Here is a 56,090-nt window from a genome sequence, read left to right as displayed (position 1 = left end):
GATCCTGATCGCCGTGATCAGCGTGTTCGGGCCCTGGTTCGTGCCGCACCAATACACCACCATCTATGGTGATTATGTGCGTACGCCGCCGAGCCTGTCGGCCTATCCGAAGGCGGACATGATCGAGACCGCGCTTAATGAGGCGATCAAGCGCATGCGTGTCGACATCAAGGACTGGCGCCAGGACGGCAATCGCGTCTTCGTCACCGTCACCTCCAGCAAGGCGATCGACGACCGCAACATCCGCTATCTCGACCGGTCCGACGCCTTCGACGACACCAGGATCGAAAGCAAGTCGCCTGACGGCCTCGAAGCGACGATGAGCGCCTCGGTCAAGCAGCAATATTTTCTTTTCGGCACCGACAACACCGGCCGCGATCTGTTGTCGCGGACGCTGATGGCCGGGCGCGTTTCGCTGGCCATCGGTCTGCTCGCCGGCGTCGTGGCCGTGGCCATCGGCGTGCTCTATGGCGCCACTGCCGGTTTTGCCGGAGGCAGGGTCGACGAGGTGATGATGCGCATCGTCGACGTGCTTTATTCGCTGCCCTTCATCTTCTTCGTCATCATGCTGGTGGTGTTCTTCGGCCGCAACTTCGTGCTGATGTTCCTGGCGGTCGGCGCCGTGCTGTGGCTCGACATGGCCCGCATCGTGCGCGGCCAGGCGCTGTCCATCCGCCGCCAGGAATATGTCCAGGCGGCCGAGGCCATGGGCGTCGGCCAGCGCGGCATCCTTTTGCGCCACGTCATTCCCAACCTGCTCGGGCCGGTGGTGATCTACATGACGCTGCTGGTGCCGCAGGTCATTATCCTGGAGAGCTTTCTGTCGTTCCTCGGGCTCGGCATCCAGGAGCCGATGACCAGCTGGGGCGTGCTGATCTCGGTCGGCGCCAAGAATATCGGCACTGCAAACTGGCTGCTTCTGTTCCCTGCCTTCTTCCTGGTCTCCACCTTGTTCGCCCTGAACTTCGTCGGCGACGGCCTGCGCGATGCGCTCGACCCCAAGGACCGCTAAGATGGACGCAGCAGAGACCATTCTCAGCGTAAAGGATCTTCGCGTGCGCTTCCGCACCCTCGACGGCGCGGTCGAGGCGGTGAAAGGCATCAACATCCAGGTCAAGGCGGGCGAAACCGTCGCCGTGGTCGGCGAATCCGGCTCCGGCAAGAGCCAGACGATGATGGCGGCGATGAGCCTGCTGGCCTCCAATGGAGAAGCCACCGGCAGTGTCGATTATCGCGGCCGCAATCTTCTGGCGCTAAGCAAATCCGAGTTGAACAAGGTCCGCGGCCGCAAGATCAGCATGATCTTCCAGGAGCCGATGACCTCGCTCGATCCGCTCTATTCGATCGGCAACCAGCTGATCGAACCGATTCGCCGGCATCGGGGCTTGAATGCGGCGCAAGCGCGCGAGGAGGCGCTCAACCTGCTCAGGCTGGTGCATATTCCCGATCCCGAACGGCGCATGAAATCCTATCCGCACGAAATGTCGGGTGGCCAGCGCCAGCGCGTCATGATCGCCATGGCTTTGGCAAACGATCCCGACATCCTGATTGCCGACGAACCGACGACGGCGCTCGACGTCACCATCCAGGCGCAGATCCTCATGCTTCTGGCCGAGCTGCAGCGCAAGCTCGGCATGGCGATCGTCTTCATCACCCACGATCTCGGCATCGTCCGGCGCTTTGCCGACCGGGTCTATGTCATGCGCTCCGGTGAGGTGGTGGAGGAGGGGGACGCGCAAGCCATCTTCGCCAGTCCTCAGCATGCCTACACCAAGATGCTTCTGGCGGCCGAGCCGACCGGAACCAAGGCGCCGCCGCCGGCCAATGCGCCCGTCCTGCTCGAAGGCAGAAACGTCGAGGTCACCTTCCGTATCGGCGGGGGCTTTCTGGCCGGCGAACCGCTGATGCTGCGCGCCGTCAACCACATCTCGATCAGGCTGAGGCGCAATCAGACGATCGGCATCGTCGGCGAATCAGGCTCTGGAAAATCGACGCTTGGCCGCGCTTTGCTGCGGCTGTTGCCGAGCGATGGCGTGATCCGCTTCGGCGACCGCGATATCTCGACCGCCGACCGCCAGACGATGCGGCCGCTGCGGCGCCAATTGCAGCTGGTCTTCCAGGATCCGTTCGGTTCGCTGTCGCCGCGCATGACCATCGGCCAGGTCATTACCGAAGGGTTGCTGGTGCATGAACCGAACCTCTCGGGCAAGCAGCGCGACCAGCGCGCCGTCGAGGCGCTGCGTGAAGTCGGCCTCGATCCCAATTCGCGCAATCGCTATCCGCACGAATTCTCAGGCGGCCAGCGCCAGCGCATCGCAATCGCCCGGGCCATGATCCTCAAGCCCAAGCTGGTGGTGCTGGACGAGCCGACCTCGGCGCTCGACCGCTCGGTGCAGAAGCAGATCGTGGAGTTGCTGCGCAAGCTGCAGGCCGATCATGAGCTGTCCTATCTGTTCATCAGCCACGATCTCGCCGTGGTGCGCGCCATGGCCGACTACATCATCGTCATGAAGCAGGGCAAGATCGTCGAGGAAGGGCCGACGGAAGACATTTTCAGCAATCCGCAGGCCGGCTACACGCAGACGCTGATGAGCGCCGCAATCGATGTCACGCGGTTTCGCTTGAGTGCGTGAGGCGAGCCCGGCAGCGGCGCCTCAGCTCAACTCGCCAGCCCTGGGCATTTGCGCGCCCTGGCGGCGGCCATGGCCGTTTGCTGCTGCTTCAGCCGATCGATCCTGGTCGTTTCGCGATTGGCGACGGCGGCCTTGACGCTTGAGCCGCCCAGCAGCCATCTCGGAACACTGGTGCTGGCGACCTTGCCCCGCGTGATGGCTGTCTGCGAGATGCCTTTGGCGGCTTCGCCTATGGCGCTGTTCAGTTCGGCGCATGTCATCTTGTCGTAATTCGCCGGATCGATCGATCCGCTGGTCGACGCGCAGCCTCCGACAAGGGCGAGGAGGAGCACGGGGATGAACGGCCTGCTGGGGGTCGAATGCAATTTCATGTCCACGACCTTACTCCAGCGTAAGCGACCATGGCCACCCTCCGATATGTCCGCATGCGTGCGTACGCCGAAACGAACCGGGGTCATTCACATTCACGACGGACACGAGTTCGACCTCGGCGGAACCCTTGAAAGAGAGCCTGCGAGCCCCATCTGCGTTGACAAATATTCCTGGTTGGTTGATGGCTGAGGCGATATCCTATATCAGCGGACAGAACGAGCTTGTCATTGCGCGGCTATTGCCTACATCGATCGTTTGTCGAAAATTTTGGATTCTTTTTGGCTGAAATGGAATAGTCATTCCATGAAAAGTTGGATCAAGAATTCAAAAGAGCCGGCAAAGGCGCTGCCGAAGGCTGGCAACGTACAATCAATACTCATAAATCAGACGAAGTTTATCGGGGATGTTGTTCTAACTTCGGTTCTGGTCAGGCATCTGCGGGCAGAGTTTCCGAACGCGACGATCACCATGCTATGCCAGGCGGCGCTGGCGAAATTCGTTCTGGAGCAAGGCATCGCCGACAGCGTGGTTTCGCTCGATCGCGGCAAAATGCGCGGCTCCCCTTTCGAGCGCACGTCCGGAATGACCAGGCTCCTGCACGATCTGAGGAAGTCGGATTATGATCTTATCATCGATCTGTCCGACTCCAAGACATCACGGCTTGTGATGCGCTTCGTCAAGGCGCCTTTTCGCGTAGGCTATGTTCCATCGGAGCAGCCCCTGAAATTCTGGGAGCGCCAAAGCGCCAACATCTTTGCCGCCACATACGGCCATGGCGGCGAGCATTATCTGCATCGGTACCTGTCGCCGCTGTTTGCCCTTGGCATTCCTGTGACCGATCCTATTCCGTCCCTCAAGCCAACCGAATCCGGTTCGCGTCAGGCAAAGCAGCTGCTTGCCCGACACGAACTGGAAACGAAGTCGTTTGTCGCCGTCCATGCCGGCGCCAGTTTCCCAGGCCGTTGCTGGCAGCCTGACCGTTTCGCATCGGTCCTGGGAGAGATTTACCGTCGAAAGGGTCTGCGGGCGGTCATCGTTGGCGGCCCGGACGAGGCAGGTATCGCAGGCAAGGTGTTGGATGCGGCAACATCGCCGATCGTAAATCTCGTTGGCCAGGCACCCCTGACCACCCTTTTGCCCCTGCTGGGCGAGGCCCTGATCTTCCTGGGCAACGAAAGCGGACCCATGCACCTGGCCGCGGCCATGAAAACGCCCGTCGTTGGCCTGTTCGGTCTGACCCAACCTGACATCTGGGGGCCTCTTGGCGTTCCCAACCGTACGCTGCAGCCTCCGATGCCATGCAAGTGCATAGCGCCGGGCCTCTGCAAGGTGGGCAATGCAGGGGGCGTTTATTGCGTTCAACGGCTTGACGCCGCCGACGTCACCAAAGCGGCAATCGAACTCATAGAACGCGTCAGCTAAACCAACTCCAGGAAAAGTGCGCAGCGGTTTTTCCGTCCGGAATTGCGTAAAGCGATGAATTGGAGCAGGCGACGATCAAACATCGAGCCGCTGCGGCGGGAACAACAAACACGCGTATCGCTTTGTTTTTCTGGTCGGAGTGGCAGGATTTGAACCTGCGACCCCCTCGTCCCGAACGAGGTGCGCTACCAGGCTGCGCTACACTCCGTGACCAGACCGCGGGCTTATAGCCGCCGCATCTGGTTCCTGCAAGCGTCAATGGCAGCACTTCTGTCGCATTTCGCCAGCTTTCTTCGCGAGCCTGTTTCAGCGCCTCGAATAAACGCCGCTTAAAGGGCTTCCGTGGTAGGGCCCCGGCAAACGTTTGCGCGATTTGTGTTTCCAGCCGCCCGGAGATTTCCAGTCTTGACCCCCAGGATCGTTGGCGAAGCACGGCCCAACAGTTTCGGATTGCCGGAGCTTGTCGTGGTGGTGGAGAGCCCGGTATCGTCGCAGCGGCGCCGGCAGACGTTCGACGCGGTGCTGCGCCGTAGTCCGGAAGTCGGCGACTACAACCAGATCTTTTGACAAGGGCATCATGAGCCAGCGCATCGTCAGTTTCGTCATGAGCGGCGGCGTCGGCTCGCGGCTCTGGCCGCTGTCGCGCGAGGACAATCCCAAGCAGTTCCACGACCTTTCGGGCGACGGCTCGATGCTGGCAAAGACCTTGCGCCGGCTGGCGTCACGGCCCAGCGGCGATACGCCCATCTTCATGATCGCTTCCGAACGCCATGCCGAGCGCGTCCATGCCGATCTCGCCGGCATAAACCTTGCCGGCGGTGGGCCGCTGTTCGAACCTACCGGCCGCAACACCGCCGCGGCGGTGGCGCTGGCAAGCCTGCGCACGCTCGCCGAATTCGGTGACGAACTGGTGCTGGTGGTGCCGTCCGATCACGAGATTTCGACCGCGCGGCAATTCTGGCAGAGCGTCGAGGCGGGCACCGCCGCTGCCAGCGCCGGGCGGCTGGTGGTGTTCGGCCTCAAGCCGACACAGCCGGAGACCGGCTATGGCTACATCGAAGTCGCCGCCGAAAGAGCAGGCGTGTTCGATGTCTCGCGCTTCGTCGAAAAGCCGGACCTTGCCACCGCCCAGGCCTATCTCGAAGCCGGCAATTTCCACTGGAACACCGGCATCTTCCTGTTTCGCGCCGGCGCCATGCGTGATGCTTTCGCAGCTTTCGAGCCGAAGATCTGGCAGGCGACCGAAGCTGCCTACAAGGCTGCGACATCGGACCTTTCCGGCTTCTACATGCCGCTGGACCTCTACGGCGCCATTCCTTCGGTCTCGATCGACTATGCCATCATGGAGCGGGCAAAGGACATCGCCATGGTGCCGGCCAGCTTTCGCTGGAACGATCTCGGCTCCTGGCAGTCGCTGCTCGATGTCGGGCCTGCCGATAGCCAAGGCAATGTCATCGCCGGCGACGTCGTCGCCATCGATTGCGAGAATTCCTACATTCGCAGCGATGGCCGGCTGCTGTCGGCCATCGGCATGAGAGATGTCGCCATCGTCTCGACATCGGACGCTACCTTCGTCGCCCCGGTCAGCCATAGCCAGCACGTCAAGAAGATCGTCGAGCAGCTCGAAAAATCCGGCCGGTTGGAAACCCGCTTCACGCCTGCCCACGACCGGGTCATCGAAAGCGGCGCTTGGCGTCGCCGCGTCCATCACTGGCTGTTTCAGGAGACGCTTCCGCTGTGGTCGACATCAGGCGTCGACGAACGCTATGGCGGATTCCACGAGGCTCTTGGCTTCGACGCCACGCCGCTGATGAAGCCCAAGCGCATGCGCACGCAGGCCCGCCAGGTCTACGCCTTTGCGGTCGCCAAGCAACGCGGCTGGGACGGCCCGGCCGACCGGCTCATCGCCCACGGCATCGACTTCATGGCCGGAAGCGGCCGAACGGCAAGGGGCGGCTGGGTGCGTACCCTCGACATCGACGGTTCGGTCGCCGACCCGGTCGAGGACGCCTACGATCATTCCTGCGTGCTTCTGGCGCTGGCGCATGCCCACATGTCGGGCCATCCGGATGCGCTGCGGCTCGGCGAAGAGACCTTCGCCTTCCTCGATGCCCATCTCGAGGATAGCCGCATGACCGGCTTTCTCGAAACCTCGGACGGGCAGGGCGAGCGGCGCTCCAATCCGCACATGCATTTTTTGGAAGCCTTCCTCGCCTGGCACGAGGCGACAGGCGAGCGCGCTTATCTGCGCCGCGCGGCACGCATCATCGACCTGTTCCGCAACCACTTCTTCGATCCCGAAAGCTGGACGCTGGGTGAATATTTCGACGCCGGCTGGAGGCCCGTGGCGGGCGAGAAGGGTACCTGGACCGAGCCCGGCCATCATTTCGAATGGGCCGCGCTGCTTGTCGATTTCGCCGCTCTTAGCGGCCAGGCCGAACTGAGTGGCTTCGCCAGGAAACTCTATGCCTCGGCCATCGCCAATGGCCTCAACCGCGCCACAGGCCTTGCGTATGGCGCCGTCTCCCGGCAGGGTCTGCCGCTGGACCTGGTCTCGCGTAGTTGGCCACAGGCCGAAGCGGTCAAGGCGGCGATTGCGTTGGACGGTTCTGGCGGACCCGATCTCAAGCCGGAGATCGAGGAACGCGTAGGCCGGCTGTTCCGCTGGCACATCGACCCGGCGCCGCTGGGTCTGTGGATCGACCGCGTCGACGAGCGCGGCCGCTCGCGGGCATCAGATGTGCCGGCCAGCATTTTTTATCATCTCGTGTGCGCGCTCACGCAGTATCTGGATGGGACTGCCGAGAAGGGCGGCTGAGAAAGAGGCGCTGTCCCGACGACATTTTGCTCAATAAGGGCTGACCACATCCCCGGTCTCGACATAAACCGCCTTCATCTGCGAATAGAGCGCCAGCGCGGCCAGTGAATTTTCTCGCCCAATGCCGGATTGCTTGACACCGCCGAAGGGGATTTCGACCGGGGTCAGGTTGTAGGTGTTGATCCAGCACGTGCCGGCCCGCAGCTCGGCGATGACGCGGTGGGCGCGCGACAGGTCGCGCGTGAACACGCCGGCCGCGAGACCGAACTCAGTGTCGTTGGCGCGCTCGACCACCTCGTCCTCGCCGTCGAATTTCAGCACGCTCATGACAGGCCCAAAGATTTCTTCGCGCGCGATGCGCATGCTGTCGCTCACCCCGGTGAACACCGTCGGCTCGACGAAGAAGCCGCCTTCAAAACCTTGCAGCGAAGGCACGTTGCCGCCGCAGGCGAGCGTGGCGCCTTCTTGCTTGCCCGCCGCGATGTAGGAGACGACCTTCTCCTGCTGTGCCTTGCTGACCAGCGGGCCCATCTGGGTTTCGGCATCGAGTGGGTCGCCGATGCGGATCTTCTTGGTTCGCTCGACGAGCCGGTCGACGAAGCGGTCATGGATGCCCTTCTGGACGAAGACGCGCGTGCCGTTGGAGCAGATCTGCCCCGTCGAATAGAAATTGCCGAGCATGGCGCCGCCGACGGCATTCTCGAGATCGGCGTCGTCGAAGACGATCAGCGGCGACTTGCCGCCGAGTTCCATCGTCGCGTGCTTCATCTTCGAGCCGGCGAGCGACAGCACCTTGCGGCCGGTCGGCACCGAGCCGGTCACCGACACCTTGGCCACGACATCGTGGCTGACCAGGCTGGCGCCGACATCGCCATAGCCTTGCACGACGTTGAACAGCCCGTCGGGCAGGCCTGCCTCGCTGTAGATCTCGGCCAGGGCCAATGCCGACAATGGCGTGTTTTCCGATGGTTTGAACACCATGGCGTTGCCCATGGCGAGCGCGGGCGCGGATTTCCAGCCGGCGATCTGGATTGGATAGTTCCAGGCGCCTATGCCGACGCAAACGCCGAGCGCCTCGCGCCGCGTGTAGGCGAAGGCCCCGCCCAAATCGACAGCCTCGCCATTGTAAGCTGCAACCGCGCCGCCGAAATATTCCAGGCAATCCGCGGCCGATGGCGCATCCGCCACCAGCGTTTCCTGAATCGCCTTACCGGTGTCGAGCGTCTCGAGGCGGGCAAGATCGGCGTTGCGGGCGCGCAAGATGTCGGCGGCGCGGCGCAGGATGCGGCCGCGCTCCACCGGCTTCAGCCGCGCCCAAGCCGGTTGCGCGGCACGCGCAGCCTCGATGGCGAGTTCCAGCACGTTCGGCGTCGCCGAGCGCAGCAGGGCGATGGTCTCGCCGGTTGCCGGATAGATGACCGGCAGTGGCGCGCCTTGCTCGTCGTCTATGTAGCGTCCGTTGACATAGTGCGATGCCGTTGGCTGGGCGCGCATGGGCTTCTCCAAATCGTCTTAGCGGCATGCCGATCGTGCGGTTGCACGATCATGCTCTATCTGTCGGACGCCTGCCAGCGGGGATTGATCCATGGTTCCTGGTTGGAAGGCGCCAGCGGCGTGCGGCCGAGAATGTGGTCGGAAGCCTTCTCGCCAGTCATGATCGACGGCGCGTTGAGGTTGCCGTTGGTGACGCGCGGGAAGATAGAGGAATCGGCTACCCGCAGGCCCTCGACGCCGATCACGCGGCATTCCGGATCGACGACGCTCGTGACCTCGTCGGCGCGGCCCATCCGGCAGGTGCCGCAGGGATGATAGGCGCTTTCGGCGTGATCCCTGATGAAGATGTCGAGGTCGTCGTCCGATTGCACGTGGCTGCCGGGCGAAATTTCCTGGCCGCGGAAGCCGTCGAAGGCCTTCTGGCCGAAAATCTCGCGCGTCAGCCTGATGCAGTGGCGGAACTCGCTCCAGTCGTCTGGATGCGACATGTAGTTGAAGTGGATCACCGGTTTCGAATTCGGGTCCGGCGAGCGCAGTGTCACCGAGCCGCGCGATTTCGAGCGCATTGGCCCGACATGCGCCTGAAAACCATGCGACTTCGCCGCCGCCTTGCCGTCATAGCGCACCGCCGCCGGGATGAAGTGGTACTGGATATCAGGATAGTCGACCCCGGCGCGCGAGCGCACGAAGGCCGCCGCCTCGAAATGATTGGTGGCGCCAAGGCCGGTCTTGAAGAACAGCCACTGCGCCCCGATCATCGCCTTGGAAAACGGGTTGAGCACCGAATTCAGCGTGATCGGCTTTGTCGATTCCTGCTGGATATAAAGTTCCAGATGGTCCTGCAGGTTGCGGCCGACGCCGGGTCTATCGGCCACCACCGCGATGCCGTTTTCCCTGAGATGTTCCGCAGGCCCGATGCCCGACAGCATCAGGATTTTCGGCGAGTTGATCGACGATGCCGCGACGATCACCTCACGTCGCGCCTTAACGACTTGAATCTGTTTGCGAGCTTCGATTTCGACCCCGATGGCGCGTTGATTCTCGATGATCACCCGTCGCGCAAAGCCCTTGACCAGGCTTACGTTTTTGCGCCTGAGCGCCGGCCTCAGATAGGCTGATGCCGCCGACCAGCGGCGGCCGCCGAAAATGGTCTGCTCCATCGGGCCGAACCCCTCTTGCCTGGAGCCGTTATAGTCGTCGGTCAGTTCGAAGCCGGCCTGGCGGCCCGCTTCGACGAAGGCGCCATAGAGCGGATTTTTCCGCGTGCCGCGTCGCACGTGCAGCGGCCCGCCATGGCCCCGCCAGCCGTCCTCGCCGCCATCCGCATCTTCCATGCGCTTGAAATAAGGAAGCACGTCTGCAAAACCCCAGCCGGCGGCTCCCTGTTCGGCCCAGTGGTCGAAGTCGCGGGCGTGGCCGCGCACATAGACCATGCCGTTGATCGAGGACGAGCCTCCGATCACCTTGCCGCGCGGCGTCGCCAGCACGCGGCCGCCGAGATGCGGCTCGGGCTCGCTGGCAAAACCCCAGTCGTAGAGGCTCATATTGAGCGGGATCGACAGCGCCGATGGCATCTGGATCAGCGGCCCGATATCGGAGCCGCCGAATTCGATAACGATGACCGAGTGCTTGCCATCCTCTGACAGGCGATAGGCCATGGCCGAGCCGGCGGAGCCGGAGCCGATGATGACGAAATCCGCTTCAAGCATTGTTCATATGCGCCCATCGTTCATATGCGTGATGAAATCGGCGAGCGAGACATTGCCGCCGGTAGCCACCACAAGGACGGTCTTGCCGGCCACATCCACCTTGCCGCCGAGCAGTGCCGCCAGCGAGGCAGCTCCGGACGGCTCAAGCACCAGCTTCATCCGCTCGAAGGCGATTTTCATTGCCCGCCGCACCAAGGCGTCGTCGACAGTGATGCCGCGAACGCCGGCGGTTCTGACCGCCGCGAACGGCGCGTCGCCGGGCCGCCGCGACATCAGCCCGTCACAGATCGAATTCGGGGCGAGCGGCATGGTCTCGATGCTGCCATGCGCCAACGAGGCGCCCATGCCGTTGAAACCTTCGGGCTCGACGCCGATGATTTCTGTGGCCGGCGACAGATAGTGGAAAGCGAGCGAAACGCCGCCGATCAGGCCGCCGCCGCCGACCGAGCAGAACAGCACGTCCGCCTTCGCGCCCTTGGCAGAAAGCTGCTCCAGCGCCTCCAGCCCGGCACCTGCCTGGCCGGCCACGATTTCCGGATCGTCGAAGGGATGCAGCAATGTCAGCGCTTCGGTCTCGGCGATCTCGCGCGCCTTAGCGGCAGCGACTTCCTCACGCGCGCGCTCGCCGTGATCGGTAAGCACCACGCGCGCGCCGTAGCCTGCTGTGGCGTCGCGCTTGGCGGCCGGAGCGTCGATCGGCATGACGATGGTGACGGGAATGCCGAGCGCCTGGCCCGCAGCCGCCAGTCCTTGCGCGAAATTGCCGGAAGAATAAGCGACGACGCCCTTCTTGGCTTCGTCGGGCGACAGCCGCTTCAGCCGCCAATAGGCGCCCCGAACCTTGAACGATCCCGCCCATTGCAGCGATTCCGCCTTGACGAAGACGCGAGCGGCGCCGGTTTCCCTGGCGAGCGCCGCCGATTCCAGCAGCGGCGTGATCTGCGTCGCCTTGGCGGTGACCGCATAGGCTTGCTGCAGGTGGTCGAGTGAGGGGACAAGCGTAGTCATCATTCGCCTCGCGGATACCGCTTGCTCTCCTCGAGAGTGTCGAGGTTCATGTGGTTGCGCATGTAGCGCTCGGACGCTTTCTGCAGCGGCTGGAAATCCCAGGGGTAGTAGGCGCCGTTGCGCAGCGCCCGATAGACGACCCAGCGGCGCGCCTGGCTTTCGCGCACCGCAGCGTCGAAAGCGGCCATGTCCCAGCGCGCCCGCACCTTGTCCATGAACGCCGCGACCAGCGGTTCGTTGGCCGGATCGGCCGCGAGGTTTTCCCGCTCCAGCGGATCGGATTGGAGATCGAACAGTTGCGGCGCATCGAGCTCGCAATGGACGAACTTGTATCGGCCCTCGCGGATAGCCACCAGAGGCGCGTATGAACCCTCAGCCGCATATTCCATCAGCACAGGCGCGCTGCGCCGCTCACCGTCGATCAGAGGCAGCAGCGATTGGCCATCGGTCCATGGCGCGACGGCATCGATGTCGATGCCGGCGAGGTCGCAAAGCGTCGGCGTCACGTCGAGATTGGAAACCGGCGCTTCGATCAGCCCGGCCGCAACGCCCCTGCCGGCAATCATCAGCGGCACCCGCGCCGAGCCCTCGAAGAAGCTCATCTTGAACCATAGGCCGCGCTCGCCGAGCATGTCGCCATGGTCGGAGCAGAACAGGATGGTGGTGTCGTCAAGCATGCGCGTTCGCTTGAGGACGTCCAGGAGCTCGCCGAGCTTGTCGTCGACATAGGAAATATTGGCGAAATAGCCACGCCGCGAACGGCGCACCTGCTCAGGGGTGATCTGGAACGACGGATAATCGCTGGCGACATACAGCCGCTGCGAATGCGTATCCTGTTCGTCATACGCAATGAAATTGGTTTCCGGGTCGAGCGCCTGGCAATTTTCGTAGAGATCCCAGTACTGCTTGCGCGCGACATAGGGGTCGTGCGGATGTGACAGCGAAACGGTCAGGCACCAGGGCCGGCGCTCCTCATCATCCTGCTCCCGCGAAAGCTGGTAGAGCTTCTGCGTGGCGAGGAACACGACCTCGTCGTCATATTCCATCTGGTTGGTGGTTTCCGCAATGCCGGCCCCGGTCACCGAACCCAGATTGTGATACCACCAGTCGATGCGCTCGCCGGGCTTACGATAATCCGGCGTCCAACCGAAATCGGCGGGGTAGATGTCCGTGGTCAGCCGTTCCTCGAAGCCGTGCAACTGGTCCGGCCCGACGAAGTGCATCTTGCCCGACAGGCAAGTATGGTAGCCGGCGGCGCGCAGATGATGAGCGAAGGTCGGGATCGACGAGGCGAACTCGGCGGCGTTGTCATAGACTCCGGTGCGCGACGGCAACTGGCCGCTCATGAACGAGGCACGGCCCGGCGCACAGAGCGGCGAGCCGGTGTAATTGTTGCGGAAGCGCGCCGAGCGGGCGGCCAACGCCTTCAGATGCGGCGCGTGCAGGAAGTCAGCCGGCCCGTCCGGAAAGAAAGTTCCGTTGAGCTGATCGACCATGACGATCAGGAAGTTAGGGTGCTTGCGTGTCACTGCGTCTGCCGTCCGCTGAGTTTCGTTTCGAGATAGTCCTCGACCAATGCGATCGCGGTCGCGGCATCGGGCACGCCGTCCTTGAGCGCGCGCCTGATATAGAGCCCGTCGATCATCGCCGCCGTCGCTTCGGCGACGCGGTCGGCCTCGGCTCGGGACAGGATGCCGGCCAGCCCGCTCATCAGGTTCGAATGCAGCCGCCGCGCATAAATTCTGAGCAGCCGGCGCAGCGCAGCCGATTTCTGCGCCTCGACATAGAAGGCGAGCCAGGCGGCGATCGTTTCGGCACGGAACTGGATCTCGGAGAAGTTGACGGCCACGACCGCCGAGACGCGTTCGCGTGGGGAACCGGTGGATTGAAGCGCGCGCCGCATGTCTGTGGTCAGTTCGGCCAGGATATGCCGCATCGTCGCGAACAGCAGCTCATCCTTGACGCCGAAATAGTGATGGGCCAGCGCCGACGACACGCCGGCGCGCCCGGCGATCTCCGACATCGTCACGTCAAGCGAGCCGCGCTCGCCGATCGCCGAGATCGTCGCGTCGATGAGCGCTTTGCGGCGCAGTGGCTCCATTCCGACTTTCGGCATGCTGTTCCCATTGTTTCGGTGAAGATTATTTTTTATTGACGGGTCAATCAACAAAAATTCAGCCCAAACAACAACCGATTGTCGGCTCTGGCTCATCCCGCGGACTGGAAAACGGTTCATTATTGAACAATATTGAGTGCTCAGGCCGCGATATGACGTGTTAGGATCCGCGGCAAATGGAGGTTGCCATGACCGCATGCATCGTTGGCTGGGCGCATTCGCGCTTCGGCAAGCTTGAAGGCGAAACATTGGAGAGCCTGATCGTCAAAGTGGCAACCGAGGCGCTCGACCATGCCGGCATTGGCCCGGACGACGTCGACGAGATTGTGCTCGGACATTTCAACGCCGGCTTTTCCGCACAGGATTTCACCGCCAGCCTTGTCCTCCAGGCCGACGACCGGCTGCGCTTCAAGCCGGCGACGCGCGTCGAGAACGCCTGCGCCACCGGTTCGGCCGCTGTCCGGCAAGGCGTCCGCGCCATCGATGCCAATGCCGCCCGCATCGTGCTGGTGGTCGGCGCCGAGCAGATGACGACGACGCCCGGCCCCGAGATCGGCAGGAACCTGCTGAAAGCCTCCTATTTGCCCGAGGATGGCGACACACCGGCCGGCTTTGCCGGCGTCTTCGGCAAGATCGCACAAGCCTATTTCCAGCGCTACGGCGACCAGTCGGATGCGCTTGCCATGATCGCCTCCAAGAATCACAAGAACGGCGTCGACAATCCCTATGCGCAGATGCGCAAGGATTTCGGCTACGAATTCTGCCGCCAGGAGAGCGAGAAGAACCCCTTCGTCGCTGGCCCGCTGAAGCGCACCGACTGCTCGCTTGTCTCCGACGGTGCCGCCGCTCTCGTCCTCACCGACACAGCGACGGCACTGAAGATGCGCCGCGCCGTCACCTTCCGCGCCAATGAGCACGTGCAGGATTTCCTGCCGATGTCGAAGCGCGACATCCTGACCTTCGAAGGCTGCGAGCAGGCCTGGAGCCGGGCGCTCAGGAATGCCGGCGTGACGCTTGATGATCTCTCCTTCGTCGAGACGCATGACTGCTTCACCATCGCCGAATTGATCGAATATGAAGCCATGGGCCTGGCGAAGCCTGGGGAGGGCGCGAGGCTGGCGCTGGACGGCACGACCGCAAAGGACGGGCGGCTGCCGGTCAACCCGTCCGGCGGCCTGAAGGCGAAGGGTCATCCGATCGGCGCCACCGGCGTGTCGATGCATGTGCTGAGCGCCATGCAGCTCGTCGGTGAGGCCGGCGGCATCCAGGTGCCCAACGCCAAGCTTGGCGGCATCTTCAACATGGGCGGCGCGGCGGTCGCCAACTACGTTTCCATTCTCGATCGGATTCGGTAAAAGCGACCCGCATCCGCGGGGGCAACATGACAAATCCGGTTCTGATCGAAGTTCTGCGTGGCGCCATCGTCGAGAGCGCGCACCGAGGCGCGGTCGCGGTTTTCGACGCCGATGGCAGGCCGGTTCTCGAGATCGGCGACACATCGAGGCCGGTGTTTCCGCGCTCCGCGGTCAAGGCGATCCAGGCGCTGCCGCTGGTCGAAAGCGGTGCTGCCGATGCCTACGGCTTCGGTAACCGCGAACTGGCGCTGGCCTGCGCCTCTCATTCGGGCGAACCGGCCCACGTCGAACTGGCGCGGTCGATGCTCGCCAGGGCCGGGCTGGACGGGTCGGCGCTTGAATGCGGCGCGCATTGGCCGTCGAGCCACGACGCGACGATCGCACTCGCCCGCGCAGGCGGTTCCCCGAACGCCTTGCACAACAATTGCTCCGGCAAGCATTCCGGCTTTCTTTGCACCTGCGTCCATTCAGGCATCGAGCCTCAAGGCTATGTCAGGGCGGATCACGCCTTGCAGGAAATGGTGCGCGACGCCATGCAGGCGGTGACAGGAGCTCGCCACGGCGCCGACGAACGCGCAACCGATGGCTGTTCGATCCCGACCTACGCGGTGCCGCTCAGGAGTTTTGCGCTTGGCTTTGCCCGCATGGTGACCGGCAGGGGCTTCGCGCCCGGGCGCGCCAGGGCGGCAAAGCGACTGTTGTCGGCTTGCATGGCCGAGCCGTTCTTCGTCGCCGGCACAGGCCGCGCCGATCTCGCGCTGATGCAGGCGGCGCCTGGCCGAATATTTGCGAAGGGCGGCGCCGAAGGGGTCCATTGCGCGGCGCTTCCCGAGCTTGGCCTCGGCATCGCACTCAAATGCGATGATGGTGCCGGCCGGGCCGCCGAATCCATGGTGGCCGTAATCATCGCCCGACTGCTGCGCGCGGACGAGGTTTTGGCGGCGAAGCTGCTCGAAATGGCGAATGCACCCATCGAAAGCCGGATAGGCGCCACGGTCGGTGCGCTCAGGCCGACGGCGGCACTGGCCTGAGACAGACGTTTCTCAACTGACGTGATTGCGCTCGACGGTCAGATGCGGAAAGCCGGTATCGGCTGACGCGGCGAGATCGCCCGTGGCCGGATCGGCCCAGCGCTGCCCGACAATGGCGCCATTGCGTGCGCCGTCGATGACATTGTCGGAGATGATGGCGGTTCCGGCACCGTCGACCACGCTGACGACGATGCCGGTGCCCGCTTTGCGGATGATGTTGCCGGTGGCCACGACGTTGCGCAGATACGGTCCCCAGCCGATCGACATGCCGTAGAGCGGCACGTTCTCGATGACGTTGTTGGACACGGTGGTGTCGGCCTCGACGCCGATGCCGACGCCGAATCCCGGCGGGTCGGCGGGGTAGGGGCCTGATGTCGACAGGTTGCGCACGATGTTGCCCGAGCAAACACCCATGCGTCCGCCTTCGTTGAAATTGACGATCGAGATGCCGTTGGCGGCACCATCGACGATGTTGTTGCTGATAACGGCGCCCTCGAACGAGAATTCGGAATAGACCGCCGTTTCGCCGGAACGCATGCAAGTGTTGCTCGATACTTGCAGATTGCTGGCGCTGTTGGCGCGGATGGCGGAGAATGCGCAGTCCGAAACGATATTGCCGGAGACGATCACGTTGGCGGCGCGGAAGGCATTGATGCCATTGCCGTTCTGGCCAGTGCCGCCGCCGCGCGCCGCGATGCGTTCGACCCGGTTGCCGGTGACGATGGTGCCGTCCTCCGCCGCCTGCCAGCGGTGCACGAGGATGCCGCCATTGGCGCAGTCGGAGACGGTGTTGCCTGTGATCGCCAGCCCTGCGGCCTCGACCGAATAGATGCCGGCGTCCGCCGCTCCGGATATTTCCGTGCGCTCGACCCGGCCCGCCGCGTGCTCGAGCGCCAGCCCGTTCTTGCCGCTGCCGGTTATCTGGCAATTATCGACGATGAGATGCGCCACGCGGCGCAGATCGAGCAGTCCTTGCGCGTAGTCGCCCATCGAGCGGTTTGAGCCGTCGAGGACCAGGCCGCTGAGCTCGATGTGATCGGCTTGTTCGGCCATGAACAGGTGGCCGTCGCCACCATAGACGATGCGCGTTGCGCCAGGCACGCCGGTAAGGCGCACCCGGCCGGGCAGCGTCAGGTTGGACACGACATAGGTGCCGGGCTGCAGGAAAACCGGCATGTCGCGATCGCTGGCCTCGCGCAGCAGCTTGGCGAAAGCCTTGCTCTGATCGTCAAAGGTGCCGGGTTGCACGCCAAGCTCGGCGGCGTTGATCGATCCGCGCATCGAGGCTTTCTCGACGCCGGGCAAGCTCGCGGCGGCTGCCTTGCCCAGCGAAAGCCCGAACACGGCAAAACCGGCTGTCCGGACAAGCAGCTTGCGTCTGTTCAACATCGGCACAGGTCCTGGCTTTTGCCCGTCTAGTGGCAGGATTCGTGCCAGTCAGGCACCTGCGTCCCCGGCGAGGGCAATGACTTGTGAAGTCGTGAGGGCGGGCATAAGTTCAAGGAATGAGCAGAGCCTTTACCCGCGAGGAAGACAGCGAAAACGCCATCGCAGGCGTCGGCGAACGGCCGATCAGTCAACACCGCAACCTGGTGACGGAGCGTGGCCTGGCAATGATCGACGAGAATCTGGCCGATCTGCGCGACATATTGGCCAAAGCCGAGCGGCGTGGAGACCGCGAGCGCATCGCACTGGTATCTCGCGACCTGCGCTATTGGACCGCGCGGCGCGAAAGTGCCGAGCTTTCGGTGCCCGAGCCCGGGAGCGACGTCATCCGCTTCGGCATGGGCGCCACGCTCGAAGCCGACGACGGCAAGAAGGTGCACTGGAAGATCGTCGGCGAGGACGAGGCTGACCCATCGAAAGGCAGCATTTCCCATGTATCGCCAATGGCGATTGCTTTGTTTGGCAAGAAGGTCGGCGATGTCGCCACCGTCAATGGCAAGGAATGGGAAATCGTCAAGCTGAGCGCGGGCGGCTGAACCCCAACATCAGTCCTCGGTCTTCACGATGTGGTCGCGAAAAAATGCGGCGGCACCCGCTTCATCGATCTCGCCGGCGGCGATAGCCATCACGAATTCATAAAGCGTGCCGTTGTCCGCCGTCAGGACGTGACCGTTGACGATCAGGAAGGCGCCGGCGGCGACAATAGCCGTGCGTTTGTTGCCGTCGACAAAGGCATGATTTCTGGCAATGCCGAAGACATAGGCTGCTGCAAGATCTGCAATCGACGGAGTGCCGTAATTAGCCTTGTTCTCGGCCCGGGCCAGTGCCGATTCAAGTGCATTTTCATCCCGCAAACCTTGTGCGCCGCCATGCCGGCGCAATTGTTCGGCATGCATCGCCTCCACCGCGCGGCGCGACAGGAACTCCCAGTTCATTCGGCGAGCTTCTGGAGCGCGACCTTGTACTTGTCCATGACCTTGCGAGCAGCTTCCATCTGCCGCTCGAAACTATCGTCGACCGGTTTGAGGACGATGTCCTTGTCCGTTTCGAGAACCTGAAGCTGATCACCGGCTTTGAGATTCAGGCGGTCGAGTAGCTCCTTGGGCAGGATCACACCTTCGGAATTGCCGATCTTGCGAATGGTGGTGTTCATGCTGGATCAGCCCTGTTGCAACGCCGATTATAACTCGATCGCTGTGTTGTTGCAACAGAAATTATAACTTACGAATGGGAGGAAGGCTCGGACACAGTCGTTGCCGATAACTCAGGACGCCAGCAGCCGGTCGATCAGCCGCTCCGCTGCTTGCGGGATCACGGTACCGGGCGGGAAGATTTCCGCCGCACCCGCTTGCAGCACGGCATCATAGTCCTGCGGAGGGATCACGCCGCCGGCAACGATCAGCATGTCGCTGTGGCCGAGCCTCTTCAGCGCATCCCTGAGTTCGGGGATGAGCGTGAGGTGTCCTGCTGCCAACGATGAGGCACCGACGACATGAACGTCGTGCTCCACCGCCAGCTTCGCGATCTCCTCCGGCGTCTGGAACATGGCGCCGACGGTGACGTCGAAGCCGAGGTCGGCAAAGGCTGTGGCGATCACCTTCTGGCCGCGGTCATGTCCGTCCTGTCCCATTTTGGCGACCAGGATGCGCGGCTTGCCGCCGGTCTTCTTTTCGAACGCGCCGATCTTCTCCTGCAGCCGGTCGACGGCCGGATTGTCGCCGAGCGCCTGGCGGTAGACGCCGGAAATCGTCTGCACCGACGCGATGTGGCGGCCAAAGACCTTTTCCAGCGCCAGCGAAATCTCCCCGACCGTCGCATTGGCGCGCGCGGCGTGGATGGCGAATTCGAGCAGGTTCTCGCCGCTCGCGGCCGCGCGGGAGAGCGCTGCGAGCGCATTCTCGAGCACCGCGACGTCGCGCGTGCCCTTCAGCCGCTGCAGCTTCGATAGCTGCCGGGCTCTTACCTCGGCATTGTCGATCTTCAAGACGTCGACTTCGATATCCGCACCGGGCCGGTGCGCGTTGACGCCGACCAGCACCTGCTCGCCTGAATCGATGCGCGCCTGGGTGCGGGCGGCCGCCTCTTCGATGCGCAGCTTGGGAATGCCCTTCTCGGTGGCCGCGGCCATGCCGCCGAGCGCCTCGACCTCCTCGATATGGGCAAGCGCACGCGCTGCCAGATCATGCGTCAGCCTCTCGAGATAAGCCGAACCGCCCCACGGATCGATGATGCGCGTGGTGCCGGATTCCTTTTGCAGGATCAGCTGCGTGTTGCGGGCGATACGGGCCGAATGATCCGTCGGCAGCGCCATGGCCTCGTCGAAGGAATTGGTGTGCAGCGATTGTGTATGGCCCTGTGTGGCGGCCATCGCCTCGATCATCGTACGGATGATGTTGTTGTAGGGATCCTGCGCCGTCAGCGACCAGCCGGAGGTCTGGCAGTGGGTGCGCAAGGACAGCGAACGCTCGTCCTTCGGCGCAAAATTCTTCATCATCAGGCTCGACCACAGAAGCCGCGCCGCCCTGAGCTTGGCGACTTCCATGAAGAAGTTCATGCCAACAGCCCAGAAGAAGGACAGGCGCGGGGCGAAGCGGTCGATGTCGAGCCCGGCCGCGACGCCGGCGCGGGCATATTCGATTCCGTCGGCAATCGTATAGGCGAGCTCCAGGTCCGCCGTCGCGCCGGCCTCCTGCATATGGTAGCCGGAGATCGAGATCGAGTTGAATTTCGGCATATGCCTGGATGCGTAGGAGAAGATGTCCGACACGATCCGCATCGAGGGCTTCGGCGGATAGATATAGGTGTTGCGGACCATGAACTCCTTCAGAATGTCGTTCTGAATGGTCCCTGCGAGATCCTTCTGCGCAACCCCTTGTTCCTCGGCCGCCACGATGTAGAGCGCCATGATCGGCAGCACCGCGCCGTTCATGGTCATCGACACCGTCATCTCGCCGAGCGGAATGCCGTCGAAGAGCTGGCGCATGTCGAGGATGGAATCGATGGCCACACCCGCCATGCCGACATCGCCGGCCACCCGCGGATGATCGCTGTCATAGCCGCGGTGCGTGGCGAGATCGAAGGCGACCGACAGGCCTTTCTGGCCGGCGGCAAGATTGCGCCTGTAGAAGGCGTTGGACTCTTCCGCCGTCGAGAAACCGGCATATTGCCGGATCGTCCACGGCTGCTGGACATACATGGTCGGATAGGGTCCGCGCACGAAGGGCGGCATGCCCGGATACGTGTCGAGTTGCGGCAGCCCCTTGAGGTCGCCCTGATTGTACAGATGTTTGACGGCAAGGCCTTCCGGCGTCATCCGCTGGCCCTTGATCTCGACCGGCGCCCGCCGCGGCGGCGCCCAGCCGACCTGGCTGAAATCCGGAATCAAGAAGCGGCTCCGATCGATTGATCGATGCGGACCGGAAACAGCGGCTCGCACATGACGATGCCTTCCGTGAACGCAGGTCGCCGCTCCGCGGCCAGCGTCTCGACAGCGCGCTCGGTTTTCTGCGGATAGAGCGTGGCGCCGACGATGGCGCGCTCGCGGGATCGGAAGGCGGCAGCACGCTGGGCGGCGGCGGTGCGAACACGTTCCTGTATGCGTCCGTCCTGAAGGCTGGACAGCACGCCGCCCTCGGCCTCGATCGCCTGCAACTCGGACCAGGCCGCTTCGCAGAGGCCAGCGGTGAGCGCTTCGACGCCACCGGAGCCGCAGGCGGGATCGGCGACCTGATCGATGTGGCTTTCATTGGCCATGATCAACTGCGCATTACGGGCCACGCGGCGTGCGAAAGGCGCCGGCAGGCCATGCGCGACGGTGTGCGGCAGGATGGCGATCGAATCGGCTCCGCCCGCCGCCGCGGCGAAGCAGGCGATCGTCGTGCGCAGGATGTTGGTCTCCGGGTCCAATGCCGTCATCATCCGAAACGACGTCTCGGCGTGAATATTGGCCGTCGAAGTCGGGATCGAGCAGGCTTCCTGGACGCGAGCCCACAGCCTGCGCAAGGCCCGGACCTTGGCCATCGACAGGAACTGATCCTGGTCGGCGCTCAGCGCAAACCCGATATGGGGCGCTGCGTAGACGAGCGGTTGCCGCGCTTTCTCGAACATCCTGAGATAGGAGACGGCCGAAGCGAGCATGATGCCAAGCTCCTGCGCCTCCGTGGCGCCGGCATTGTGGAACACCCGCCCATCCGCCTCGAGCAGCACGCCGGGCACGCCCATCGAAAAGAAATGTGCCAGCGATTGCGGCATGGATTCCTGCAGCGCCTCGATCGACATGCGCAACCGGCCGGTTCCGGCCAGGATCGCCGCCGGATCGATGCCGAAGGAGAGGTTGAGCTTTGCCGGATCGGAGCGGCGCTTGCCAAGGAACGCCACCAGCCAGTCGGCCATGGGGCGGCTCCATGGGTGGGCGTCGATCCGGATCTGGACGCGGTTTAACGGGATGCCGTCCAGAACCGTCTCCAGCGCCTGCGCCGTTCTCGGCAGGCCGTAGCCGAAGGCGTTCGGGGCACCTTCGAAGACGAGCGACAATCCCGTCGCGCCCTGCGCGACGTCCTCCAGCGCCTGGGCTTTGGCGCGACCAATGTCGGGATCGTCGATGCGCTGGCTGACGATCCACGGCGATCCGGGGTTGGCGCGCACGATCGGCTCGGCCGCCGCCGCGCGCTCATAAAGCGGTTCCACGCGGATGCCGTCATCGGTGTGCGAGACCAGTTTTTCCTCGAAAGATGCGCCGGCGAGCGCCTTTTCAGCCAGGGCCAGCCATCGCTGCCGGTCGGCATTTGGAACTTCGTTATCCCTGGTCAAGGCTCCGGCGCTCATCCACTGTCCTCGTCACTATGCGGCCGCATCAGCCTGGAGCACTTCAGTCTACGGGTCCCGGTGCGATACCGCAATGCAATGCGCTTCCAAGACTCGAATTCGATCCCTCGAGCGTACACCAGCCTTCGAGCACGAAGCATGAACGATTGCCAAACATGGGCACAATCCGCAAGCTCCAAAAAAGGCCATTTTCGCCGATCGCCATTGTCGCTGTGCAAGGCCCCCACTATACCTTCGGGCGAAGGGCTGGTTTTATACACAGCAGTTGCGGAGACCGGACATATGGCTGACGACACCATTTTCATCGGCGCCAGCCGCAAGCCCGACGACAGCTATCAGCGTCCCGAAAACCTGCTTTTGCACTATGGCAACCGTCACGGCTTGGTGACCGGTGCCACCGGCACCGGCAAGACGGTCACCTTGCAAATATTGGCCGAGGGATTCTCCAATGCCGGCGTGCCGGTGTTCTGCGCCGACATCAAGGGCGATCTCTCCGGTATAGCCATGATCGGCACGGCGCAGGATTTCCTGGTCAAGCGTGCCGAGCAGGTCAAGCTCGACCCCTATGACTTCCAGGAATTCCCCGTCATCTTCTGGGATCTGTTCGGCGAACAGGGCCACCCCATCCGCGCCACCATCTCCGAGATGGGCCCGCTGCTCTTGTCGCGGTTGATGAATTTGTCCGAAGCCCAGGAAGGCATCATGAACATCGCCTTCCGCATCGCCGATGAGGAAGGCCTGCTGCTGCTCGACCTCAAGGACCTGCAGGCGCTGCTCGCCAATATCGCCGGGCGCGCCGAAGAGATCAGCGCCCGCTACGGCAATGTGACGAAACCCTCGGTCGGCGCCATCCAGCGCACGCTGCTGGTGCTGGAACAGCAGGGGGCGGCGAATTTCTTCGGCGAGCCGGCATTGCGCATCGCCGACATCATGCGCACCACCCGCGACGGCCGCGGCGCCATCAGCGTGCTGGCCGCCGACAAGCTGATGATGAATCCGCGACTCTACGCGACGTTCCTGCTTTGGCTGATGTCGGAACTGTTCGAGGAGCTGCCCGAAGTGGGCGATCCCGACAAGCCGAAGCTGGTCTTCTTCTTCGACGAGGCACATCTGCTTTTCGACGACGCGCCGAAGGTGCTGATCGACCGCGTCGAGCAGGTGGTGCGTCTGATCCGCTCGAAGGGGGTCGGCGTCTATTTCGTCACGCAGAACCCTCTGGATATTCCTGAGAAGGTTCTGGCCCAGCTCGGCAACCGGGTCCAGCATGCGTTGCGCGCCTACACGCCGCGCGAGCAGCAGGCGGTAAGGACCGCGGCCGAGACGTTCCGGCCAAATCCGGATTTCGATTGCGCGACCGTGATCACGCAACTGGGCACCGGCGAAGCGCTGGTTTCAGTGCTGGAAGCCAAGGGCATCCCGTCCATGGTCCAGCGCACGCTGATCCGTCCGCCATCGTCACGACTTGGGCCCATAACCCCGGCCGAGCGGCGGAAGCTGATCCAGGAAAGCCCGGTGATCGGTCAGTACGATGAGGGTGTCGATCGCGAATCGGCTTTCGAGATGCTGCAGAAAAAGGCCAAGGACGCGGCGGATGCCGAGGCACAGCAGGCCGACGCCGGCCGTTCACGCTGGACCATTCCGGGCTTCGGCAATGATGCTCCGCCGCCGCAGTCCGGCGGCAGACGCTCGCCTCAACCGCGCCCATCCAACCGCCAGACGGTGACGGAAGCCGCGATCAAGTCGGTGGTGCGCTCTGTCGGCTCGTCGGTCGGCCGCGCCATCGTGCGCGGGATACTCGGAAGTCTGTCGAGGGGCAGATAGGGAGCGCGATCGCGCAACGGTCACGCGGGGACAGGTTGATGTGGAGGGTGAAGGCGGCGAGTCGCCGCATTCACCCTCGCTCGATCAGAAAATCGCGTCGCTCACCGCTTTCACCGGGCCAAGCAGCACCGATCCGTCCGGCACGCCGGCATCGATCGGGATGGCTTTGTGATTCGCGGTCGCCACCATGGGCTGGCTGGCGTCGCTGGTCACGATCACCGGGGTCTTCGAAGGCACGCGATCATATAGGTCTATAATGTCCTGGTTCATCAGGCGCACGCAGCCCGACGACACCGACTTGCCGATCGAACGCCATTCCGGCGAGCCGTGCAGCCGGTAGAGCGTGTCGACGTTGCCCTGGAAGAGATAGAGCGCACGTGCACCGAGCGGGTTTTTCAGCCCGCCCGGCATACCGCCATTGTCAGCGCTGTATTGCCTCAGTTCCGGCTGCCGGGCGATCATCTCGTCCGGCGGCGTCCATTTCGGCCACTTCTGTTTCCACTGGACGACGGCATCGCCCGACCATTCGAAGCCGGCGCGGCCGAGGCCGACGCCGTAGCGGATCGCCTGGCCGCCCGGACGAACCAGATAGAGGAAGTGGCCGGTCGTATCGACGACGATGGTTCCCGGCTTCTGGCCGGTCGGGTCGGGCACGATCTGGCGCAGGAATTGCGGATCGATCCTGTCGACGGGAATGGCCGGCACTTCGAAACCGCCATCGCTGACGGCGGCGTACATCGTCACGTAGTCGGCGAGCGGCGGCTCGACATAGGCCGGTGGCGGTGGCTCGACTGGCCCGGACCCGGTGGTGGCGCATGCGGAAACCGCGATCGAGGCGGCGCCCAGGGCTGCGGCATTGAGAAAGCCGCGACGGCTCAGGCGATAGGATTCGATTTCGGCTGGGAACATGGTTGCCTTCTTTAAGTCTGAAATCGCAACAAAGCATGAATATGCCGACCGTTGCGAGGGTGCCTGATCAACACTTGGGCGCGATAGGCGGTTCCGAATCTGGCCTCAAGGTGGACAAACAAAGGCGAAGCTGTGACCGCGTCACCACTGTGGCGCTACGGTCACAGGAGCGAAAACCAGGATTACTTTTGGGCCGCATGCGTTAGCCACCTGTGACAAGGGCATCGAGCGACGGCAGGATCAGGGCCGGTGGAAAATCCCGATACTCCTCCGGCTGGTTGGAGCGGTTGATCCACACGGTGCGGAAGCCGAACTTGGTCGCGCCGGCAATGTCCCAGCGGTTGGACGACTGGAAGGAGACCGCACCCGGATAGAGGCGCCAGCCTGTCGTGACCATGTCGTAGACCGACGGATCGGTCTTGAAGCGCCGTACCGCATCGACGGAATAGATATCGTCCAGCACCTGATCGAGCGCCGCGGATTTAACGGCTGCCTCCAGCATTTCCGGTGAACCGTTGGACAGGATTGCCAGCTTGGCGCCGGACGCCTTCAGCGCCTTCAGCACGGCGGGCACTTCCGCATAGCAGTCCAGCCGCCAATAGGCATCCAGCAATGCCGCCTTGAGGCCGGGATCGGCAGAGGGCACCTTGTGCAACGCGAAATCAAGTGCCTGCTCGGTGAGTTGCCAAAAATCGGCATAGGCGCCCATCAACGTACGCACCCAGGAATATTCGAGTTGCTTGGCGCGCCAGATCTCGGACAGCAACTGGCCGTCCGGTCCGATGGCGTCGGCGTGGCGGCGCACGGCGGCATGAACATCGAACAGTGTGCCGTAGGCGTCGAAAACATAAGCGGCGTATTGCATGGCAACAGTTTTGAGGCGAGGCGGGGCAAGGTGCAAGTCTTGATTGCAGCGCGCCGTCTGTGGCCTCAACAAAACTCCCCGATGCTGGTTGACGACGCCGGCCAAAGCGTCATCCAATGCTGCAACACGAGATTGATCGGAACGGGACAAAGCAATGACACTGGCGGCTGCCGCACTTTCCGCGACATGGACTTTCGTCGACGGCGACTGGTACGAGGGCAATGTCGCCGTTTTGGGCCCGCGCAGCCACGCAATGTGGCTCGGCACCAGCGTGTTCGACGGCGCCCGCTGGTTCGAGGGTGTCGCTCCCGATCTTGACCTTCATGCCGCGCGCGTGAATGCCTCGGCGATCGCGCTCGGTCTCAAGCCTTCGATGACGGCCGAGAAGATCGTCGGGCTGACCTGGGACGGATTGAAGAAATTCGATGGCAAGACGGCTGTCTATATCAGGCCGATGTATTGGGCCGAGCACGGCGGCTATATGGGCGTGCCGGCCGATCCCGCCTCGACCCGTTTCTGCCTGTGCCTCTACGAATCGCCGATGATCTCGCCGACCGGCTTTTCCGTGACGGTTTCGCCGTTCCGGCGCCCGACTATCGAAACCATGCCGACCAACGCCAAGGCCGGCTGCCTCTATCCCAACAATGGCCGCGCCATCCTCGAAGCCAAGATGCGCGGCTTCGACAACGCCCTGGTGCTCGACATGCTGGGCAACGTCGCCGAGACCGGAACCTCGAACATCTTCCTGGTCAAGGACGGCCACGTCCTGACGCCGGCGCCGAACGGCACCTTCCTGTCGGGCATCACCCGCTCGCGCACGATGACGTTGCTTGGCGAGTACGGGTTCAAGACCACCGAAAAGGCGCTGTCGGTGCGTGAATTCCTCGAGGCGGATGAGATTTTTTCGACCGGCAACCATTCCAAGGTCATTCCGATCACGCGCATCGAGGACCGCAGCCTGCAGCCCGGGCCGGTGGCCAAGAAGGCGCGGGAGCTCTATTGGGATTGGGCGCATTCGACGTCGGCGGGCTGATCCGTCCAGGCTTTTCGTCGCAATGCGCCCGGTTTCCGGAAACTGTGTGACAGTTCTCCGGAACCCGCTTAGAAAGAGCACCCGGCGCTTCACTTTTCGGAGTTGTCCGAACCCAATCCAGACCTATCTTAGTCCGGTATCGACACCGGATTTTCCTTGAGGGAGTACCTTCCATGGCTTTTGAATTGCCCGCTCTGCCTTACGACTATGAGGCCTTGCAGCCCTACATGTCGAAAGAGACGCTGGAATATCACCACGACAAGCACCACAAGGCCTATGTCGACAACGGCAACAAGCTTGCCGCCGAAGCCGGCCTTGGCGATCTGTCGGTAGAAGAGGTGGTCAAGCAGTCGTTCGGCAAGAATGCCGGCCTCTTCAACAATGCCGCCCAGCACTACAATCACATCCATTTCTGGAAGTGGATGAAAAAGGGCGGCGGCGGCAACAAGCTGCCGGGCGCGTTGCAGACGGCTTTCGACAGCGATCTGGGCGGCTACGACAAATTCAAGGCCGACTTCATCGCCGCCGGCACGACCCAGTTCGGTTCCGGCTGGGCCTGGGTTTCGGTCAAGGATGGCAAGCTGGCGATCTCGAAGACGCCGAACGGCGAGAATCCCCTCGTCCATGGCGCGGCGCCGATCCTCGGCGTCGATGTCTGGGAGCACTCCTATTACATCGACTATCGCAACGCCCGGCCGAAATATCTCGAGGCCTTCGTCGACAGCCTGATCAACTGGGATCATGTTCTCGAACTCTACGAAAAAGCGAAAGCCTGATCGAGATTCAGAAAGCCCCGGCACCCCCGGGGCTTTTCTTTTTCTGTGCCGAGATCCCACAGCAAAGGTCTGCAAAATCGTCGGGGGAAGGGAATATTCCTCCCGCCACGTCCGTTAACGTCCTGTCCCGAAATGCCCTCATCATGGAGCCAATTGAATGAGAAAGCTTGTCGTCGCCATCTCTATGCTCGCGTTCGCCGGTTCGGCGGCCTTTGCCGACCCGATCCTCGACCGCCAGGCCCTGATGAAGGAACGCGGGAAGATCGTCGGCGGCCTGTCGAAAGTGGTCAAGGGTGAGGAGCCCTTTGATGCCGCCGCAGTACTGACTGCGCTGCAGGCGCTCCAGGCGAACGCGGAAAAATTCGACGCCGACGTCCTGTTCCCGGCGGGCAGCGACACGGGCGACACCACGGCGGCGCCGAAGATCTGGCAAGACATGGCCGGTTTCAAGGCGACAGAAGACAAGTATCTTGCCGACGTCAAGGCCGCGGTCGCCGCGGCCCCAGCCGACGTGGAGTCCCTGAAGACGCAAATCGGCGTCATCGGCTCCGACTGCGGCACCTGCCACAAGGGCTACAGGGTCAAGAAAGGCTGATCGCCGGCCATGGCATGGCTGAGGAAGTTTGTCGGCGCCGCACTCGTGCTCGGCGGCGTCGGCGCGGTTGCCGCGTGGACGCTTTCGGCGCCGGTGAAGCTCGACGCGGAAACTATGGCCAAGCTCGCGCCTGGTGACGCGGCCAGAGGCAAGCGCATTTTTGATGCCGGCGGCTGCACCTCCTGCCATGCAAAACCCGGTTCGAAAGGCGATGAGCGGCTCGAACTTGTCGGCGGCCTTGAACTCAAGACCCCGTTTGGCACGTTTGTGCCGCCCAACATTTCGCAAGACCCGAAGGACGGCATCGGCGCGTGGTCGGCCGAGGATCTCGCCAATGCCATGCTGAAGGGTGTCTCGCCGTCGGGCGAGCATTTCTATCCGGCATTTCCCTATACGTCCTACGCGCGCATGAAGCCCGCCGACATTGCCGATCTCTATGCCTTCCTGAAGACGCTGCCGGCGGTTGCCGGCCGAGCGCCGGCCAATTCATTGAGTTTCCCGTTCAACATCCGTCGCGGCATCGGCTTGTGGAAACGGCTCTATCTCAGCGAGCAGCCTGTTGTGTCCCTGCCCGAAGGCGCGCCTGGTCCTGTGATTGCCGGTCGCTACCTGGTCGAGGGACCGGGTCATTGCGGCGAATGTCACACACCGCGTGACCTTGCGGGGGGGACAAAGAAGAGCGAGTGGCTGGCTGGAGCCACAGCCGCCGGAGGCAGCGGCATCGTCCCCAATGTCACCTCCGGGGAGGGCGGCATCGGCGACTGGTCGCAGGCCGATATCGCCAACTATCTCGAAACCGGCTTCACGCCCGATTTCGATTCCGTTGGCGGGGCCATGGTCGACGTGCAGAGGAACATGGCCGAACTGGCGCCCGAGGACCGCGCGGCGATCGCGGCCTATCTCAAGGCGGTTCCGCCGCATCCGAACGGCTATCCGGCGCGCAAAAAACCGGCGAGCTGACTACGGGTGGCGATCGCCCAGGAAGTCGAAGCCCGCCGCGAAGAAATGATTGTAGTTGCAGGTCAGTTCCTCGCCGGCCGCGATGTCGCGCAACGCAAAGCTTTCCTCCGGCGAGGATACGTCGCAATTCGGCTCGTCGGCGTGGTTCATGTAGCGTGCATCGTCGGCCTCGAAGACGATGTAGTTCGGATCTCGCCTGTCCGGATAGGCATAGCGATCGAGATAGCTCTTCACCGGTCCTGTCTGGCTCTCATAGGTCTCGACCTCGATGAGCCGGTCGAATCTCGGATCCAGCTTCCAGATCATCGTGCCGCGGGAAATGGGATTCTTGGCAAAGACACCAATGCCCTGGATGGGGGATTTGTCGAGATAGACGTCGACGAGCAGCATGGCAGGCCCTTGTGCGATTGTGGGCTGTCATGGCCCGGGACAAAACGCGCCTTGGGTAGCGCGCGGGCATCGCAATTGCGAGCGAAAACCAGCAACACGGAATTCAAAAACCAATGATTGCCCGGCTCGCCGAGAAGGCCGCGCCGGTCACCGTTTCGCGTCAGCGCTGCTGAAGCGCCAGCCGCACGCCCAGGCCGCAATAGATGCCGCCGACAATCTTGCCCTGCCATTTTAACACCGTGGGATTTCGACGCAGGAAAGTGCCAAGCCCGCCTGCGCTCACCGCGAAAACCACTGTGCTGAAGAGGCCCAGCAGAACAAAGATGATCCCCAATACCGCCAGCTGGAGCATTACCCATCCGTTTTCGGGCCGGACGAACTGTGGCAGGAACGCGAGGAAGAAAAGCGCCGTCTTGGGGTTGAGCATCTCAGTCAGTATGGCTTGCCGAAATGCCTTGCCCGCTGAGATTGGGAACCTGCCGGCGGCGAGATCGGCCGGCGTCTTTTCCATGATCGCGCGAATGCCGAGATAAACGAGATATGCCGCACCGAGATACTTCACGGCGCTGAACAACACCGCCGATGCGGCGACGATCGCCGAGATGCCGACCATGGCCGTGAAGGTGTGAAACACGTCGCCGGCCGCGATCCCTGCGCCGGTTGCGATGCCGGCTTTGGTTCCCGAACTCGTTGCCCGCGCGACCGTCAGCAGCGTGGCGGGGCCGGGAATAAACACAAAACCGAGCACCACGGCGACATAGGTGGTCAATGTGGCCAGGTCGATCATTGCTCGCATCCTCCTCGGCGTTCGTCGCCGATCAAGTCACGCCAGGGGCCGAAGGGCAATGACCGCTTCAGCCCTGCGGCCCTGTTGCCTTGCCTGTCACTTTCAAGGCGAATGAATATGTGTAGGCGATCTCCTCCAGCCGGGAAAACCGGCCGGACGCGCCGGCATGGCCCGATTCCATGTTGATCTTGAACAGGACCGGATTGTCGCCCGTCTTGCGCTCGCGCAGCCGCGCCACCCATTTGGCCGGTTCCCAATAGGTGACGCGCGGGTCGGTGAGACCGGCTAGCGCCAGGATCGGTGGATAGCAGAGCGCGGCGACATTGTCATAGGGCGAGTAGGCGGCGATCGTCCGGTAGTCGTCCGCCGACGCGATCGGATTGCCCCATTCAGGCCACTCCGGCGGGGTCAGCGGCAGGCTGGCGTCGAGCATGGTGGTGAGCACGTCGACGAAAGGCACCTCGGCAACGATGCCGCCGAAACAGTCCGGCGCCATGTTGGCGACCGCGCCCATCAGCATGCCGCCGGCGGATCCACCTTGCGCGACGATGCGGTCATGCACAGTGTAGCGTTCGGCGACCAGATGGCGTGCACAGGCGATGAAATCGGTGAAAGTGTTCATCTTGTGCGCCCGCTTGCCGTCATCGTACCAGCCATAGCCCTTGTCCTTGCCGCCGCGGACGTGGGCGATTGCAAAGACAAAGCCGCGGTCGACCAGCGAGAACCAGTTGGTGTTGAAGGCCGCCGGCACCGTGATGCCATAGGAACCGTAGCCGTAAAGCAGGCAAGGCGCGGAGCCGTCCAGCGGGGTATCGCGGCGGTACAAGAGCGAGACCGGCACCAATTCGCCATCAGCCGCGGGCGCCATCAGCCGACGCGTGACATAGCGCTCCGGGTCGTGGCCGGACGGCACCTCCTGGGTCTTGAGCAACACGCGCTCGCGGGTGCGCATGTTGTAGTCGAAGACCTGCGCCGGCGTCGTCATCGATGAATAGGTGAAGCGCATGATCTCGGTGTCGTATTCCAGGGATCCCGACAGGCCGAGCGAAAACGCCTCCTCGTCGAAGGAGATCAGGTGTTCCTCGCCGGTTGCACGGTCGCGCACGACGATGCGCGGCAGGCCCTCCTTGCGCTCCAGCCTGACCATATGGTTCTTGAAGCCGATCACCGACAGGATCAGCCGGCCGGCCTCGTGCGGAACCAGTTCCTGCCAGTTGGCGCGGATCGGATCGCTCGCCGGCGCCGTCATGATCTTGAAGTCCTTGGCCCCATCGGCGTTGGTCAGGATGAAGAAAATGTCGCCGCCTTCCTCCATCTCGTATTGAAGACCGGTCTCGCGCGCCGCCACCAACTTCGGCTCGCCAAACGGCTCGTCCGCGCTCAGCAGCCGGTATTCCGATGTCTCGTGGTCGTTGATGGCAACCATGATCCATTCATTGGAGCGCGTGCCGCCGACATTCATGAAGAAGCCGGGATCATTTTCCTCATAGATCAGCCGGTCGCTTGCCGGATCCTGCCCAAGCGCATGGAACAGCACCTTGGAGGGACGGTGGTTGGGGTCGAGCCGGGTGTAGAAAAACCCGTCATTGGCGGCGTTCCACACCCCCGAACCGCCAGTGTCTGGAACCGTGTCCGCGAGTTCCTTGCCGTCGGAGAGGTCGCGCACCCGAAGCGTATAGAATTCGGAGCCCTTGTCGTCGAACGCCCATAAAAGCTTGCCATGGTCGGCCGAATGATCGACGCCGCCAAGCCGGAAATAGGCCTTGCCTTCGGCCTCGGCATCGCCGTCGAGCAGGATATGCTGCGCGCCGCCGTCCCGCGGCATGCGGAAATAGCGCGGCTGCTCGCCGCCGAGTTTGAAGGAGGAGCCATACGCGTAGGGTCCGTCCTTCATCGGCACGGAAGAATCGTCCTCCTTGATGCGACCCTTCATCTCCTTGAACAGCCGCTTCCGCAAATCGGCCGTGTCGGCCATCAGTTTCGACTGGTAGGCGTTCTCGGCTTCGAGATGGGCGCGGATGCCCGCATCGAGCAATGCGGGGTCCCTGAACATCTCCTGCCAATTGTCGGCCCGCAGCCAGGAATAGTCGTCCGTTCGCGTGATACCGTGATGCGTGTCGAAAACCGGCCGCTTCTCGGGCGTTGGCGGGGTGACATCCGGGAATGCAGAAGTTTTGGTCATTGCGTCTCGCTTTGGAAATGTCCTGAATGGCCAATGAACACGCCGATCAGCGCGGGTTCAAGAGCCGGGTCTTATTGCTGCGCCGGGCTCCAGAAAGCGGGCCGGGAGGAGAAATAATGTATATCTATGCTCGCACCGTCGCGGCTCTCGCCGTCGTTTCCGCAACTATGGCCATCGCCGGCCAATCTCATGCGACCGTATTCGCCGCTTGGCAAGTGGCCAACGTGCCGTTCGGCGACACGCTCGACGTGCGCAAATATCCCTCGGGCACGTCCCAGAAACAGGCCGCATATCCGAACGGCACCGTTTTGCAGATGACCGGGCGATGCACCGGCGGGACGAACCTGCTCGATATCGCCAATCAGCCGGCATGGAAGCAGCAGCAGGCGGTTCGCTATCGCTGGTGCGAAGTCTGGCATGATCCGGCGAAGAACGGCGGTTTCGTCACCGGGTGGGCCTATGGCAAATACATCGCCCCGTATTGAGTGATCCGAGCTGGTCGGCTGCACGACGCGTGAGGGCCGGCAATGGCCGAGGTGGGGCAACCTCTGGTTTTGCGAAAGGGCGTGAGCAACCAAGATTGCCGGCGCGATCTCCAAGCAAAGCAAAGCACTCGGAGATGCTTTGTGAGTTAGCGCGAATGTAACGGTTAGCTAACGCTGCGTCACCGGTCGCTGGTTTCGCCTGCGAAATATCGAAAAATTACATCGTGCACGAAAGATTGAAGCTGATCCGGAAATATTTGATCAACATCGTTCAATATAGTGCAAGGATCGAATTGACTTACTTGCTAGGTAGGTTCATTGATGCCCCCGCGACACGAATCGCAGAAGCTCTGTCTGCACAAAATTCGTGCAATGCCTTGCCTGTAAAAAAGGGCGCACTAAACTAACTCTCGTTGGGGCCTGAAGACCATGGATATTGTCGAAACACCTTCCAGAAACAGCGACGCGCTGATCGAGCTGACCGCCGACGTGGTGGCCGCCTATGTCAGCAACAATCCCGTGCCGGTCGGCGAACTGCCGAACCTCATCTCCGATGTCCATGCTGCTCTCGGGCGTGTGGGCGGAACCGCCGAACAGCCGCCCGCCGACAAGCAGAAGCCGGCAGTGAACCCGAAGCGCTCGGTTCATGACGACTACATCGTTTGCCTTGAAGACGGCAAAAAGTTCAAGTCGCTCAAGCGTCACCTGATGACCCACTATGATCTGACGCCGGATCAGTATCGCGAAAAGTGGAACCTCGACCCGAGCTACCCGATGGTTGCCCCGAACTACGCGGCCGCCCGCTCCCAGCTCGCCAAGAAGATGGGGCTCGGCCGCAAGCGCAAGGCCCGCTAAGCATTTGCTGCCAGGTGAGTACACTTGGTATCGCAGAATGCGGCTCAAACGATAGATAGAGCCGGACGGAAGGTTCAACGATCGACATCGGCGCCTTCGGGCGCCGTTTTACTTTGCCGGCCGGGCCGGACAGCGCTGGTACCAGTGCGCGGTATGATGCGATCGGCTGATCGCGGAGGCGATATCAGGCCGTCTGCTCGAGTGCGGCCTCTGCGTCGCGCCTGATGCGCTTGACCATCGAGCGAAGGCCGTTGGCGCGCTGCGGCGACAGGTGCTCGTCCAGGCCGAGCGCCTTCAGCGTCGCTTCCGCATCGATTTTCTGGATCTCGCTGGCGGTCTTGCCGGAGAACAGCGCCAGCATGATCGCCACCAGCCCGCGTACGATATGGGCGTCCGAATCGCCCCTGAAGGTGATGACCGGATCGCCGCCCGGTCCCCGTTCGGTGGTAAGCCAGACCTGGCTGACACAGCCCGGCACCTTGTTGGCGGCGGTGCGTTCCTCGTCGGGGAATGGCGGCAGCGCCTCGCCGAGTTCGATGACATAGCGATAGCGGTCCTCCCATTCGTCAAGGAACGAGAAGTCGTCGCGGATCGTCTGGATCGTGGTCGTCATGACAGCGATATAGTCATCCACCGTCGCCGCGTCACGGAAAAACAAGGACACCGCGGGCGTCGAGAGGCAGACTGCCCGCGGTGCGCCGTCGAAACGGCCTAATTCTTTACCGGCAGGTTGACTGTCTCGGGCAAGACGACTTCTTCTTGAACGCTGCCGGTCATTGTGGAGATGTCGGGGCCTGCGGACTTGTCGTCCAGCATGGCGGCCGCGATCTTGGCTGTCTCCTTGGCCCTTGCGGTGATGGTGTGCATTGCCGACTTGCCGGTCTCACAGACATCGGGCTTGCGTTCGCAAATGCCGGCGATGTCGCCGACCGCGTCGCGGGCCGCGAACAAAGCCTGGATCGGGCCTACGCTTTCTTGACCCGGCTCGGAACCGACGCCCAGCGGCAGTGCCAGCAGCACCAGCGAAAACCAGAAAGCCATTCTCATCAGGAAGAACATGCTCGCCTCTTGTCGTGACCGGATCATGCATCCATGAGCATGACCTCTTTTGTGGGCGGGATATTGGCACACAGGCGCAAAGGACGGCTTGCGGGTTGGCCGAGAATTTTCTTCAAATTTGAGGCAAATTCGAAACGAAGCGTTTTGCTGTCGATTTGTCTCAGATTGGAACCATTTTTCTTATCATCCATTAGCCATACACCCCTTTGTTTCTATTGCGTTTTCCACAAAATCAGGCGGTCGGTGCGCTGCGGCTGGCCAGGCTTCGGGCGGCCCCTGCGGATAACCCTCCGTTTACTATGGTGGCATTTGCCCGCCTTTTCGGGCGCTCCCATCCCGATATTCGCCGTGGGCCGGGCCTTAGGTCGGCCCTGCCTTATCCATTCTTTAAAGGCTGGGTGCGAGTTTCAGGGTCAATCAAAACGATCTGCAAAAGCAGAGCTGTTCACGACGAGTGCGGGTGCGTTGAGTTGATGCCGATCAAGGCCAGATACGTTGAATTGCCTGGGGCAATGGCCGCCGGTTGTGAACGTATGGTCCATCCCTCCATTCTTGGGCTGGACGACCGCGAGCGTCAGCGCCGCTTTATCGGCGCCATGCTGGCCGCTCCGTTCTTTGCCGCCGGTGCCGCGGTCACGCTCGTCACGTCAGGCATGGGCGCAGCCGTCACCGTGGCCGCCATCTTCGCGGCCTTTGGTCTTTGCTGGTTCATCGCCTTGCTGGTGGCCGCGACCGGCAGGATGGATCTGGCCGGCCGGGCCGCGCTGGCGATCGCGGGACTTGCGCTCGCCGGTCTTGTTGCCGCTGCCGGCGGGCTGAGCTCTCCGGTCGCGATGCTTTTCGTGGCGCTGCCGTTCGAAGCCTGGTGGATCGGCGCCTCGCGCCGCGCGGCGCTGTGGGGAGCCGTCTGCGCCTTCGTCGCCATTATGTTGCAGCCTGTGACGGCAACCGTCCTCCCGCACGCCGCGGCGCCGGTCGCCGCGTGGCACTGGCTGCTGCCATTGGCCTGGGCGCTGACGCTGGTGCCGCGTATATCGGCGGTTCGCAACACGGCGGCTGCGGCCGACGTAGGGGACACCGGCGATCGTCTGGAAGACATGATCGACGCGGTGGTCCTGCGCGTCGCCCGCCATGGCGAGGTTATCGATGCCTCGGCAAAAGCGCGTACGCTGTTGAAACTGCCCCCGCAACTGCTTTGCGGAACCGGGCTTTTCGATCGCGTGCATCTCTCGGATCGCGTCTCCTATCTCAGTGCCTTGGCCGACATGCGAGACGGGGCGCTGTCGCGCAGGCTGGAGTTGCGCGTCAGGCTGCCGCAGGACGGCAATGGACAGAATGGCAATGGCCCGGCAGACAACTATCGGCCGTTTTCGCTCGAACTGATGCGCGCTCAGGAGCAGGGCGACGTTTTCACGCTTGTGCTGCGCGAGAACGACGAGGTCGCCCGGTTGCGCGAAGACCTCGGCGCCGCCAATGACGCGGCCGCCGCCGCCGAAGTGGCGAAAGGGCGCTTCCTGGCGGTGGTGAGCCACGAACTGCGCACGCCGCTCAATGCCATCATCGGATTCTCCGACATGCTGCTGCACGAGATGTTCGGCGCCTTCAAGGATCCACGGCAGAAGGAATATGTCGGTCTGGTGCGCGATTCCGGCCAGCATCTGCTTGCCGTCGTAACCTCCATTCTCGACGTATCGCGGATCGAATCGGGCGTCTATGCGACCGAACCGGAGCCATTCCGCTTCATGGAAGCCGTCGACATGTGTCAGCAGATGATGCGGCTCCAGGCGCAGGCCAAGAACATCGATCTCAAGGCGCAGATCGCGCCGGACGCCGGCGAAATCAACGCCGACCGGCGCGCCGTGCAGCAGATCCTCATCAATCTCGTCTCGAATGCGATCAAGTTCACGCCCGATGGCGGCGATGTCGTCGTCGGCGCCAAGCGGATCGGTTCGCGCCTGCATTTCTGGGTGCGGGACACCGGCATCGGCATCGCCGAGGAAGATTTCGCCAATCTCGGCAAGCCGTTCATGCAGATCCAGAACGACTATACCCGTCGTTTCGAGGGGACCGGCCTTGGCCTGTCGCTGGTCAAGGGACTGGTGGCGCTGCACGAAGGCACCATGTCGATCGAAAGCATGCCGGGCGAGGGTACCACGGTCACCATCAGCCTGCCGGTGAACGGGCCGAAAGGGCGGCCGGCGGACAAGGCCGGGGTGCTGACGATGCCGCTGGCCAGGGCGAAAGGGGACGGAAATGGCGCGCTCCGCAAAACAGCCTAAGGCGGCCAAGCGCCGCAGCAACGCCTTCCAGGACGGAGCCGTCGCCATCGGCGGCATGATTTCGCGCAATCCCGTCCTGGTGGGAGGGTCGACGGCATTCCTGGTGACGCTGTTCTACGTTTCGGCGAATGCGCTGTGGTACCAGCCTTTTCCGCATGCCGGCGCCTTCTTCGCGACCCGCAGCATGCAGGGCGTTCCGCACGCGGCCGCTGATGAGCCGGAGACCACCTTCAACATCGTGCGGCCAGGTACCGCGCCGGCGCCGGTCAAGGGCGATCCGGTGGTGGAGCAGGTGCAGGGCATATTGAAGGATCTCGATTTCTACGCCGGCACGGTCGACGGCATTTCCGGACCCAACACGCGCAAGGCGATCCAGGCCTATCAGCAGAAGGTTGGGCTCAACACGTCCGGCGAGATCGACGCGCTGCTGCTCGATCAGCTGGGCGCGACCCCGAAAACCGCCGCCGTGCCGAAACCGCAACCGCGTCCCGAAGTGTCGCAGGCGGTTCCAGTGTCGCTGCAGACCGATACGGCTTCCCAAGCGCCGGATCCTCGCATTGTCAAGATACAGGCCGGGCTCAAGGCCTTCGGCAATGACGACATGCAGCTCGACGGCGTCGTCGGCGCCCGTACCAAGGCGGCCATCAAGGAATTCCAGTCGCTGTTCGGCCTGCCGCAGACCGGCGAGCCCGACGAACTGGTCTATGTCAAGATGCGCGAGATCGGCCTGACCAACTGACGGCGCAAACAACGGCTCGCCCAGCGGTGTAAATACCGATAGATAGCCCGCATGCTGTCCGGACTTTTCTCATGCGCGTGACCACGGATCTCTGGGTATCGGCCCTGTTGCGTCGGGTTTTCGGCGCGGGCGGGTTTGCCGCCGTGGTCAAGCGCGGCGCGACCGAAGCCGGCGCCGTGTTCGTTCTAACGCGGAGCCGGCTTGGTGAAATCGCTCTCTATGGGCCGGCGCCACAGACGAGCTACGATTCGGCCAAGCCCGACGACCGTTTCTTTAGCCTTCTCGCCACCGCCGCCGATGCTTCGGTGCTGGACGCCAGACTGGAACGCGAGAAGAAATTCGATCCCGACATCTGGGTGGTTGAGATCGAGGCCGGCGCTGTTCCTGTCGAGGAGCTTATTTCCGTGAAGATGTCCTGAGGCCAGGGAAGGCCGCTGCATCGTCACTGTTCGACGCCTCGCGGCTGGCGCTGTTGGTGGGGGCGGCGTCGCGAACCACATCGGACAGGGTCACGGCCTTCCATTCCCGCACCTTGTCCAGCGCCGCGTCGCGGTGCAGGAGCCGGTAGCGATCGAGGAAGGTGCGGATCGCCTGCGGATGCGGAAACTCGCGGGAGTAGACGGCAACCGTGATCAGGAATGCCCGGTCCTCGCTGAGGTCGAGCGAGCGCAGCGCCGTCAGCAGCGGCATGTAATTCTGGTTCGCCGTCAGCAACCTGGCCGTCGAGAAATCGATATCGAGCGCATCGGCGAGCGCGGTCTGGAAGAAGGCGGCGTTTCCGGTCAGCGCCGTCTCGCGCAATTTGGCATAGGTATCGGCTCCGGTGAACGGATCGACCTGCGCCGCCTGCGCCTCCTCGCCGGCCCGCATCATGGAGCGCAGCCTGTGCCGCGCATTTTCGGCACCAACGCCCGGCGTCTGCTGCCTTGTCGCGCTGTCGGCGGCCGGCGCCTTCAAGGGAGCGGTTTGTGCCGGGGAGGCTTCCGCTTCCGGATCGCGTACCCGCACCAGCGTCGGCCTTTCCAGCGCCCTGATCAGATCGGCGATGGTCGGATTAAGGTTCTTGCGGCGCGCGATCGCGCGCGCATGCGGCAGCCCGTGCCGGCCGATCAGCGCAATGAGGTCGATGTCACTGACTGCGCGCGAGCGGATGAGCAAGGGGGCGGCGATGTCTACCGGCTCCTCGCACAGGCGCCGCACCAGCCCGGCCGGAGCATATTCGCATTCAGAGAGGGCCGCCGCCACGTAGCGGCGCGATTCGACGGACACGTTGTCGAACAGCGGCAGCGTCAGATCTTCGAGCTGGCCGATCTCCCGGCGGGACGGCCGCGTAAGCGAGCAGAACGCAGACACCGCTGCGCGGAACAGCCTTTCGGCCTTTCCCGATTCCGTCCCTACCGCGATTTGCCTGAAGTCCGAAGATGACACGAGGGATACGCCCGATACTCTATACACGCCTGACCATGCTCGACCGGAACCATGTCGGTTTCGCGATTGCCAAGAACAAAGATCAATTTAGCTGGGATCCGTTAGCGCTCCGTTAACCCTCTGCCGGCCTTAATGATATTTGGAGGCGTTGCGTTGTGCTCCGGGGCAACCGAGAGGAATACGCGAACCATGGGCATGGTACTGTCTTTCGTGCCGAGAACGGCACCAACCAATCGAGCAAAGCAAACCACCGAAATACCGGCGGCGGTGATCATCTTTCCCGGTATCCGCTATGAGCGGTCCACCGCAGGGGAAGCGCGGCCTGCCGGCCCTGACAAGCCGGGAACGCCACGCACGCCAGTGCCGCACCACTGAACGTTCTTGAGGCCGAGGCGGGAATCATCCCTGCGGCACCGCCCTTGATTGTTCTGATGCGGATTGTCCGGGCCGCGGTCTAAAAGTCCTGCAGCTCGCACGAACTCTGCTCCAGAAAGCGCGACACGATCGACTTCCAGCTGTCGTCCGGCACGAAGCTGCGGATGACGAATATGCCCTCGTCGATCGGCGCTTCGACGAAGATCGCTCCCTGAAGCTCTTCGGGAAGGTCCCTGCGCATGTCGATCATCTGCGCCGGCGTCAGCACCACGGCATCCAGCTTGCCCCCGGTCGCCGTGTGGTCGTTGAATGAATAGATGTTGTGGCCGTTGCGGTCATAGACAGACACCGACCAGAAGGGCACATTGCCCGGCGCCCTGATCCTCACCATTCCCTCATCGAGGTCGAACCGGCAAGCCGTCGCATAAAACAGCGGGTCGACCGATTTCACCACCGGCGCGCCGCCCGCCTCGGCATCGAGCCGGGTCATCCGGTAGAGATCCGACGCCATCGACAGCCGTGACCAGGCATCGCGTTCCGAGAATTCAGGCACCAGAAGCAGCACGACGATATGCACGATGCCGGCGCCGACGAGGCCGAGCAGGACGGCATGTAGAAGTCTGCGCGTCGCGGCATAGACACTACGCATCGCAGCTGACCTTGGTGATCTTGGGCAGCGACACATCCGACAGGCCGGTGCTGCTGGCGATCGGCGTGTCGTAGAATGTCAAAACGAAATACATCCTGCCGGAACCGTCGGTCAGCAGCCAATTGCCGGGCATCGGGTGATGGCCGACGGAAATGAGCACCGAATTGTCGGATTGGCGCAGCACGCCATAGGATTGAAGCGCGGCAACCCGCGATTTGCCGGTCTCGACCACGCCGAGCGATTGGTCGGCGGCATAGAGGGTCCAGAATCGGGCGGTCGGAAATCCGCCTTCGATCGTGTAGGTACATTCGCGCCTGAGTTCTCCGCCAGCTGCGTCGTCCTCGGCGACAAAGGACAGCCCTTCGGCGCGGCCGAGCGCGAGCACGCCCTCGCGCGCCACGCGGGCCTTGGAATAGGGGTCGGCTGCGGGTGTGCCGATATCGGGAAAGGCGGTCCACTGGCCGATCCTGATCGCCCCGACGCCGTCCTGCATTTTCAGCGCATACCAGACGCTGGCGCCGCCGCCGCCGATGGCTATGGCAAGCGAAAGCAGCGTCAGGAAGGCGTTCTTGAGCATGAAAGGCCGGGCGCATGAAGAATTGCCGCTCGGGGATATCGCGGCGCGGGGTCGTGTGGCAAGCCGCAGGACGCGGATTCGCAAGGTGTGGCTTTTCCATCTTCCCGAAGGCAGAAGGGAAGAGGCGCCGCGATCACAGCGCCGACAGCGTTTCGGGCGGAGCCGATGCACCGAGCCTGCGCGCCGTTTCGAACAGGTGGGTCATGTCCCTGAGCGTCTGTGTCGTCCGGCTGGACAGCACCGGCGGCCGTTCGGCGGCGGCATCGGCCGCTGCCTGTTCCTCGCTCTTCTTCTGCGCTTCCGCGGCCTTGGCCGCGATCTCCTCGTCGACGAAGGGCTTGTCGATGCCGGGGATAGGCTTGAGGTCGATGTTCTGATGCGCATAGACCATGAGCCGCTGCCACACCATCGCCGGCAGCGAGCCGCCTGTCATGTTCTTGGTCGGGGTGAAATCGTCATTGCCCAGCCAGACGGCCGCCGTGTAGTTGCCGGTGAAGCCGACGAACCAGGCATCGCGGTAGGATTGCGTCGTGCCGGTCTTGCCGGCGACGACGATGTTGGGGATCTGCGCGCGCCTGGCGGTACCCATCGCCGGTACCGCGACAAGCATGGTGTTCATCGATTTCAGCGCCTGCTCGGACAGCACGCGGTGCGGCGGCGGCGCATCCTTGGCGAAATCGTAGACCACCTCGCCGGTGCGGGTGACGAGCTGCGTGATGCCATGCCTGGAGCCGACGAAGCCGTTCTGCGCGAACACGCTGTAGCCCGTCGCCTGGTCCATCACGGTCATGCCCGAGGTGCCGAGCACCATGGTCTTGTGCGCTTCGAGCGGCGATTCCACGCCGAATGATTCCGCCATCGCCTTGATCGGCCCGATGCCGAGATAGTCCTTGGCAAGCCGCACGGGCACCGTGTTGATCGACTTGGCCATGGCCACGATCAGCGGGACCTTGCCCGCCGACTCGCCACCGTAATTGTGCGGCGACCAGTTGCCCCAGCTGATCGGCCCGCCTGATACGATCGAATTCGGCGTAAAGCCGTGCTCCATCGCCGTTGCATAGACGTAGGGCTTAAAGGAGGAGCCGGTCTGGCGCAGTGCCTTGGTGGCGCGGTTGAACTGGCTGGCGCCATAGTCGCGGCCGCCGACGATCGCGCGCACCGCGCCGTTGGTCTCGATGACCACCACGGCGCCTTCGGTGACGTTGTACTCCTTGCCGAACTGGCGCAGGTGGAACTCCACCGACTCTTCTGCCGCCTTCTGGATGTTGGCGTCGAAGGTGGTGTGCGCCACCAGCGAGTGCTGCCCGGGCTTGGCGATCTTCTTGACCTCGTCGAAGGCCCAGTCGAGGAAATAATCGGGGCTCTTCTGTTCGCCGCGGTCGACGACATCGGCCGGATGCAGCCTTGCCTGCAGCACCTGGCCCTCGGTCATGAAGCCGGAATCGACGAGATTGGACAGCACCACATTGGCGCGCGCGCGCGCCGCCGGCAGGTTGATGTGCGGCGCGTATTTGGTCGGCGCCTTGAACAGGCCTGCAAGCATCGCCGCCTCGGCGAGATTGAGGTCCTTGACGCTCTTGCCGAAATAGAAGTCCGCCGCCGCCTCGATGCCGAACGTGCCGCCGCCCATATAGGCGCGGTCGAGATAGAGCTGCAAGATTTCCTTCTTCGACAGATTGGCTTCGAGCCACAGCGACAGGAAGGCTTCCTTGATCTTGCGCTCGAAGGTGCGCTCATTGGTCAGGAACAGGTTCTTGGCCAGCTGCTGCGTGATGCTGGAGCCGCCCTGGACGACCGAGTTTGCCCGCACATTTTCGAAGATTGCGCGCGACAGGCCGAGAACGTCGATGCCGTAATGGTCGAAGAAGCGCCGGTCCTCGGTGGCAAGCACCGCCTTGATGACGTGGTCCGGCATTTCGTCGACCGGCACGGAATCGCGCTGGATGATGCCGCGCTGGCCGATCTCGTCGCCATAACGGTCGAGGAAGGTAACGGCGAAGTCGCCCTGGGCGCGCCAGTCGCCGGCCGTGTCCTGGAAGGCGGGAATAGCCAGCGCCAGCATGACGACGATGCCGCCGGCGCCAAGCGTGAAACCTTCGCTCAAAAGCTCGACGATGCCACGGCGCCAGCCGTTGACGCGGAAACGCCGGGAGAAAATCGTCGCGCCCTCCCAGAACTGGCGCGCCTTGAACCCGATCTCGTAGAGAGAAGAATCGATCCATGCGTCGAGCGCCAGCAGCCGGGCGGCGATCGCACCTCTTCTCTTGCGTGGTTCAGGACTGACCATTCAAAAACCCGGACGGCTATGGCGCGGCCTGAAAACCAAGCGGGCAGTTTCAGGGCGACGCCGCCCTGACTATTCATCCATTTGCGGACGCCCACAAGGGTGGCGAGGACACACCTGCAGGGTTTGTTGATGGGGGCGGTACAAACCGCCATTCACCCGCCTGACGCTGATCAGGCGGGCGAAGATGGGGTTGCCGTTCCGGGCTCAGGCCGCCTCGCGCTTCAACGCCTGCGCCATGCAGTGGATGCCGCCGCCGGTCTTGGAGATCTCGCTCATGTCGACGGCCGCCACTTCGAAGCCGCGCGCCTTGAGTTGACCGATCAGCGACTGGCTGGATGTCGGCGCGATCACCCTGTCCTTGCCCAGCGACATGAAGTTGCAGCCGAGCGCCATCGTGTCCTGGAACGGCACGTCGATGATCTCGTGCCCTTTGCCCCTCAGCCAGTCGACGATCCCCGGCTCGGTGCAGGCGAGGCAGACGGCGGTGAGCTTTTCCGCGATCGGCACCACCATCAGGTCGATATGGACATAGTACTCGTCGATGAAGGCGATTCGTGTTTCCCAACCCTCTTTTTCGAACCAGGCCTGCACCTGCCGGGCGCCTTCTTCCTGCGTGCGGGCGCCGCCGCAGCCGATCAGCACCACGCCATCCTCGATGACGTTGAAATCGCCGCCCTCGAAGGTGCCTGCGGTGACCATGTCGTAGATCGGGATGCCGAGTTTTTCATAGGTGCGGATGGCGGCGTAATTCTCGCCGCGCCGCCACCAATTGGCCATGGCGGTGATGATGGCGCCGTACGGCGTCATTACGCTGGAATCGCGGGAGTAGACCTGCATCGGCAGCTCCGGCGTCGGCTCGTGCCAGTGGATGTTGACGCCGAAATGCTCGTAGGCCGCGACCAGATCCTTGTGTTGTGCCTGCGCGATCTGGATGTTGCAGGGCGCCTCGCGCAGGTGCTTGCGCGACAGGGAGCTGGTCGAGAGATGGCGCAGGAAATTGGGCGAGCCGAGCAGCACGTCGGTCAAGACGTCGGTCTCGTTGGCGAAACCCCATGATGTCAGCGGCTTGGTGCCGCCGGCCGGGTTGCGGCGCTGCAGCGAAAACGGCTCGGCGATGATGCGGTCATGAACGGTCATGCGGTTCTCCTCGTATGGGCGTTTGCGGTCATTGCTTGCTTGGTATCCACCAGTCGCGGCCGCGCGGCGTGGTGACATATTCCGGCCAGCGGAAGTTGATGGGCGGATCGTAGTCGCAGAGCGGGGCGATCCAGGTCGAACCGCCAATGCCGCCGCCGGTTCGGGTGACGAACTCGTCCATCGCCATGTCGCGCGCGGCCTTGTCTTCCAGCAGGCGAAGGGCGGATAGCGCGACGGTCTTCGCCGCGCAGATGACCATCGGGTCGATGGTCGCCGGGATGCCACCCAGCGCGTTCATCGCCCAAGCTGGAAAAACATGACCGTTTGCCGAACGCAGGGCAGGGCGGGCGACATAGAAACGCGCCGTCGGCGCGTGCCAGCTCATATCGGTGTAGTCGTCCGAGGTCGAGTTCACCTGCGACGGCGGCAGGTCGCGGCGCAGGATCGCCTCTGCCTCCTGTGGTGCAATCAGCCGCTCCAGCTCGTCGATGAAGGGGTTTTCGCTCGCCACCCCACCGGCATTGACCTGGATCTCGCGGGCGATCTTCTTCGCCGCCTCGTCCCAGCGGGGCGGGCCGACGCTCGCCAACGCCTCATAGGCGATCCCGGCCATGGCATGATTGGCCAGCCCCGGCCGCGACTTCGAAACCCAGTACCGTTCGTAGCGGCAGCCGCTGATCGCGGCGGCGGCCGAGGCGTTTCGGTCGAGCACGGCGGTGACCTGCTCGGCCATGGCGATGGTCGGAACACGGATCATGTACTGGATCTCGGCAAGGCCTGCCGGCAGATTGTCGGCGGTGGCCTGGCCCGCCGTCAGGATCGCCTCGCTGATCGACCAGCCGCCCTGGTGCGGCAGCATGGAATCGCGCAGCGCCTTGGAGGCTATGTACATCGTCATCAGCGCGTCGTTGGCGCCGGGCGCGCGAACCGCCGAATGTGCCTGCGGGATCGGGGCGCCGTCGCCGGCGGCGCGTGCCCAATTCTCGGGCTCATCGCAGATGAAGCGATAGATCATCGCGTAGGCAGCGCCGCAATGGGTGTCCCAGCGCGCAGTGTTGCAGAGCGGCAGCATGTAGAAGGGATGGAAGGAGATCATGCCGGCAAGGCCGTCATAATAGCCTTTGGCTGCATGGATCGGTTTCGAGCCGCGCACCTTCTCCGCCGGCTCGCCGGTGAAGCGCAGCGTGCCTGCAATGCCGTGGCGCTGCATGGCGGCCTTTGTGGCGAGCAGACCGCCCAGGCTGGCCATGCCCAGGCCCGAGTGCGGATCGGTATGGCCGCCGGCTTCGGAGCCGAGCCCTGGGCGGGGCCGCTTCACCGTGGCAGCGTCCTGGCAGTTGCCGGGCACGGCGTCATATTCGGCATACATGCCGATGGTCGGACCGTCTCCATTGGTCCAGTGGGCGCAGAAGGCCGTCGGCATGCCCGCGGAGCCTTCCTCGACCGCAAACCCCTCGCGCTTCAGCCGATCGACATACCAATCTGCTGATTGGTACTCGCGCCAGGCGGTTTCGCCGAAGTCGAAGATGGTGCGCGTCCAGGCCGACAGCAGCGGCTGGATGCCGTCGAGGCAGGCAAGAGCGGTTTCTTGCGCCGATGTCGTCACCGGTTTTTCCATGCGCCAAAGAAAGCAGTGAAGCGGCTTCCCAAAAAGTGATATGTTTTCCCGGTTCGTGCAAATTCGGTTCACCTCTTGAGAATTCCATCGACGCAGGCGCTCCGCGCCCTCGACAGTTTCGCCCGTCATGGCAGCGTCTGGCGCGCCGCCGACGAATTGCACCTCACCCGCAGTGCGGTCAGCCATCAATTGCGCTTGCTCGAACGCGACCTCGGATTCGATCTGCTGGAGCGCATCGGCAAGGGCGTGGCGCTGACACCGCGCGGCCAGCGCTATGCCGCGGACGTGCGCAAAGCGCTGACCGTGCTCGGCGACGCGGTGGCGCAAAACGCCGGCACCGGGGTCGGCGGCTCCTTCGCAGTCTCATGCACACCAGGCTTCGCCTCGCTGTTCTTGTGCACCCATATCGGCGAGTTCCGGCAGATGTATCCTGATGTGGCGCTGAGCATACTGACGCCCCGGCGGCTCGACGACGTCAGCAATCCGGACGCCGACGCCTTCATTGCCTTTGGCGTCGGCAACTGGCCGAACCGCGTGGTGGAACTGCTGTGCGATATCTCGTTCACGCCGCTCTGCAGCCCGACGCTACTCAACAAAGTGGGCGGCTTTTCCAAGCCCGCCGACGTCCTGCGCGCCAACCTGCTGCATCTTGGCGATACGGAGGACTGGGCGCGCTGGCTGGCGCTGGCCAAGGTCGAGAACCCCGACACCGAGGGCGGCATCTTCTTTTCCGACATGAACCTCGTTTTCTCGGCGGCGATTGCCGGCCAGGGCATCGCCATGGGGGACGAGCTGACCAGCCGCCGGGCGCTGAGTGAGGGCCGGCTGGTCAAGCCGTTCGAGACCTCGATCCCGTCGCCGCGTTCCTATTTCCTGGTTTCCGAGCACGCCAAGGCGGGTCACCCTGTGCTGGAGGCGTTTGGGGGATGGTTGAGGTCGAAGCTATCGGAGAACAGGTTGCGGACATATTGAGATCAACTGATCTCCCCCAGGAGAGGTGAATTTCGCGGCTCCAGCGTCGCCGGCATTCGCCATAGATGAATCAAATTTGCCGATCAGGCGAAAACTATTCGGTTGCGGTGAGCCTTCGCGCTGCCTACGATTTCCCCAGCCACCAAGGAAGAGGCAGGATGCAGCAACCCGGCCGGGCCGCAGAGATCAAGGCGAACGGGATCGGCAAGAGCTTCGGCTCGTTCCGTGCGCTGGACAATCTGACGCTCAATATCGGCCGCGGCGAGTTTTTGACGCTGCTCGGCCCCTCCGGCTCCGGCAAGACCACCTTCCTGATGATCCTGGCCGGCTTCCTGCAGCCCAGCGAGGGCCGCCTGTTCAGCGACGGCGTCGATATTACCGACCGGCCGGCCGAGCAGCGCGCCGCCGGCATGGTGTTCCAGGGCTATGCGCTCTTCCCGCATATGAGCGTCGAGCAAAACATCGCCTTTCCCCTCAAGGTTCGCAAGAAATCTGCCGCCGAGATCAAGCGTAGCGTCGGCGAGATGATAGAGCGCGTCGGTCTGCTCGGCCACGAGAAGAAGCTGCCGGCGCAGCTTTCCGGCGGCCAGCAACAACGCGTGGCGCTGGCCCGCGCGCTGGTGTTCGAGCCGGGCGTGCTTTTGCTCGACGAGCCGTTCTCGGCGCTGGACAAGAGTCTGCGCGGCCAGATGCAGGCCGAGATGAAACGTCTGCACCAGGAGACCGGCACCACCTTCGTCTTCGTCACCCACGACCAGAGCGAGGCGCTGGCGCTGTCCTCGCGTGTCGCCATCTTCAACCATGGCAAATTGTTGCAGGTCGGAGCGCCTGACGAGGTCTATGACCGGCCCGCCAACCGCTTCGTCGCCGAGTTCCTGGGCGAGATCAATATGCTGCCGCTGAAGGGCGTGCGCGTCGCCGACCATGGCGCGACCGCGCTCTGCGAAGACCGGGCAATCAAGCTGCGCGGCAACGCCGAAGCAGTGGATGGCAATGCCATCCTGGCGATCCGGCCAGAACATATGTCGATAGCGCGCGAGGCGGCGGCAGGCGAGAACGGCATAGCTGCCACCGCGATCGGATCGACCTATCTGGGCGCGGCGACCAAACTCGACCTTACGACACGCCAAGGTGCGAAGGTGACCGTCTCTGTGCCGAACGAGGTCGCGGCCGCGGCACTCAGCAAAGGCAATTCCGTCTGGCTGACCTGGCCGGCGGAAAAGGGTTTCCTCCTTCCGGACGGAGGGCAATGAGCACCGGCGCGGCCTGAATTCGCCGCACCGGATTTCGGATTCGATCAACGAAAACAAAGGGGAACTAACATGAACGATACCAAGAAACAGGCCATCGAAACGCTCTCCGAAAGGACAAGGCGCGGTGAGATCTCGCGCCGGCAATTCACGCAACTTGCAGGCCTCGTGCTTGCCGGCACGCCGCTGCTGCTGCGCTCGACCAAGTCCTTCGCCGCCGCGAAGGAACTGGTGCTGGTCAACTGGGGCGGCGACGCCATCACGGCTTACGACGCCGCCTATGGCCAGGCTTTCACCAAGGACACCGGCATCACCGTCAAGATGGATGGCTCCGGCCCGACCGAAGGGGCCATCGCGGCACAATTTAAAAGCGGTGCGCCGACCTGGGATCTTGTCGACGTCGACCCGTTCTCGGCCATCACGCTTGGCGCGCAAGGCATGCTCGAGCCGATCGACTACACAATAGTCGACAAGAAGAAGATGCGGCCGGGTTTCGGCTGGGATTACGCCGCCTCGACCTATTTCTTCTCCTATGTGATCGCCTACGATTCGCAGAAATACGGCAGCAATGCCCCGACCGGCATGGCCGATTTCTTCGACGTGAAGAAATTCCCCGGCAAGCGCTCCCTCTACAAATGGGGCGTGTCGAGCTGGGAGGCGGCTCTTCTCGCCGACGGCATCGCGCCGGCGTCGCTCTATCCGCTCGACCTCAAGCGCGCGCATGACAAGATCGCCGCGTTCAAGGAGAACGTCGTCGCCTATTGGGGCGGCGGCGCGGAAAGCCAGAGCGTGTTGCTCAACGGCGAAGCCTCGATGGCGATCGTCTGGTCGACGCGAGCCTCGCTGATCGAGCAGGATTCGGGCGGTCAGATCAAGTTCATCTGGGACCAGGGCCTGATTTCGCCCGGCGCACTGGCCGTGTTAAAGAACAACCCCGGCGGCAAGGACGCGGCGATGAAGTTCATCGCCAGCGCGCAGGACCCTGCAAAGCAGCTTGTCATGTTCGACAAGCTCGGTCAGGGCCCGGCCAACCCGGCTGCCGACGCTCTGGTTCCCGCCGACAAGAAGCGCATCAACCCGGTCGATCCCGAGAACATGAAGAAGCAGATCCCGCTCGACATGGACTGGTACGCCAAGAATTACGGGGCGGCGCTGGACGAATATACCAAGATCATCTCCGCCTGACCGGCGCTGGGCTGACATGAGAGGCGTTCTCTCGGATAGGATGGGCGCGGCGCTGCTGATGGCGCCGCTGCTCCTGTTCCTTGGCCTCGCCTATGCCTGGCCGTTCCTCGGCGTGGTGAAGTGGAGCTTCACGCTGCCGACGCCGGGACTTGGCCAGTACGGCGCGCTGATAACCGACCCGCTGGTACAGTCGGTGTTCGTCCGCACGCTGCGCATCGCGGCGATCGTCACCGTTGTATCGGTTGCCGCTGCCTACGCCATCACCGTGGTCTGGGTGCGCGGCAGCCCGGCGCAGCGGGTGCTGGCCGAATTCTGCATCCTGGTGCCGTTCTGGATATCGGTGCTGACGCGCGCCTTCGGCTGGGTGGCGCTTCTCTCCAACCGCGGCCTGATCAACACCTGGCTGCAGTCGATCGGCTTCGTTGGCGAACCGCTGACGCTGGTGCGCAACGAATTCGGCGTCATCGTCGGCATGACGCATTTCCTCATTCCTTTCGCCGTCTTTCCGCTGGCGTCTTCCATGCGCAGCCTCGACGAGCGCGTGCTGCTCGCCGCGCGCGGGTTGGGTTCCAGCCGCATGCGCACCTTCTGGACGGTGTTCGTGCCGATGACGCGCTCCGGCATCATCGGCTCCGCGCTGATCGTCTTCGTCTTCTCGCTCGGCTTCTTCGTCACGCCGGCGATCCTTGGCGGTGGCCGCAGCGTCATGATCGCCGAATTGATCTATCTCCGCATCTTCCAGAGCCCGGACTGGGGGCTGGGTGCCGCGATCAGCGTGGTGCTGGTGCTGTTCGTCGGCATCCTGATGGCGCTGCTTTTCCGCTACGTCAGACCGAAGCAATTGGTGTAGCCTATGCCGACCTATCGCCCCGGTCCCGTCTCGCTTGCCCTCGCCGTCCTGGTGGCGCTGTTCCTGCTCCTGCCGCTGCTGGCCGTGATCCCGGTCTCACTGACGCCCAGCCGCATGCTGGCGATGCCGACGGGCGAGTTGTCGCTGCGCCACTACCGCTCGCTGGTCGAGGATCCGCGCTGGCTCCAGTCCATCCTGCTCTCGATCAGGATCGGCATCGTCAGCAGTGTCATCTCGACGGTGCTGGCACTGTGCTTCAGCCTTGGCGTGTGGATGTTCAAGCCGCGCTTCACCGCGGCTCTGGTCGGCTTCGTGCTGTTGCCGATGGTGGTGCCGCCGGTGGTCTCGGCGGTGACGCTCTATTTCCTGCTCACCTCGATCTCCGGCGTCAGTTCCTTTTTCGGCTACGACACGTGGCTGGGTGTGGCCATGGCGCATTCCGTGATGACGGTGCCCTTCGCCACGGTGCTGATCCTGGTCTCCCTCAGCCAGCTTGACCGCCGTATCGACCTCGCCGCGCGTGGCCTTGGTGCCAGCGTCTGGGAGCGCGCCACGCGCATCATCATGCCCAACATCAAATTCGGCATCGTCACCGCGGCACTGCTGTCCTTCGTGCTCTCCTGGGAGGAAATCGGCGTCACGCTGTTCATCACCTCGGTCAACGCCATCACGCTGCCCAGGTTGATGTGGATGGGTCTGCGCGACAATATCGACCCGGCGATCGCGGCACTTTCAGTGATCCTGATCGTCATCACCGTGCTGGTGCTTGCAGTGCGCAGCGTTGTGGTGCGGCTGCGTGGAGGACAATGACCGGGGGCCTGTCTGCCTCAGGGGATTGTCACAGGGGTAAAACTGCTAGCAGAAGCGCACCGAGACCCGGCCGAACCTGCCCAAATCGCCGATGACTTCGTCGCCGGCCTCGACATTTATCGGCGTCACGCAGGTGCCGGTTATCACCACTTGCCCCGGCTGGAGCGTTATGCCCAGCCCCGACAGTTCGTTGACGATCCAGGTCAGCGCAACACGCGGATCGCCTAACACGGCTGCTCCTGATCCGATATGCTGCGACTTTCCAGAGACAGAAGCGGCCACCGGGTGCTTCGCGAAATCTACGTCACGCCAATCGTCTTCCGCCGCCTCGCCGATGACGAACAGATTGGCGCAGGCATTGTCGGCGATGAGCTGCGGCGCGCCGACAGCGCAGAAATCGTCATAGCGGGAGTCCGGTATTTCGATCGCCGGATGCAAACTCGCCACGGCGTCCACTACATCACCGATTTCATAAGGCGCCGGGCGAGGCGGCAACTGACGGCCGAACCGGAACGCGAATTCGATCTCGGCGACACGCATCTTGCTTGTCGCCAGGGAAACGGAGCCTCCAACCTCGACCGCCTTCTCGGCGAGGAGGCGCCCGGCCATCGGGCCATCAACGTTGATATGCCGCTGGCCGGCCAGGCTGGTTGCCGCGATCTTCCAGCCGAAGAGCGGAGCCACTGAGCGATCCATGACGTGCGACTGGATGGCGTAGCCTTCGGCCCGCGTCTTCGGCCGCAATTCCTCGGGTATGGCGTCGAGGCGGGTGCCCTTGTCCCAATGGCCTACCAGGAGGTGCGACGCGGCCCTGGCCTTTTCTGGATCGAGCATGATCAGCTCCTGAAACTAGGAAATGCGGCGCTGCCGGGCGTTGCTGATGCTTGCGGTTCGCAAAGGGTACCCGCTATTCATCGTCGCTGACGAGATTGTCGGGAAGTCGTATTTTCGAGATCATCGACATTCATCATCGTGACAACGAATCGGCAATCGTGTTCGTTCGGTAAATGGCTATATAAGGCAAAGCGTCTGGAGTGCGGAAGAGCTTCTGGCAAGCAGGGTCGATAGCGCACCGGGTGAGGGAGAAGCGATGACGGCGCCCGGCGATTTGCAACAGGCACTGTTCCTGAGGCTGAAAAGCGATCCGTCCCTGTCGGCTCTGCTGGGCGGCGCCGGACTGCGCGAACAACCAACCGACAACGTCGCCTTTCCCTATGTGACATGCGGCCAGACCTGCGCCTTTGACTGGGACACTGGCGCCGAGAACCGCGACGATCAACTTATTACGCTGCATGTCTGGTCGAAGGCCCATGGCGAAGCCGAAACGCGCGCCATCATGGATGCCATCGAGGCGCGCCTTGCCGACGCGGTGCTGGAGGTCGGCGCTCGCGGCCAGACACGCCTGTCGCTCGAATTCAGCGAGGCGCGCTATGACGAGGAACTGCTTGTCCATCACGGCCTGCTGCGTTTTCGGGCGCTGACCCAGGAAAACGCCTGACGCGCGCTTTCAATATGAACGAAACGGAGTCTAGACTGGAACTTCATGGGTTTCATCGGGTTGGGCGGTGAAATCTCAATTTGTTTGTCTCGCATTGCAGGGGTGGCGAGCATGGTTTCAGCGGCGATCACCGTTCATTTCACGTTCAGCGCCGATGCGTTACAACGCTGGCCATGAGAACGCTTCGCTCCCATTTCCGAACCGCGACCCTGGCGCTCTGCGCCGGGCTGCTTGCGGTGCCGGCAAGCGTTGCGCCGGCAGCCGCGCAGGATGAATCGATTGTCGTGGCGGCGGCCGACTGCTACGCGATCGGCCAGCAGGTGGCCGAGCAGAATGGCGGGACGCTTGCCAAGGCCTCGCAGTCGACGCGAGGCGGGCAGCCGGTCTGCGTCATCGTCGTGCTCGTTCCGGGCAAGAACGGGCAGCGTCCGCGCCGCTCCGAGATCGTCGTCCCGCAGAACTGACCCCGTCGTTTCCCAGGCCGGCGGAATCGGCCTATAGCTGAAGCAATCGGTCAACAGGCAGTGGTCTTCGCATGCGCGTACTGGTCGTCGAGGATGACAAGGATCTCAACCGGCAGATATCGGATGCGCTGGTCGACGCCGGCTATGTTGTCGACCGGGCATATGACGGCGAGGAGGGCCATTTTCTCGGTGACACCGAGCCCTACGACGCGGTCGTGCTCGACATCGGCCTGCCGCAGATGGACGGCATCAGCGTGGTCGAGCGCTGGCGGCGCGGCGGCCGCAAGATGCCGGTGCTGATCCTGACCGCCCGCGACCGCTGGAGCGACAAGGTCTCCGGCATCGACGCCGGCGCGGACGACTATGTCACCAAGCCGTTCCACATCGAGGAAGTCCTGGCGCGGGTCAGGGCGCTGATCCGCCGCGCCGCCGGCCACGCCTCATCCGAACTGACCTGCGGGCCGCTGCGCCTCGACACCAAGGCCTCGAAGGCCGACGTCGCCGGCGTGCCGTTGAAGCTGACATCGCATGAGTTCCGCTTGCTTGCCTACCTGATGCATCACATGGGCGAGGTCGTCTCGCGGACCGAACTGGTAGAGCATCTCTACGACCAGGATTTCGACCGCGATTCCAACACGATCGAGGTGTTTGTCGGACGGCTCCGTAAGAAAATGGGCATCGACATGATCGAAACCGTGCGCGGCATGGGTTATCGCATGCGTGAGCCGGAGGCGTAAGGCGGAACCGCTCCCTACCAACCCAACCGTGAGCAAGCGGCTCTCGCTGCGCTTGTGGCCGCGCTCGCTGACGTTCCGCGTCATCGCCTTTTCCACGGTCTGGGCGATCCTGACCCTCATCGTCATTTTCACCCTCATTACCACGCTCTACCGCCAGGCCAGCGAGCGCGGTTTCGACAGCCTGCTTTCTGCGCATCTGTTCAACCTGATCGGCTCCATCGGCATTTCCGACACCGGCGCGCTCACCGGCGCTCCGGATCTCGGCGACCTCCGCTTCTCGGAACCGAATTCGGGCTGGTACTGGTCCGTCGAACCCGCCTCGGAAGGGGTGCACGGCAATCTCCACTCATCGTCGATGACCAGGACGATCCCGTCGCCCGATGTGGCGGACGTTCCCTTCAACGCCAATTTCCAGCGCAGCTACGCGGCGCAAGGCATCGATGGCGAGGAGTTGGTCGTGTTCGAGAGCGAATTCGTTCTCGATGCCAAGAACCGCGCCGCCCGCTTTCGCGTCATGGGCAACAAGACCGAACTGGAACAGGAGATCGCCACCTTCCAGCGCCGCCTCCTGACCTACCTTTCCCTGTTCGGCGTCGGCATGATCGCCATCAACGCCATCGCCATCCTGCTCGGCCTGCAACCGCTGCGAAGGGTCAGGAACGCGCTCGCCATGGTGCGCGAAGGCACCGCGCAAAGACTTGACGGCCAGTTTCCTGCCGAGATTGAACCGCTTGCCAACGAAACCAATGCCTTGATCGAGAACAACCGGCGTATCGTCGAGCGCTCGCGGACTCAGGTCGGCAATCTCGCCCATTCCCTGAAGACACCGCTGGCGGTGCTGCTCAACGAGGGGCGGGCGCTTGGTGGCGCCAAGGGGCAACTGATCGCCGAACAGGCCGCTTCCATGCAGAAGCAGGTCGATCACTATCTCCAGCGCGCCCGCGTCGCGGCGCAGCGCGACAGCGTCGTCTATCGCACGCCGATAGCGCCGTTGGTGCAGCGCATGGTCAGGGTCTTGCAGAAGCTCAATCCGCAGACCAACCTGTCGTTGTCGCTGCCGCCGATCGAGATCGTCTTTGCCGGCGAGCGCGAGGACCTCGAGGAGTTGCTCGGCAATCTGCTCGAAAACGCGATGAAATGGGCGAAGAGCGCGGTTTCGATTTCCGTCGCTCCCGTGGGTGACAAGGACGACAACATGTTCGAGATCGCCATCGAAGACGACGGACCGGGCATACCCGAGGAAAAAGCGCGCGAAGCGTTGAAACGCGGACGACGCCTGGACGAGACCAAGCCGGGCACGGGTCTCGGCTTGGCCATTGTCGCCGACCTCGTCAACGAGTATGGAGGCATACTGCTGCTCGAACGGTCCGGCATGGGCGGATTGAAGGCGGTAGTGCGATTGCGGAGCCTTCAGTGATGCCTTTCCCCGGCCGATCGACATTGACGGGCTGGGCATGTTATGGCGGCGCACCGATTGGCTCCGTAGCGGGCCCAACGGCCAAATTTCCGACAAATATCAACATTATAGGCTCGCCGACTTCTCCGATGACGCGGCCCCCGGCTCATCCATGACAGGCTCCAGCTCAAGAAAACCGGTTGTTGGCATGAAGATTCGCGTCGCGCTTGTTTCCGCATTGATGGCCGTTTCCGGCTGCACCACCTTGGGCGGCAAGGCTCCCACCATCGCTGCGACGCCGGCCTCCACGCCACCCAGCAGCGGCAAAGTCGCCACGACGATCATTTCGGCGATGGGCGGCGGCCTCATCGGCGGGGCGGTCGGCAGCGGCCTTAGCGAAGCCGAGAAGCGCAGCGCGCTGGAGGCTGAATACAAGGCGCTCGAATACACCACGAGCGGCCAGAAGGTGACGTGGAAGGGCACCCAGGCGTCCCGCTATGGCGAAGTGGTTCCGGCTCAGCCCTACCGCGTCGGCTCGCAGGATTGCCGCCAGTACACGCAGACCGTCTTTACCGGCGGGGCAGGCGTCACGGCGCGTGGAACGGCTTGCCGCAACGCCGATGGCAGTTGGACGCCGCTCACCTGACAGGCTAGCCGGTCCATTTCGGACCCGGCCGGTTGATGTCGATGAAGGTATGCGGCGCGCCCGCCGTCAAAGCGTCGCAGTATGCTTGTGTTGGCAGGGCAAGGCTCTGCCGTTATTGGAAGAACCATGCTGTTCTGGGTCATAGCCGCAATCCTAACGCTGGGCGCCAGCCTGGCGGTGCTGCTGCCGCTGGCCGGTGGCGCCAGGAGCGCGTCTTCGAGCGGCGAGCACGATCTGGAAGTTTATCG

55 protein-coding genes and 1 tRNA gene (2 of these 56 only partly in view) are annotated in these 56,090 nt (G+C 63.2%); 29 read left to right on the top strand and 27 right to left on the bottom strand.

All coding sequences use genetic code 11. The features are described 5' to 3' along the window. Positions 1-1,012 carry the 3' portion of an ABC transporter permease subunit gene (locus FJ949_RS07895; RefSeq protein ID WP_140494797.1) on the top strand. 107 nt of this gene lie to the left of the window's left edge, so only the last 1,012 of its 1,119 coding nucleotides appear in the window; its start codon lies off the left edge, out of view; the stop codon is at positions 1,010-1,012. Between the two features lies 1 nt (position 1,013). Further along, positions 1,014-2,633 (top strand): ABC transporter ATP-binding protein, encoded by a 1,620-nt coding sequence (locus FJ949_RS07890; RefSeq protein ID WP_140494795.1) that lies wholly within the window; start codon positions 1,014-1,016, stop codon positions 2,631-2,633. Positions 2,634-2,659: 26 nt separating this feature from the next. Here the strand turns inward: FJ949_RS07890 and FJ949_RS07885 are convergent, their stop codons facing one another. Then, complete coding sequence (locus tag FJ949_RS07885; RefSeq protein ID WP_140494793.1) at positions 2,660-3,004, bottom strand: hypothetical protein; 345 nt, start codon at positions 3,002-3,004, stop codon at positions 2,660-2,662. A 304-nt stretch (positions 3,005-3,308) separates the two neighbouring features. Between FJ949_RS07885 and FJ949_RS07880 the strand changes: the two genes are divergently transcribed. After that, the gene (locus FJ949_RS07880) at positions 3,309-4,427 is read left to right on the top strand and encodes a glycosyltransferase family 9 protein (RefSeq protein WP_140494792.1); all 1,119 of its coding nucleotides are present in this window, start codon (positions 3,309-3,311) and stop codon (positions 4,425-4,427) included. Positions 4,428-4,558: 131 nt separating this feature from the next. On the opposite strand, the gene FJ949_RS07875 is transcribed toward FJ949_RS07880, so the two are convergent. Beyond that, a tRNA-Pro gene (locus FJ949_RS07875) sits at positions 4,559-4,635 on the bottom strand. Positions 4,636-4,832: 197 nt separating this feature from the next. Here FJ949_RS07875 and FJ949_RS30270 point away from each other — a divergent pair. Continuing rightward, positions 4,833-4,994, top strand: a complete 162-nt coding sequence (locus tag FJ949_RS30270; protein WP_181165182.1) for a hypothetical protein — start codon at positions 4,833-4,835, stop codon at positions 4,992-4,994. Between the two features lie 10 nt (positions 4,995-5,004). Further along, on the top strand, positions 5,005-7,245 hold the full coding sequence (locus tag FJ949_RS07870) for an AGE family epimerase/isomerase (RefSeq protein ID WP_140494790.1): 2,241 nt from the start codon (positions 5,005-5,007) through the stop codon (positions 7,243-7,245). Between the two features lie 30 nt (positions 7,246-7,275). Here the strand turns inward: FJ949_RS07870 and betB are convergent, their stop codons facing one another. Genes betB through betI form a run of 5 tightly spaced genes read right to left on the bottom strand, consistent with a single transcriptional unit; the run spans position 7,276 to position 13,572 of the window. After that, on the bottom strand, positions 7,276-8,739 hold the full coding sequence (betB, locus tag FJ949_RS07865; RefSeq protein WP_140494788.1) for a betaine-aldehyde dehydrogenase: 1,464 nt from the start codon (positions 8,737-8,739) through the stop codon (positions 7,276-7,278). 56 nt (positions 8,740-8,795) lie between these two features. Next, positions 8,796-10,448 (bottom strand): choline dehydrogenase, encoded by a 1,653-nt coding sequence (gene betA / locus FJ949_RS07860; RefSeq protein ID WP_140494786.1) that lies wholly within the window; start codon positions 10,446-10,448, stop codon positions 8,796-8,798. A gap of 3 nt (positions 10,449-10,451) precedes the next feature. Further along, positions 10,452-11,459 carry a threonine/serine dehydratase gene (locus FJ949_RS07855; RefSeq protein ID WP_140494784.1) on the bottom strand — a complete coding sequence of 336 codons (1,008 nt, stop codon included), beginning with the start codon at positions 11,457-11,459 and terminating at the stop codon, positions 10,452-10,454. Then, positions 11,456-12,985: a choline-sulfatase gene (betC, locus tag FJ949_RS07850; RefSeq protein WP_140494782.1), complete on the bottom strand. Its 1,530-nt coding sequence runs from the start codon at positions 12,983-12,985 to the stop codon at positions 11,456-11,458. Before betC ends, FJ949_RS07855 begins: the two co-directional genes overlap by 4 nt. Beyond that, positions 12,982-13,572, bottom strand: coding sequence for a transcriptional regulator BetI (gene betI, locus FJ949_RS07845; protein ID WP_140494780.1), 591 nt, complete (start codon positions 13,570-13,572; stop codon positions 12,982-12,984). The genes betC and betI overlap by 4 nt, the downstream gene beginning before the upstream one ends. A gap of 188 nt (positions 13,573-13,760) precedes the next feature. On the opposite strand from betI, the gene FJ949_RS07840 reads away from it, so the two are divergent. Both FJ949_RS07840 and FJ949_RS07835 read left to right on the top strand, forming a co-directional pair. After that, positions 13,761-14,927 carry an acetyl-CoA acetyltransferase gene (locus FJ949_RS07840; protein WP_140494778.1) on the top strand — a complete coding sequence of 389 codons (1,167 nt, stop codon included), beginning with the start codon at positions 13,761-13,763 and terminating at the stop codon, positions 14,925-14,927. Positions 14,928-14,953: 26 nt separating this feature from the next. Further along, positions 14,954-15,958, top strand: a complete 1,005-nt coding sequence (locus FJ949_RS07835) for an asparaginase (protein ID WP_140494776.1) — start codon at positions 14,954-14,956, stop codon at positions 15,956-15,958. Between the two features lie 12 nt (positions 15,959-15,970). Here FJ949_RS07835 and FJ949_RS07830 read toward each other — a convergent pair whose 3' ends face one another. Further along, a complete protein-coding gene (locus FJ949_RS07830; protein ID WP_140494774.1) occupies positions 15,971-17,347 on the bottom strand; it encodes a TIGR03808 family TAT-translocated repetitive protein in 1,377 nt (458 codons plus the stop codon). 116 nt (positions 17,348-17,463) lie between these two features. Here FJ949_RS07830 and greA point away from each other — a divergent pair, with 116 nt between their 5' ends. Then, the gene (greA, locus tag FJ949_RS07825) at positions 17,464-17,940 is read left to right on the top strand and encodes a transcription elongation factor GreA (RefSeq protein WP_140494772.1); all 477 of its coding nucleotides are present in this window, start codon (positions 17,464-17,466) and stop codon (positions 17,938-17,940) included. A 9-nt stretch (positions 17,941-17,949) separates the two neighbouring features. On the opposite strand, the gene FJ949_RS07820 is transcribed toward greA, so the two are convergent. The 4 genes from FJ949_RS07820 to FJ949_RS07805 all read right to left on the bottom strand — a co-directional run bounded on the left by FJ949_RS07820 (position 17,950) and on the right by FJ949_RS07805 (position 22,228). Next, positions 17,950-18,339 (bottom strand): type II toxin-antitoxin system death-on-curing family toxin, encoded by a 390-nt coding sequence (locus FJ949_RS07820; RefSeq protein ID WP_140494770.1) that lies wholly within the window; start codon positions 18,337-18,339, stop codon positions 17,950-17,952. Next, entirely contained in the window at positions 18,336-18,557 is a 222-nt protein-coding gene (locus tag FJ949_RS07815) for an AbrB/MazE/SpoVT family DNA-binding domain-containing protein (protein ID WP_140494768.1), read from the bottom strand. The genes FJ949_RS07820 and FJ949_RS07815 overlap by 4 nt, the downstream gene beginning before the upstream one ends. A 111-nt stretch (positions 18,558-18,668) precedes the next feature. Next, positions 18,669-20,789, bottom strand: coding sequence for a methylmalonyl-CoA mutase (gene scpA / locus FJ949_RS07810; protein WP_140494766.1), 2,121 nt, complete (start codon positions 20,787-20,789; stop codon positions 18,669-18,671). Next, positions 20,786-22,228 carry a methylmalonyl-CoA mutase subunit beta gene (locus FJ949_RS07805; protein ID WP_140494764.1) on the bottom strand — a complete coding sequence of 481 codons (1,443 nt, stop codon included), beginning with the start codon at positions 22,226-22,228 and terminating at the stop codon, positions 20,786-20,788. Before FJ949_RS07805 ends, scpA begins: the two co-directional genes overlap by 4 nt. Before the next feature lie 282 nt (positions 22,229-22,510). Here FJ949_RS07805 and FJ949_RS07800 point away from each other — a divergent pair, with 282 nt between their 5' ends. Then, a complete protein-coding gene (locus tag FJ949_RS07800; RefSeq protein WP_140494762.1) occupies positions 22,511-24,049 on the top strand; it encodes a helicase HerA-like C-terminal domain-containing protein in 1,539 nt (512 codons plus the stop codon). Positions 24,050-24,133: 84 nt separating this feature from the next. On the opposite strand, the gene FJ949_RS07795 is transcribed toward FJ949_RS07800, so the two are convergent. Continuing rightward, positions 24,134-24,958 carry a L,D-transpeptidase gene (locus tag FJ949_RS07795; RefSeq protein WP_140494760.1) on the bottom strand — a complete coding sequence of 275 codons (825 nt, stop codon included), beginning with the start codon at positions 24,956-24,958 and terminating at the stop codon, positions 24,134-24,136. A 202-nt stretch (positions 24,959-25,160) separates the two neighbouring features. After that, positions 25,161-25,823 carry a haloacid dehalogenase type II gene (locus FJ949_RS07790; protein WP_140494758.1) on the bottom strand — a complete coding sequence of 221 codons (663 nt, stop codon included), beginning with the start codon at positions 25,821-25,823 and terminating at the stop codon, positions 25,161-25,163. Between the two features lie 154 nt (positions 25,824-25,977). Here FJ949_RS07790 and FJ949_RS07785 point away from each other — a divergent pair, with 154 nt between their 5' ends. The 4 genes from FJ949_RS07785 to FJ949_RS07770 all read left to right on the top strand — a co-directional run bounded on the left by FJ949_RS07785 (position 25,978) and on the right by FJ949_RS07770 (position 29,187). After that, positions 25,978-26,856 carry a branched-chain amino acid aminotransferase gene (locus tag FJ949_RS07785; RefSeq protein ID WP_140494756.1) on the top strand — a complete coding sequence of 293 codons (879 nt, stop codon included), beginning with the start codon at positions 25,978-25,980 and terminating at the stop codon, positions 26,854-26,856. A gap of 173 nt (positions 26,857-27,029) precedes the next feature. Next, positions 27,030-27,632 (top strand): superoxide dismutase, encoded by a 603-nt coding sequence (locus tag FJ949_RS07780; RefSeq protein WP_140494754.1) that lies wholly within the window; start codon positions 27,030-27,032, stop codon positions 27,630-27,632. Between the two features lie 157 nt (positions 27,633-27,789). After that, complete coding sequence (locus FJ949_RS07775) at positions 27,790-28,227, top strand: cytochrome c (protein ID WP_140494752.1); 438 nt, start codon at positions 27,790-27,792, stop codon at positions 28,225-28,227. Between the two features lie 9 nt (positions 28,228-28,236). Next, a complete protein-coding gene (locus FJ949_RS07770) occupies positions 28,237-29,187 on the top strand; it encodes a cytochrome c (RefSeq protein ID WP_140494750.1) in 951 nt (316 codons plus the stop codon). On the opposite strand, the gene FJ949_RS07765 is transcribed toward FJ949_RS07770, so the two are convergent. The 3 genes from FJ949_RS07765 to FJ949_RS07755 all read right to left on the bottom strand — a co-directional run bounded on the left by FJ949_RS07765 (position 29,188) and on the right by FJ949_RS07755 (position 32,546). Next, complete coding sequence (locus FJ949_RS07765) at positions 29,188-29,577, bottom strand: SET domain-containing protein-lysine N-methyltransferase (protein ID WP_140494748.1); 390 nt, start codon at positions 29,575-29,577, stop codon at positions 29,188-29,190. 160 nt (positions 29,578-29,737) lie between these two features. Then, on the bottom strand, positions 29,738-30,364 hold the full coding sequence (locus FJ949_RS07760) for a LysE family translocator (protein ID WP_140494746.1): 627 nt from the start codon (positions 30,362-30,364) through the stop codon (positions 29,738-29,740). Positions 30,365-30,431: 67 nt separating this feature from the next. Beyond that, positions 30,432-32,546, bottom strand: a complete 2,115-nt coding sequence (locus FJ949_RS07755; protein ID WP_140494744.1) for a S9 family peptidase — start codon at positions 32,544-32,546, stop codon at positions 30,432-30,434. Positions 32,547-32,662: 116 nt separating this feature from the next. Between FJ949_RS07755 and FJ949_RS07750 the strand changes: the two genes are divergently transcribed. Further along, a complete protein-coding gene (locus FJ949_RS07750) occupies positions 32,663-33,031 on the top strand; it encodes an SH3 domain-containing protein (protein ID WP_140495049.1) in 369 nt (122 codons plus the stop codon). Between the two features lie 429 nt (positions 33,032-33,460). Beyond that, positions 33,461-33,886 (top strand): MucR family transcriptional regulator, encoded by a 426-nt coding sequence (locus FJ949_RS07745; protein ID WP_095089970.1) that lies wholly within the window; start codon positions 33,461-33,463, stop codon positions 33,884-33,886. Between the two features lie 184 nt (positions 33,887-34,070). On the opposite strand, the gene FJ949_RS07740 is transcribed toward FJ949_RS07745, so the two are convergent. The 3 genes from FJ949_RS07740 to FJ949_RS30265 all read right to left on the bottom strand — a co-directional run bounded on the left by FJ949_RS07740 (position 34,071) and on the right by FJ949_RS30265 (position 35,136). Continuing rightward, on the bottom strand, positions 34,071-34,499 hold the full coding sequence (locus FJ949_RS07740) for a SufE family protein (RefSeq protein WP_140495047.1): 429 nt from the start codon (positions 34,497-34,499) through the stop codon (positions 34,071-34,073). Between the two features lie 98 nt (positions 34,500-34,597). After that, complete coding sequence (locus FJ949_RS07735) at positions 34,598-34,945, bottom strand: DUF5330 domain-containing protein (RefSeq protein ID WP_140494742.1); 348 nt, start codon at positions 34,943-34,945, stop codon at positions 34,598-34,600. 23 nt (positions 34,946-34,968) lie between these two features. Next, complete coding sequence (locus tag FJ949_RS30265; RefSeq protein WP_181169789.1) at positions 34,969-35,136, bottom strand: hypothetical protein; 168 nt, start codon at positions 35,134-35,136, stop codon at positions 34,969-34,971. A gap of 342 nt (positions 35,137-35,478) precedes the next feature. Here FJ949_RS30265 and FJ949_RS07730 point away from each other — a divergent pair, with 342 nt between their 5' ends. The 3 genes from FJ949_RS07730 (at position 35,479) to FJ949_RS07720 (ending at position 38,382) form a co-directional block, all read left to right on the top strand. Further along, positions 35,479-37,224 (top strand): PAS domain-containing sensor histidine kinase, encoded by a 1,746-nt coding sequence (locus FJ949_RS07730; protein WP_140494740.1) that lies wholly within the window; start codon positions 35,479-35,481, stop codon positions 37,222-37,224. Next, positions 37,199-37,963, top strand: coding sequence for a peptidoglycan-binding protein (locus FJ949_RS07725; protein ID WP_140494739.1), 765 nt, complete (start codon positions 37,199-37,201; stop codon positions 37,961-37,963). Before FJ949_RS07730 ends, FJ949_RS07725 begins: the two co-directional genes overlap by 26 nt. A gap of 71 nt (positions 37,964-38,034) precedes the next feature. After that, a complete protein-coding gene (locus FJ949_RS07720; RefSeq protein ID WP_140494737.1) occupies positions 38,035-38,382 on the top strand; it encodes a DUF1491 family protein in 348 nt (115 codons plus the stop codon). Here FJ949_RS07720 and FJ949_RS07715 read toward each other — a convergent pair. The 6 genes from FJ949_RS07715 to FJ949_RS07685 form a co-directional block, all read right to left on the bottom strand. After that, complete coding sequence (locus tag FJ949_RS07715; RefSeq protein ID WP_140494734.1) at positions 38,360-39,391, bottom strand: DUF2336 domain-containing protein; 1,032 nt, start codon at positions 39,389-39,391, stop codon at positions 38,360-38,362. The genes FJ949_RS07720 and FJ949_RS07715 overlap by 23 nt on opposite strands. A 454-nt stretch (positions 39,392-39,845) precedes the next feature. Continuing rightward, a complete protein-coding gene (locus FJ949_RS07705) occupies positions 39,846-40,415 on the bottom strand; it encodes a DUF1254 domain-containing protein (RefSeq protein ID WP_140494730.1) in 570 nt (189 codons plus the stop codon). Next, positions 40,408-40,992 carry a DUF1214 domain-containing protein gene (locus tag FJ949_RS07700; RefSeq protein WP_140494728.1) on the bottom strand — a complete coding sequence of 195 codons (585 nt, stop codon included), beginning with the start codon at positions 40,990-40,992 and terminating at the stop codon, positions 40,408-40,410. The genes FJ949_RS07705 and FJ949_RS07700 overlap by 8 nt, the downstream gene beginning before the upstream one ends. A 133-nt stretch (positions 40,993-41,125) precedes the next feature. Further along, positions 41,126-43,279, bottom strand: a complete 2,154-nt coding sequence (locus FJ949_RS07695) for a penicillin-binding protein 1A (protein WP_140494725.1) — start codon at positions 43,277-43,279, stop codon at positions 41,126-41,128. A gap of 204 nt (positions 43,280-43,483) precedes the next feature. Next, entirely contained in the window at positions 43,484-44,416 is a 933-nt protein-coding gene (locus tag FJ949_RS07690) for a dimethylarginine dimethylaminohydrolase family protein (protein WP_140494721.1), read from the bottom strand. Between the two features lie 28 nt (positions 44,417-44,444). Beyond that, entirely contained in the window at positions 44,445-46,034 is a 1,590-nt protein-coding gene (locus FJ949_RS07685; RefSeq protein ID WP_140658003.1) for an amidohydrolase, read from the bottom strand. A gap of 75 nt (positions 46,035-46,109) precedes the next feature. Here FJ949_RS07685 and FJ949_RS07680 point away from each other — a divergent pair, with 75 nt between their 5' ends. From FJ949_RS07680 to FJ949_RS07660, 5 genes are all read left to right on the top strand, one after another. Next, complete coding sequence (locus FJ949_RS07680) at positions 46,110-47,006, top strand: LysR substrate-binding domain-containing protein (RefSeq protein ID WP_140494716.1); 897 nt, start codon at positions 46,110-46,112, stop codon at positions 47,004-47,006. Between the two features lie 158 nt (positions 47,007-47,164). Continuing rightward, entirely contained in the window at positions 47,165-48,259 is a 1,095-nt protein-coding gene (locus FJ949_RS07675) for an ABC transporter ATP-binding protein (RefSeq protein ID WP_140494713.1), read from the top strand. Between the two features lie 69 nt (positions 48,260-48,328). Then, a complete protein-coding gene (locus tag FJ949_RS07670; protein ID WP_140494711.1) occupies positions 48,329-49,441 on the top strand; it encodes an ABC transporter substrate-binding protein in 1,113 nt (370 codons plus the stop codon). A gap of 16 nt (positions 49,442-49,457) precedes the next feature. Further along, complete coding sequence (locus FJ949_RS07665) at positions 49,458-50,291, top strand: ABC transporter permease (protein WP_140494709.1); 834 nt, start codon at positions 49,458-49,460, stop codon at positions 50,289-50,291. A gap of 3 nt (positions 50,292-50,294) precedes the next feature. Further along, positions 50,295-51,101, top strand: a complete 807-nt coding sequence (locus FJ949_RS07660; protein ID WP_140494707.1) for an ABC transporter permease — start codon at positions 50,295-50,297, stop codon at positions 51,099-51,101. A gap of 45 nt (positions 51,102-51,146) precedes the next feature. On the opposite strand, the gene FJ949_RS07655 is transcribed toward FJ949_RS07660, so the two are convergent. Beyond that, positions 51,147-51,935: a fumarylacetoacetate hydrolase family protein gene (locus tag FJ949_RS07655; RefSeq protein ID WP_140494706.1), complete on the bottom strand. Its 789-nt coding sequence runs from the start codon at positions 51,933-51,935 to the stop codon at positions 51,147-51,149. Positions 51,936-52,191: 256 nt separating this feature from the next. On the opposite strand from FJ949_RS07655, the gene FJ949_RS07650 reads away from it, so the two are divergent. The 6 genes from FJ949_RS07650 to ccmI form a co-directional block, all read left to right on the top strand. Then, complete coding sequence (locus FJ949_RS07650) at positions 52,192-52,599, top strand: DUF3168 domain-containing protein (protein ID WP_140494704.1); 408 nt, start codon at positions 52,192-52,194, stop codon at positions 52,597-52,599. Between the two features lie 173 nt (positions 52,600-52,772). Beyond that, positions 52,773-53,063: a hypothetical protein gene (locus FJ949_RS07645; protein WP_140494702.1), complete on the top strand. Its 291-nt coding sequence runs from the start codon at positions 52,773-52,775 to the stop codon at positions 53,061-53,063. Positions 53,064-53,134: 71 nt separating this feature from the next. Then, a complete protein-coding gene (locus FJ949_RS07640) occupies positions 53,135-53,800 on the top strand; it encodes a response regulator transcription factor (protein WP_140494700.1) in 666 nt (221 codons plus the stop codon). A 28-nt stretch (positions 53,801-53,828) separates the two neighbouring features. Continuing rightward, positions 53,829-55,217 (top strand): ATP-binding protein, encoded by a 1,389-nt coding sequence (locus FJ949_RS07635; RefSeq protein WP_281405599.1) that lies wholly within the window; start codon positions 53,829-53,831, stop codon positions 55,215-55,217. A 187-nt stretch (positions 55,218-55,404) separates the two neighbouring features. Continuing rightward, the gene (locus FJ949_RS07630; protein WP_140494696.1) at positions 55,405-55,842 is read left to right on the top strand and encodes a hypothetical protein; all 438 of its coding nucleotides are present in this window, start codon (positions 55,405-55,407) and stop codon (positions 55,840-55,842) included. 126 nt (positions 55,843-55,968) lie between these two features. Further along, positions 55,969-56,090, top strand: the 5' portion of a protein-coding gene (gene ccmI, locus FJ949_RS07625; protein WP_140494694.1) for a c-type cytochrome biogenesis protein CcmI. It continues 1,033 nt past the right edge of the window; only the first 122 of its 1,155 coding nucleotides appear in the window; its start codon is at positions 55,969-55,971; its stop codon lies beyond the right edge, outside the window.

This window comes from Mesorhizobium sp. B2-4-1, assembly GCF_006442185.1.
Taxonomy (GTDB): Bacteria; Pseudomonadota; Alphaproteobacteria; order Rhizobiales; family Rhizobiaceae; genus Mesorhizobium.
This window is presented reverse-complemented; position numbering and strand designations above follow the sequence as displayed.

Bases quoted from the DNA above. Each gene is read 5' to 3' on its own strand.
- FJ949_RS07890 (WP_140494795.1), top strand. From the start codon at position 1,014: ATGGACGCAGCAGAGACCATTCTCAGCGTAAAGGATCTTCGCGTGCGC.
- FJ949_RS07885 (WP_140494793.1), bottom strand. From the start codon at position 3,004: ATGAAATTGCATTCGACCCCCAGCAGGCCGTTCATCCCCGTGCTCCTC.
- FJ949_RS07880 (WP_140494792.1), top strand. From the start codon at position 3,309: ATGAAAAGTTGGATCAAGAATTCAAAAGAGCCGGCAAAGGCGCTGCCG.
- FJ949_RS07870 (WP_140494790.1), top strand. From the start codon at position 5,005: ATGAGCCAGCGCATCGTCAGTTTCGTCATGAGCGGCGGCGTCGGCTCG.
- betB (WP_140494788.1), bottom strand. From the start codon at position 8,739: ATGCGCGCCCAGCCAACGGCATCGCACTATGTCAACGGACGCTACATA.
- betA (WP_140494786.1), bottom strand. From the start codon at position 10,448: ATGCTTGAAGCGGATTTCGTCATCATCGGCTCCGGCTCCGCCGGCTCG.
- FJ949_RS07855 (WP_140494784.1), bottom strand. From the start codon at position 11,459: ATGATGACTACGCTTGTCCCCTCACTCGACCACCTGCAGCAAGCCTAT.
- betI (WP_140494780.1), bottom strand. From the start codon at position 13,572: ATGCCGAAAGTCGGAATGGAGCCACTGCGCCGCAAAGCGCTCATCGAC.
- FJ949_RS07840 (WP_140494778.1), top strand. From the start codon at position 13,761: ATGACCGCATGCATCGTTGGCTGGGCGCATTCGCGCTTCGGCAAGCTT.
- FJ949_RS07835 (WP_140494776.1), top strand. From the start codon at position 14,954: ATGACAAATCCGGTTCTGATCGAAGTTCTGCGTGGCGCCATCGTCGAG.
- FJ949_RS07830 (WP_140494774.1), bottom strand. From the start codon at position 17,347: ATGTTGAACAGACGCAAGCTGCTTGTCCGGACAGCCGGTTTTGCCGTG.
- greA (WP_140494772.1), top strand. From the start codon at position 17,464: ATGAGCAGAGCCTTTACCCGCGAGGAAGACAGCGAAAACGCCATCGCA.
- FJ949_RS07820 (WP_140494770.1), bottom strand. From the start codon at position 18,339: ATGAACTGGGAGTTCCTGTCGCGCCGCGCGGTGGAGGCGATGCATGCC.
- FJ949_RS07815 (WP_140494768.1), bottom strand. From the start codon at position 18,557: ATGAACACCACCATTCGCAAGATCGGCAATTCCGAAGGTGTGATCCTG.
- FJ949_RS07805 (WP_140494764.1), bottom strand. From the start codon at position 22,228: ATGAGCGCCGGAGCCTTGACCAGGGATAACGAAGTTCCAAATGCCGAC.
- FJ949_RS07800 (WP_140494762.1), top strand. From the start codon at position 22,511: ATGGCTGACGACACCATTTTCATCGGCGCCAGCCGCAAGCCCGACGAC.
- FJ949_RS07795 (WP_140494760.1), bottom strand. From the start codon at position 24,958: ATGTTCCCAGCCGAAATCGAATCCTATCGCCTGAGCCGTCGCGGCTTT.
- FJ949_RS07790 (WP_140494758.1), bottom strand. From the start codon at position 25,823: ATGCAATACGCCGCTTATGTTTTCGACGCCTACGGCACACTGTTCGAT.
- FJ949_RS07785 (WP_140494756.1), top strand. From the start codon at position 25,978: ATGACACTGGCGGCTGCCGCACTTTCCGCGACATGGACTTTCGTCGAC.
- FJ949_RS07780 (WP_140494754.1), top strand. From the start codon at position 27,030: ATGGCTTTTGAATTGCCCGCTCTGCCTTACGACTATGAGGCCTTGCAG.
- FJ949_RS07775 (WP_140494752.1), top strand. From the start codon at position 27,790: ATGAGAAAGCTTGTCGTCGCCATCTCTATGCTCGCGTTCGCCGGTTCG.
- FJ949_RS07770 (WP_140494750.1), top strand. From the start codon at position 28,237: ATGGCATGGCTGAGGAAGTTTGTCGGCGCCGCACTCGTGCTCGGCGGC.
- FJ949_RS07765 (WP_140494748.1), bottom strand. From the start codon at position 29,577: ATGCTGCTCGTCGACGTCTATCTCGACAAATCCCCCATCCAGGGCATT.
- FJ949_RS07760 (WP_140494746.1), bottom strand. From the start codon at position 30,364: ATGATCGACCTGGCCACATTGACCACCTATGTCGCCGTGGTGCTCGGT.
- FJ949_RS07755 (WP_140494744.1), bottom strand. From the start codon at position 32,546: ATGACCAAAACTTCTGCATTCCCGGATGTCACCCCGCCAACGCCCGAG.
- FJ949_RS07750 (WP_140495049.1), top strand. From the start codon at position 32,663: ATGTATATCTATGCTCGCACCGTCGCGGCTCTCGCCGTCGTTTCCGCA.
- FJ949_RS07745 (WP_095089970.1), top strand. From the start codon at position 33,461: ATGGATATTGTCGAAACACCTTCCAGAAACAGCGACGCGCTGATCGAG.
- FJ949_RS07740 (WP_140495047.1), bottom strand. From the start codon at position 34,499: ATGACGACCACGATCCAGACGATCCGCGACGACTTCTCGTTCCTTGAC.
- FJ949_RS07735 (WP_140494742.1), bottom strand. From the start codon at position 34,945: ATGTTCTTCCTGATGAGAATGGCTTTCTGGTTTTCGCTGGTGCTGCTG.
- FJ949_RS30265 (WP_181169789.1), bottom strand. From the start codon at position 35,136: ATGGATGATAAGAAAAATGGTTCCAATCTGAGACAAATCGACAGCAAA.
- FJ949_RS07730 (WP_140494740.1), top strand. From the start codon at position 35,479: ATGGTCCATCCCTCCATTCTTGGGCTGGACGACCGCGAGCGTCAGCGC.
- FJ949_RS07725 (WP_140494739.1), top strand. From the start codon at position 37,199: ATGGCGCGCTCCGCAAAACAGCCTAAGGCGGCCAAGCGCCGCAGCAAC.
- FJ949_RS07720 (WP_140494737.1), top strand. From the start codon at position 38,035: ATGCGCGTGACCACGGATCTCTGGGTATCGGCCCTGTTGCGTCGGGTT.
- FJ949_RS07705 (WP_140494730.1), bottom strand. From the start codon at position 40,415: ATGCGTAGTGTCTATGCCGCGACGCGCAGACTTCTACATGCCGTCCTG.
- FJ949_RS07700 (WP_140494728.1), bottom strand. From the start codon at position 40,992: ATGCTCAAGAACGCCTTCCTGACGCTGCTTTCGCTTGCCATAGCCATC.
- FJ949_RS07695 (WP_140494725.1), bottom strand. From the start codon at position 43,279: ATGGTCAGTCCTGAACCACGCAAGAGAAGAGGTGCGATCGCCGCCCGG.
- FJ949_RS07690 (WP_140494721.1), bottom strand. From the start codon at position 44,416: ATGACCGTTCATGACCGCATCATCGCCGAGCCGTTTTCGCTGCAGCGC.
- FJ949_RS07685 (WP_140658003.1), bottom strand. From the start codon at position 46,034: ATGGAAAAACCGGTGACGACATCGGCGCAAGAAACCGCTCTTGCCTGC.
- FJ949_RS07675 (WP_140494713.1), top strand. From the start codon at position 47,165: ATGCAGCAACCCGGCCGGGCCGCAGAGATCAAGGCGAACGGGATCGGC.
- FJ949_RS07670 (WP_140494711.1), top strand. From the start codon at position 48,329: ATGAACGATACCAAGAAACAGGCCATCGAAACGCTCTCCGAAAGGACA.
- FJ949_RS07665 (WP_140494709.1), top strand. From the start codon at position 49,458: ATGAGAGGCGTTCTCTCGGATAGGATGGGCGCGGCGCTGCTGATGGCG.
- FJ949_RS07660 (WP_140494707.1), top strand. From the start codon at position 50,295: ATGCCGACCTATCGCCCCGGTCCCGTCTCGCTTGCCCTCGCCGTCCTG.
- FJ949_RS07655 (WP_140494706.1), bottom strand. From the start codon at position 51,935: ATGCTCGATCCAGAAAAGGCCAGGGCCGCGTCGCACCTCCTGGTAGGC.
- FJ949_RS07650 (WP_140494704.1), top strand. From the start codon at position 52,192: ATGACGGCGCCCGGCGATTTGCAACAGGCACTGTTCCTGAGGCTGAAA.
- FJ949_RS07645 (WP_140494702.1), top strand. From the start codon at position 52,773: ATGAGAACGCTTCGCTCCCATTTCCGAACCGCGACCCTGGCGCTCTGC.
- FJ949_RS07640 (WP_140494700.1), top strand. From the start codon at position 53,135: ATGCGCGTACTGGTCGTCGAGGATGACAAGGATCTCAACCGGCAGATA.
- FJ949_RS07630 (WP_140494696.1), top strand. From the start codon at position 55,405: ATGAAGATTCGCGTCGCGCTTGTTTCCGCATTGATGGCCGTTTCCGGC.